Here is a 57,671-nt window from a genome sequence, read left to right on the forward strand (position 1 = left end):
GCAAGGCACCGGCTTCCCCTCCGGTGACTCCACCGGCACACGTGTATCCCCAGAGTAGTTATGCGTGGTACCAGTGGGAAGAGGGGAGGTGCAGTCCTCGTACGGTGAGAGATAGGACTGTTGCAGTACGTAGCCGATCGGCGGATCGGACCGCCCCGCGTACGCACGGCCCGGCCGGTGCCCCGCGGGCGCCCGGCCGGGGCGCCGGGTTCAGGCCAGGAGGCCGTGGTGGGGGAACACCGCACGGCGGCTGGCAAGAATGGCCTGATCGAGCCGGTCGGCCGGATCGTAACCCGCGTCGAAGTCGCGCCAGGCCGGGCGGGCGCCGTCGGTCATCCGCAGCGGGGCCGGGCGGCGGGTGCGGCGGTAGACCTCGGCGCGCCAGGACTCGGGGGTCTCGGTGGCCGGGTCGACGGGCCGTCCGGCGGCGGTGGCGACCAGGTGGGTCCAGGTGCGCGGGACGACGTCGACCACCGCGTAGCCGCCCCCTCCGGTGGCCACCCAGCGGCCGTCGGCGTGCCGGTGGGCGAGCTCGTGCAGTTCCTCCGCGATCAGCCGCTGGGCGTCCACGGTGACGGCGAGGTGGGCGAGCGGGTCCTCCAGATGGGTGTCCGCGCCGTGCTGGGTGACCAGGACCTGCGGCCGGAAGGCGTCGAGCAGCTCGGGCACCAGGGCGTGGAAGGCGCGCAGCCAGCCGGTGTCGCCGGTGCCGGCTGGCAGCGGCAGGTTGGCGGCGGAGCCGGGGGCGTCCGGGCCGCCGGTCTCCATCGGCCAGCCGGTCTGCGGGAAGAGCGTGGCGGGGTGCTCGTGCAGGGAGACGGTGAGCACCCGGGGGTCGTTCCAGAAGGCCTCCTGGACGCCGTCGCCGTGGTGGACGTCCACGTCGACGTAGGCGACCCGCTCGGCACCGAGTTCGAGCAGCCGGGCGATGGCCAGCGCGGGGTCGTTGTAGACGCAGAAGCCGGAGGCCTTGCCGGGCATCGCGTGGTGCAGCCCGCCGGCGAAGTTGACGGCGTGCGGGGTCTCGCCGCGCCAGACCGCCTCGGCGGCGGCCACCGACTGGCCGGCGATCAGCGCGGAGGCCGTGTGGACCGCGGGGAAGGCCCAGTTGTCGTCGGTGCCGAGGCCGTGCCGGGTGTCGGTCAGCTCGGGGTGGGCGGCGGCGTGCTTGACCGCCTCGACGTACTCCCGGGTGTGCACCAGCTGCAGGGTGGACTCGCCGGCGGGCGGTGCGGACCGGACGCTCACCCCGGGGCCGCCGTTCAGCCCGAGCGCCTCGACCAGGCGCATGGTGAGGGCCAGCCGGGTCGGGTCCATCGGGTGGCCGGGGCCGAAGTCGTAGGCGGTGACGGCCTCGTCCCAGAAGAGGTGCAGGCCGCAGGGGGTGTCACGCTCGGCTTCGGGCATGGCCTCCACCGTAGCGGGTGGCGGCGGGCGGGCCGCCGTCAGGGCGCGCCGGGGCGGCGGCGGGGCTCCGGTTGCGCGGCCGGGCTACGGCAGTTGTGGTGCCGCTGTGCGGCAGTCGTGGAGGTGCTTTGTTGAGGCGGTACAGACAAACGCTCCGCGCCTCCATATCCTCTCCGCCATGAAGCCATTCAGCGTGCAACGCCTTGGGGTAATTCTCGCTGCAATACTGGGACTTGGCCTGCTCTTCGCCGCCCAGCCGGCCTCCGCCGCGGTCAGCGGGACCGCCTTCGCCGTCGACAGGTCGACCGCGAAGGCCGGCGACCAGCTGACCCTGACGCTGTCGCTCACCAATACCGAGACCAGCGACATCTACTTCGCCTACGAGGCCGTCCAGCCGACCTGGCCGGCCAACTCGCAGGCCGGCGCCTTCACCGTCACCGGCTGCACCGGCGACACCGTCGACTGCGTGATCAACGGGAACAGCGCCAACTTCCACTTCGACGCGCCGATCGCACCGGGCGCCACCAAGACCGTCACGCTCACCGTGAAGATCTCCGACACCCCGCCGTGGAGCGCCACCACGCCGTACACGGTGAACTGGGCGCCGTACGTCTACTACGAGTTCGGCCAGGTCGGCGGCACCACCTCGGCCAAGGACCAGGGCTGGCCCTACGGCGTGACCGGGACGGAGACCACGATCCTCGGCTGATCCCGGCCGACCTCGTCCGGCGGGTGCGACCGCCGCCCCGTCGCCCCCGCTCCCGCCCTCACCCGGCGGGGGCGGGGGCCAACACCGGCGCCGGGGCGAAACGGTCGGCCAGCGGCAGCACGGCGAGCACCAGCAGCATCGGGGCGAGCAGGGCCCAGCGGTACGAACTCGCGTCGGCGATCGCCCCGACCAGCGGCGAACCGAGCAGGAACCCCACGTAGTTGAAGAGGTTGAGCCGGGCCACCGCGGCGTCCGAGTCGGCCGGGAAGAGCCGGCCGCCCGCCGCGAAGACCTGCGGGATGATCGCGCAGATGCCGAAGCCGAGCAGGGTGAAGGCGGCGATCCCCGCCCAGGGGGCGGGCGCGACCGCCGCCAGCCCGAACCCGAGCGCGGCCAGCGCCGCACCGCCCCGGACCACCGGGACGGCGCCGAAGCGCTGCACCGCACGGTCGCCCGCCGCGCGGCCGAGCAGCATCGCGACCATGTAGCCGAGATAGGAGAGCTTGGCGAGGTCCTCCCGGCTGCCCAGGCCGTCGGTGAGGTACTTGACGCTGTAGTTGGAGACCGAGGCGTCGGCGATGTACGCGAAGGCCATCGCCAGGCAGAGCGGCAGCAGCGGCCGCCAGGGGACGGACCGGGCGGCGGCCTCGGCGGCCTCCCGGACGGCGTCACCGAGTTCGGCCGGGCCGGCGAAGCGCGTGCCGGTGACCACCGCGAGCGGGGCGACCACCGCGGCGGCCGAGCCGAACAGCACCGGCAGCCCCAGGTCGTAGTGCGAACCGAGGCCCGCCAGGACGGCGCCGACGATGCCGCCCAGGCTGAACGCGGCATGGAAGCCGATCATGATCGAGCGGCCGTAGCGGTGCTGCAGGCCCACCCCGAGCATGTTCATACTGGCGTCCAGCGCCCCCACCAGCAGCCCGAACGCCCCCAGGGCGAGGGCGAGTTGCCACAGTGCGTCGCCGAGCCCGACGGCCGCCAGACTCAGGCAGACGGCCGGCTGGACCACTCTCAGCACTGCCCGCGCGCCGGTGCGCTTCACCAACTGCTCGGAGGTGATCGAGCCGACCCCGGCCAGGATCGGCACGGCCGCCAGGAAGACCGGCAGCAGCCCGTCGCTCAGCCCGTACCGGTGCTGGATCTCCGGGATGCAGGTGACCAGCAGCGCGAAGGTGGTGCCCTGCAGCAGGAAGCTGACGGCGAGCGCGGCCCGCCCGACCCTCAGGCCGGGCGGGACGTCGGACGGCGCGGCACTCATACGGACCTCCACACGGGCCTCCTGGCATCCTCGCTACCGGCCGGTAGGACGATGTTGGCGAGAGCGTAGGCGGTGCGCCGCGATTGCGGGAGGGGTCGCGCAGGGTCCGGGCGTACTACTTCCCGCCGGAGGCCAGCTCCCGGGAGCGGTCCCGGGCCGCCTCCAGCGCGGCCAGCAGCGCGGCCCGCACGCCGTGGTTCTCCAGCTCGCGGATGGCCGAGATCGTGGTGCCGGCCGGGGAGGTGACCGCCTCACGCAGCTTCACCGGGTGCTCGCCGGAGTCCCGCAGCATCACCGAGGCGCCGATCGCGGACTGCACGATCAGGTCGTGCGCCACCTGGCGGGGCAGGCCGAGCAGGATGCCGGCGTCGGTCATCGCCTCGACCAGGAAGTAGAAGTAGGCCGGGCCCGAGCCGGAGAGCGCGGTGGCCGCGTCCTGCTGGGACTCGGGCAGCCGCAGCGCCTTGCCTACCGAGCTGAAGATCTCCTCGGTGCGCGCCAGGTGCTCCTCGGTGGCGTGCGAGCCGCCGGAGATGACGCTCATCCCCTCGTCCACCAGGACCGGCGTGTTGGGCATCACCCGGACCACCGGGGTCCCGGCGGCGAGCCGCTCCTCGAACCAGGCGGTCGGAACGCCGGCCGCGGCCGAGATCACCAGCCGGTCCGCGCCGACGTGCGGGGCCAGCTCCTCCAGCAGGGTGCCCATGTCCTGCGGCTTGACCGCGAGGATCAGGGTGTCGGCGAGCTTGGCGGCCTCGGCGTTGGAGACGGCCACCACCCCGTACCGGGCGGCGAGTTCGGCCGCGCGCTCGGGGCGGCGGGCGGTCACCAGGACGTCCGCGGGGCTCTTGCCGGCCCGCAGCAGACCGGAGAGCAGGGCCTCGCCGATCTTGCCGGTGCCCAGGAAGGCGATCTTCTGTCCGTGTGCTGCGCTGCTGCCCATGGTCCGCTCCTTGCCTCGGTACTGCGGCCATCCTCGCACCGCGCGGCGGGGCCCGGCGGGACCGTCCGGTCCGTGGTCGCCCGGTTCGGGGCGGGGTGGGCGGCGGGGCCCTGGCGGGGTGCGCGGCCGGGCCGGGCGGGGTGCGCGGCCGGGCCGGGCGGGATGAGGGAAGGGCGGCGGGGGCCCACCGCCCGTGCGCCCCTAGGGAGAAAACCAGGGGGTTCCCCTATGGCCTCCGGGGCCGGGCGGGCGCACCGTTGAACCATGGCACACGACGAAATGTCCCGACGTGAGAACCGGCAACTCGCCGTCGCCTCGGCGACCGTGGGCCCGTGGCGGACGGCCGCGGGGGTCGGTGCGGTGGTGGGGGCGACATCCCTGGGGATCGAGGCGATCTCCGGGAACTGGTCGCTGAGCATGCTGGCCGGACCGGCCGGCTGGGCCCTGTTCTTCTTCTTCCTGGTCGGCACCGTCGGCGGGCAACTGCGCCGCGACACCGCCGACCGACGACTGCGCCGCTGGGCGAACGACCACCCGTGGCAGTCGGCGCTCCCGGCGGCCGGCGGGCTGCTCGTCCTGAACACCCTGGCGCAGCTGTTCCTCGGCGACGCCGGCCTGTTCGGCGCCTTCTTCATCTCGCTGCTACCGGCCGGCATCCTGCTGGCGATCGCCGGGGTGGTGGGCTCGGTCAAGCAGGCCCGGGGCAAGGACTGACGCCCGGCGCGGTTCCGGGCAGGCCGGGGTGAACCCGGGCGAAACGGGCTGAACCACCACCCGGTGCGCACGCGTTCACCACCCGGTGTGCCCCCGATCGACGCATCGTCACCCCCCGTCGTCATACTGGCGCGATGCCGATAGCCGAAGATCCGGAACCGCGCCCCACCAGGGGCGACGAGCCGGGCGGGTCCGACCCGTCCGGAACGGGTGCGAAGGACCCGTTCGCCGACCTCGTCCTGGACGAGGAGTTCGTCCGCAACGCCACCGTCGCCGAGCAGAGCGGGCGCACCCGCATGCTGGCCGCCCGGTGGAAGCACACCCCGCCGGTCGACCCGGGCGGCCGCCGCTCGGTCAACGACGGCCCGGCGCCCGCGCGCCGTTTCGGCCGCAAGCCGAAGCAGCCGGCGCTCGACCCCTGGGGCAACCCGCGCCCGCGCCGCCGACCGCAGTGGCGCACGCCGCTCTACGTCGTGCTGACCGTCGCCGTCCTGCTCGCGGCACTGAACATCGACGGGCTGCGCCGCTGGTACTCCGACCATTACGGGGGCAACTCGTCCTCGGCCGGACCGGTGCCGACCGTCGCCCCGGAGACAGCCAGGCCGACCTCGGCGCCGCCGACCGCCCCCGACGACACGCCGACCGTCGACCACCCGTGGAAGGGCTCCCCCGCCGAGGGCTGGCCGAACGGCGCGGAGGCCTTCGTGCTGCCCGACGCCAAGGCCATCGGCGTCTTCTCCGCCGACGAGGTCGCCGCCCAGCTCCAGTCGGTCAAGGCCTACCTGACGGCCGCCGACCTCGACCCCCAGGTGATCGCCGGCGCCCGCCCGGAGGCCGCCCTGGCGATGCTCGACCACGAGGAGCGGGCCTCCGCCGTCGCCGCCCTCGACCACCCCGGCAAGGACACCGACCCGACGGACTGGTTCACCCGCTTCGACCCGCGCGAGGCGGCCCTGGTCGGCGGCACCGTCAAGGTCCAGGGCCGGATGAGCATCGAGGGGGACGGTGACGGGGGCGTGCTGGTGCACACCGACTTCACCTTCGTCTACCCGCTGCAGCCGGGCCCCGACGCGGAGAAGCTGGCCTCGGCCCGCCGCCGCACGCAGGGCGCCACGCCGCCCGGCACCGCCCCGACCGGCACCGCCAAGCCCGTCGGCCTGGTCGTCCCGGCCGCCGACAACACGGGCAGCACCTGGACGGCCCGCACGATCGTCCGCAAGGTCGACGACTTCCGCTTCTACGACCCGAAGCGCTACAAGGTCGACGCGAAGAAGCTGGTCTTCGCCAAGACGCAGTCCGACGTGGGCAACAGCTCCTGCGACATCTACGACGGCTTCCTGCACCCGCAGTTCCAGCAGTTCGCCGATCACGACCCGGCACCGACCGGACCGACCAGCGACCCGTACGACCGGAGCAAGGACATCGCGCCGAACGAGCAGTGCGGGACGGCGAGCCGCAGCTGAACCCCGGCCGGGGCGCAGCCGGGCCGCGTCAGCGCTTGCGCTTGGCCCGGCTCGGCGGCGCGTCTGAGGGCCGGCCGCTACGGCCGGCCCGGCGCTTCTCGTACCGGGCCACGGCCCGCTGGTAGGAGGCGCGCTGCACCGCCTCGCCGGGCGCCTCGACCAGGCTGCGGGCGAAGTAGGCGGCCAGGGCGCCGGCGCTGCCGATGAGCCAGACCGCGCCGAGCGACTTGTCCTCGGCCATCCAGCCGGTCAGCTGGTCCTTGCCCTCGGTGAGCAGCTTCCAGGTGCGCCGAACGGACATCATCGAGCAGACCGCGATGGCGACGGTCATCAGCCCGTTGACGAAGGTCCCGTTGTCGGAGAGGGCGATGCCCTCGACGCCGAAGCGCAGCAGCAGCACCACCGCGGCCGTCGAGACCAGCGCACCGACGGACACGGCGACCCGGCGCAGCCAGTAGCCGCCGTCCCGGTTCAGCCAGCTGGTGCCGAACCAGCGGATCGGTTCCGGCTCGGGGCCGCCGACGGCCCTGGGGGCCGCGGCCGCCACGGGGGCTCCGGCGGCCTCGGGGGCGGGGGTGGGGGGCTGCTCGCTCACGCCGTCGATTATCACCCGACCGCCGCGGACGACGGAGGAGCCGTCCCGGCCTGCGGGACGGCTCCTCCTCGTACCGGCGGGTCCTGCCCGGTCTCAGCCGAGCTTGGTCACGTCGCGGACGGCGCCCTTGTCGGCCGAGGTGGCCATCGCGGCGTAGGCGCGCAGGGCCTGGCTGACCTGGCGCTCGCGGTTCTTCGGACGGTAGCCGCCCGCGGCCTCCAGGGCGCGGCGGCGCTCGGCCAGGACCTCCTCCGGGACCTCCAGGGAGATCGTCCGGCCGGGGATGTCGATGGCGATGGTGTCGCCGTCCTCGACCAGGGCGATGGTGCCGCCGGAGGCCGCCTCCGGGGAGGCGTGGCCGATGGACAGACCCGAGGTGCCGCCGGAGAAGCGGCCGTCGGTGACCAGCGCGCAGGCCTTGCCGAGGCCGCGGCCCTTGAGGAAGGAGGTCGGGTAGAGCATCTCCTGCATGCCCGGGCCGCCCTTGGGGCCCTCGTAGCGGATGACGACGACGTCGCCCTCCTTGACCCGCTTGGCCAGGATCGCCTCGACCGCGTCGTCCTGGGACTCGACCACGACGGCCGGGCCGCTGAACGTCCAGATCGACTCGTCCACGCCGGCGGTCTTCACGATGCAGCCGTCCTCGGCGAGGTTGCCGTACAGCACGGCCAGGCCGCCCTCGACGGAGTAGGCGTGCTCGACGCTGCGGATGCAGCCCTTGGCGGCGTCGGTGTCCAGCGACTCCCAGCGCTCGGACTGGGAGAAGGCCTCGGCGGAGCGGACGCAGCCGGGCGCGGCGTGCCACAGCTCGACGGCCTCGGCGGAGGGCGAGCCGCCGCGCACGTCCCAGGTCTTCAGCCACTCGGCGAGCGAGTCGGCGTGGACGGTGTGGACGTCCTCGTTGAGCAGCCCGCCGCGGTACAGCTCGCCGAGGATCGCGGGGATGCCGCCGGCCCGGTGGACGTCCTCCATGTAGTACGAGCCGTTCGGCGCGACCTTGGACAGGCAGGGCACCTTGCGGGAGATCGCGTCGATGGCCCGCTGGTCGAAGTCCAGCTCGGCCTCCTGGGCGGCGGCGAGCAGGTGCAGGATCGTGTTGGTCGAGCCGCCCATGGCGATGTCCAGGGCCATGGCGTTCTCGAAGGCGGCGCGGGTGGCGATCGCGCGGGGCAGGACGGAGGCGTCGTCACCGCCGTAGTAGCGGTTCGCGATCTCGACGACGTTGTGCCCGGCCCGCTCGTACAGCGCCCGGCGGGCGGTGTGGGTGGCGAGCACCGAGCCGTTGCCGGGCAGCGAGAGGCCGATGGCCTCGGTGAGGCAGTTCATCGAGTTGGCGGTGAACATGCCGGAGCACGAGCCGCACGTCGGGCAGGCGTTCTCCTCGATGATCGCGATGTCCTCGTCGGAGACGTTCTCGTTGACGGCCTGCGAGATCGCGTCGACCAGGTCGAGCTTGCGCACGGTGCCGTCGACCAGGGTGGCCTTGCCGGCCTCCATCGGGCCGCCGGAGACGAAGACGGTCGGGATGTTCAGGCGCAGCGCGGCCATCAGCATGCCCGGGGTGATCTTGTCGCAGTTGGAGATGCAGATCAGGGCGTCCGCGCAGTGCGCGTTGACCATGTACTCGACCGAGTCGGCGATCAGGTCGCGCGAGGGCAGCGAGTAGAGCATGCCGCCGTGGCCCATCGCGATGCCGTCGTCCACGGCGATGGTGTTGAACTCGCGCGGGATGCCGCCCGCCTGCTTGATCGCCTCGGAGACGATCCGGCCGACCGGCTGGAGGTGGGTGTGGCCGGGGACGAACTCGGTGAAGGAGTTGGCGACCGCGATGATCGGCTTGCCGAAGTCCTCGCGGGCTACGCCGGCCGCCCGGAGAAGCGCCCGGGCGCCTGCCATGTTGCGACCGTGGGTGACCGTACGGGACCTCAGCTCGGGCACTGTGCTCCACTCCTTCGGGCTCTCGCCGGCGCCCCGCCGGTGGGAGGGTGCGGGGGCCGCTGTGGCTACCGAGCCTACGCCCGCCGTCCGGGCGGCCGACGGGCCGTCCGCGATGCGGTCAGACGGCGAGTCGCGGGCGGGTGCACGGGTACGGGCGGGTGGGGGTGGGTGTACGGGTGCGGCCCGGCGCGGGTGCGGCCCGGCGCGGGTGCGGTCAGCTCGGGGTGACGGCCACGGTGAGGTCGAGGGCGAACGGCTCGACCACGACGCCGTCCGGGAACTCGGTGAACATGGCCTCCCGCTCGGCCGCCAGCACCGGCGCGCGTTCCTCGGGCGTCAGCGACGCCAGGTACGAGCGGGAGGTGAGGTCGGTCAGCACGTGGTCGACGGTGACCCGGCGCTCCCAGTGCAGCACCGTCCGCTCGACCGCGAGGCCGGCCGGCTCGAAGTGGCCGGTGAAGCTGCTGATCCCGCCGTAGCCGCGGTAGCGGGCGGGCAGTGCGGCGGCCATCCGCCGGTCCCGGGCGCGCACCCACGGCACGGTCTCGTCGTGGACGTTCCACCAGACGGCGACGGCGCCGCCCGGCCGCAGGACCCGGACCGCCTCCGGGACCGCCCGCTCCGGGTGCGTCCAGTGGAAGGCCTGCGCGTAGGTGATCAGGTCGGCCGAACCGTCGTGGAAGGGCAGGTCGTCCCCGCCGCCGCGGACCAGCGGCAGCGTGGGCGAGGAGGCCAGGAACTGCGCCGCCATGCCGGAGCTGGGCTCGACGGCGACGACCTCCGCGCCCCGGGCGGCCAGCAGTCGGGTGGCGATGCCGGTGCCCGCACCGACGTCCAGGACCCGCGCTCCCTTGAGGCCCCGGCCCCACAGCCGCTCCAGCGCGTCGAACAGCTCCGCGGGGTAGCCAGGGCGGGCCCGGTCGTACTCGGCGGCCACCGCCCCGAAGCTCCTGGCGGCCTCACGGTAGTCCTGCTCCTCCGTCATCTCTCCCCCTCCTTGCGGAAGTTCGCACCCGCAGCGGGGCGCACGGGGCTCAGCGTACGTGCGACGGGGTGGCCAGGTGCAAGCGGGTGAAGGCCAGTGCCTCGGCCAGATCGGCCTCCCGTTCGGCGGGCGACGCGGAGCGGCGGGTGTTGACCTCCAGCACCACGTGGCCGTCGAAACCGGTGCGGGCGAGGTGCTCCAGCAGCTCGGCGCAGGGCTGCTTGCCGCGGCCGGGGATCAGGTGCTCGTCCTTGCCGGATCCGCTGCCGTCGGCCAGGTGCACGTGGGCGAGCCGGTCGCCCATCCGCTCGACCATGGCGAAGGTGTCGATCCGGGAGGTCGCGACGTGCGACAGGTCGATCGTGAAGTGCCGGTACTCCTCGTCGGTGACGTCCCAGCCGGGCGCGTACGCCAGCACCTCGCGGTCGCGGTAGCGCCACGGGTACATGTTCTCGACGGCGAAGCGGACGTCGGTCTCGCCCGCCATCCGGTTGATGCCCTGGACGAAGTCCCGGGCGTACTGCCGCTGCCAACGGAACGGCGGGTGGACGACGACGGCACTCGCGCCGAGCTTCTCGGCCGCCGCCCGGGCCCGGACCAGCTTGGTCCACGGGTCGGTGGTCCACACCCGCTGGGTGATCAGCAGGCAGGGCGCGTGCACGGCCAGGATCGGCATCCGGTGGGCGTCGGAGAGCCGGCGCAGGGCCTCGATGTCCTGGCTGACCGGGTCGTTCCAGACCATCACCTCGACCCCGTCGTAGCCGAGCTTGGCGGCCAGCTCGAACGCCACGGCGGTGCTCGCCGGGTACACCGAGGCGGTGGACAGGACCACCTTGGTGTCGGGGATGTGCAGGGCCGGGTGCCTGGGCAGCACCAGCCGGTCGGTGGTGCGCAGCAGCGGCGGGCGGGCGGCCTCCCGGCGGGCGGCCTTGACCGAGCGCACCGACTGGACGGCCGCCTTGGCGGCGCCGGCGGCCCGGGCGGTGCGGGTCTCCTTCGGTGCGGCCTTGGCGGCGGCCCTGCGGGGGGCGGCCGTCGCGGTCGGGGTTGCGGTCGGACTTGCGGTCACGGACCGGCTCGGCTTCCCCGTCGGCCGCTCCGTCGCCTTCGGCTCGGCCTGGTTCGGCTCGGCCTGGTTCGGCTCGGCCTTCCTCGGCTCGGCTTTCCTCGGCGCGGTCCTGTGCGGCGTGGAGTTCTTCGGCACGGTCCTGCCGGACGCGGTCCCCTCGGCGGTGTCGTCCTTCTTCGCGGCGGACGTCTTCGTGGCGGACTTCTTCGCGGCGGACGTCTTCGCGGTGGCCTTCTTCGCGGTGCGCTGGGCCGCCTTGGCGGCCTTGGCGGCCTGCGCGGCGGTGGCGCCCTTGACCGCCTTGCCGAGCCGGCGGCGCGGGCCGTCCGGCCGCGACTGCCCGTCCCCGGGAGCGCGATCCTCCGGCGTTCCGTCCTCGCCCGCTGGTTGCACCACGGGAGACAGCGTAAGCGGAGCGCGCCCCGAACGGGACGCCGTCCTAGGGAGTGAGCTCCGGTCGGCGCCGGTCGGTGGGGCTGTCCATGGCGTCCAGACGGCGCAGGATGATGCCCTCGCGCAGCGCCCACGGACAGACGTCCAGCTCTTCGAGGCCGAACAGGTCCATCGCGGCGTCGGCGACCAGCGCACCGGCCAGCAGCTGCTTGGCGCGGCCCTCGGAGACACCGGGGATCTGCGCGCGCTCGGCGACGGTCATCGTGGCCAGCCTCGGCAGCCAGGCGGCCAGCCCGCTGCGGGTGAGCCGGCGGTCGGCGTACGGTCCGGCGTCGGCGGGGGCCGCGCCGGTCATCCGGGCCAGCTGCTTGAAGGTCTTGGAGGTGGCGACCGCGTGCTGCGGCGGCCCGAGCCGGGAGATCTCGCCGACGACGGTGGCCATCTCGGCCCGGATGTGGCGTCTGAGCTCGCGCAGCCCGTCCGGGTCGGCGACGTCCCCGGGCAGCCAGCGTCCGGTCAGCCGCCCGGCCCCCAGCGGCAGCGAGCAGGCGACGTCCGGCTGCTCGTCCAGACCGCAGGCGATCTCCAGCGAGCCGCCGCCGATGTCCAGGTTGAGCAGTCGGCCCGAGGACCAGCCGAACCAGCGGCGGACCGCCAGGAACGTGAGCCGGGCCTCGTCCTGCCCGGACAGCACCCGCAGCTCGACGCCGGTCTCGGCGGTCACCCGGCGCAGCACCTCCTCGCCGTTGGCGGCCTCGCGCACGGCGGAGGTGGCGAACGGCAGGATGTCGACGACACCCTTGTCCTCGGCGACCCGCAACGAGGACGCGACGTGGCCCACCAGCCGCTCGACGCCGGCCTCGCTTATCGCGCCGTCCGCGTCCAGCAGCTCGGCCAGGCGCAGTTCGGCCTTGTGGGAGTACGCGGGCACCGGGGCAGCACCCGGATGGGCGTCCACCACGAGGAAGTGGACCGTGTTGGAACCTACGTCGAGAACACCGAGTCGCATAAGTCTCCACGCTACGCGATCCGTGCCGGGGCGAGGGGGGTTGCGGTGGTGTTCGCGCTGGTCCGGCAGGCGCGGGGGCCTCGGGCGGGGCGGCCGTACCCGGTGATCCGAGGCGCCCGAGGGCCCTGTGGCGACGTCAGGTGCCCGGGCACCCCGTCACAGCAAGCCGTCCCACAGCTGCTCCACGATGACGGCCCACCAGTTCTCGGGATCGGCGAAGACCGTGCCGTCCACCTCCACCAGGGCTCGCTGCAGGCGGTCCACCGCCTCGCCCGCGGCCACCGGGTCCAGCCCGCGCAGGGCGGGCCACCAGCCGGCGAACGCCTCCAGGCAGCGGACGAAGGCGCGCAGGTCCGCGTTGCAGTGGCGGACGGTCGCGTAGTCCGGGTCCACCGCCCGGACGGCGCCGTCCGCCGTGTCGAGCGCCACCACGGCCCAGCCGTCCGTCCCCAGCACCAGCTGCCCGACGAGCGCCGACCGCTCGCGCTCCGCCACCCGGGCTCCCCGGCCGAGCGCGGCCAGGTGCGCGGCCAGCGGCGGCAGGACGGTGCCGGGGCGGGTACCGTCCGCGATCGCCTCCGTCCCGGGGTGGTGCAGCGCGAAGAACCCCGGCACGGCCGTCGGCACACCCACGGCCTGCAGCAACGCGGCCGCCTCGCCGGGGAGTTCGGCCCGCATCACGTCCGCCGCACCGAAGCGCTGCACGCCCGCCGGGCCGAACCGGTGCGCGAGCCGCGCGGCGAGCGCCGCGTCGGGCCCGGCCGGCTCGGTCAGTTCGACCGGCTCGGTCGGTTCGACCGGCTCGGTCGGCTCGGTCGGCTCGGTCGGACCGCTGCATGCCGGACCGTTCCGCACCGGACTGCCGTTCCGCACCGGGCGGGGGAAGGGCACCCGGTTGCGGGCCGGCCCGTCCGGGGGCGCGGGCAGCGCCCGTACGGCGGCGGCGCGGTGGTCGAACCGCGGGCCGTACGACAACACGAAGTCCATGCGGACGTGCGGGAGTTCGGCGGCCAGCGCGTGGGCGCAGTAGCCACCGGGCAGGGCGCTGGGCCGCAGGTCGCCCCGGACGGCGAGCACGTCCTCGGCCGCCACCCCCTGCTCGCGCAGCCACCACCAGCCGCGCAGCGCCGGATGCGGCAGGCCCGCCGCCGAGCGCAGCGCCAGCGACCGCTCCTCGCCCGCGCCGTCCCGGTACGTCAGCTCGACGCGGGCGCCCCGGCCGGTCACCGGCGGCCGGGTCGGGTCGTACCCGCCCGCGCCGACGTAATCCCGGTACAGCCCGACCACTTCGTCCACCGGCACCGAGGGCCACACCGTGAACCGACCGCTCTCCCGGTCCACCACGGCACAGGCTGCCCCGACCTCCTCGGGCGCCCGCCGCTCACCGGTCCGCGGATCCACCGCCACCCGTGCGGGCTCCGCCCACACCACCCAGCCGAGCTCGAACTCGTGCGCGCACACCCGCCTGAGCGCCCCGGACCCCTGCGGCAGATCCCCGTTGATCCACCGGTGCCCCGCCTCCACCGCCTGCGCCCGCGAAACCACCCGGCCACCCCCGTCCCCGACACCCAACCCGACCGCGCCCCGACCCTACGCCCCCACCCAGCCCCTACTCCCCCGTCCATCCCGGGCGCGAATATGACGACCGGTCTACATATCTACCCGAATCCAGCGGCCCCCGGGGCCTCAACAGCGCGCACAGAAAGTCGGCCCACCCAACTTCCTGCGCAAGCCGCCCGCTCTCGGCGGCACGAATATGAAGACCGGTCTACTGATTTGCTGCGGACCCCCGCCTCACACGCACAGAAAGTCGGCCCGGCCGACTTCTCACGCAACCTCGCCCACCCCGAGCCCAGAGTTATGACGCTCGGTCTACATAATCCCCGGGGCGCGGCCCCACCTGCACAGAAAGTCGGCCCGGCCGACTTCTCACGCACCCCCGTCCACCCCGAGCCCAGAATTATGATGCCCGGTCTACATAATTCCCGGGGCGCGGCCCCACCTGCACGGAAAGTCGGCCTGGCCGACTTCTCGCGCAACCCACCCACCGCCCGCCCAAAACTATGACGACCGGTCTACATATCCGGGCAGGGCCCGACGCCGCAGCACACCAGAAGTCGGCCCGGCCGACTTCTCGCGCAAGCCGCTCCCGATCCCGGACGCAGGGAATATGAAGACCGGTCTACATAACTGACCGCCGGCCTGCCCAAGATTGTCGAGCGCAGGAAGTCGGTCTGGCCGACTTCCTGCGCGAAACCCTGCTCGCTGAACCCGACAGCGGGCCTGGCCGCCGGATGGAATGCGGCCGCGGGGACGGGCACTGTGATGTCGGCGCGGCGGGGGCGGGCGGCGCTGTTCAGCTCCGGCGGGGTGGGCGCCATTCGTACGTCATGGGGGCCGTCTCCACGACGTCGCTGGGCCAGGTCTGCCGGACCCGCTCCAGTCGGTCGTGGTGCTCGTCCGTCCAGTTCTCCGGCGGACGGATCCAGAGCATCGCGCTGAGCCGGTCGGGATCGTCGATCGTCACGGCCAGGGAGCGGTCCTCCTGCATGTGGAGGGCCAGGCTGAGCCCGCGGTCCCCGCCGATGGTCGCGTCCGTTCCCGGGGCGAGGCGGCCGAGGTCCTGCTGCCAGGAGTCGAGGTCTCGCTGCGAGAGGTAGAGCTCCAGGCGGGCGTCGACGAAGTCGGTGTGCGCCAGGACCTCGGCCCGGAGCAGGTCGTGGCCGGTCGGCAGGCCCGGCTGCAGGCGGCCGGTGACGCGCACGATGCAGTGGTCGCCGTCCGCGTCCGCCAGGTGGATCAGGTCCACCGTGTCCTGTTCGGTCACCGTCGGCCTCGCTCTCTCGTGCTGGTCCGGCGCGTATCCTCCCGCATCGCCGTTCGCACGGTCCGCCCGCCCCACGACATCGCCCGGATCACGTCCGGCAGCCGGCGGTGAGGTCGAGGGGGCGGCCTTCCGGGCCGAGGGCGATCGCCCAGAGGCCTTGGGTGGCGGGGTGGAGGGGGGTGGGGGCCTGGCGGGCGAGTTGGTGGTCGAGGTAGGTGACCGTGTCCCGGTGGTTGACGGCGTTCCAGGCGTGCGGGCGGCCGTAGGCGTCGAGGGTGAGGAGGACGGCCTGGGAGCCGTGGCCGGCGCGACGGAGGTCGTCGGCGAGGCGGTCGAAGGCCTGGCCGCTGTCGCCCAGATCCCGGAAGGGGGCGCCGAGTTCGCGTTCGGCGCGGTCCCGGCCGCCGCGTTCGCCGGCGTCGCCCTCGGTGGGGATGCGCGGGGCGGCGCAGGTGGGCCGGCCGGTGTAGCACTCGACCGCGGAGAGGGCGATCTCCAGGCTGTTGTTGGCCCGGCCGGGTTCGCGGTGGCCTCCGTCGTTGACGGCCTCCGCCCAGCCGTCGACGGCCGGATCGGGGTGGCGGACGGGCAGTCCGTCCCCGTCGCGGGGCGCACGGCGTTCGAGCTCGGCCTGGTGTTCCGGGTCGACGGGGCCGAGCCCGCCGGGCAGCCCGTACGGGCGGCTGTCGGCGATGCTGCGCAGCCGGGTGGCCGGGTCTTCGGGGTGGGCTCCGTGTCGTGCGCGCAGGGCGAGTTGGAGGGCCATCGCGTGGGCGGTCGCGACCGGGACCGCGCCCCAGGCGAGGGTGGGGTCGGCGACGGTGGCGGCGGTGTCCCGGCGTCGGGCGTCCCCGTGGTGCGGCTCGGGTCGGCCGGGTACCGGGGTGGTGCCGACGAGCGGCGGCGCGGTCGGGGCCGGCGGTTCGGCGTGGGCCGGCGGGGGACCGAGGACGGGCGGCGGCGCGGCGCCGACCGGAGGCCGCGGTGCGGGAGCGCCCGGCCTGGGTTCGGCGGAGCCTGCCCCGGCCGCCCCTGCCCCACCAGCCCCTGCCCCACCGGCTCCCGACCCGCTGCCGCCTGCCCCGACACCGCTGCCGAACGGCGCCGCCGCGTTCGCGGGCCCACCCCCGCCCGCGAGCGGTCCGGGCCCGACGGCACCGATGGCACCGACGGCGCCGATGATTCCGGTCATACCGGCCGTACCGGCGGTACCTGCCAGGGGGTACCCGGCACCGTACGCCGCTGTCCCGAAGTGCCCGGCGACCCCGACCGGCCGGATCGCGGACGGAACGTCCACCGCCGGCCCGGGCGCGGCACCGGGCGCGGCACTCGGCACAACACCGGGCACGACGCCGGGCGACGAACCGGGCGCGGGCGGTGCGCTCACCGAGTCGGTCCGTACGGTCACCGGCCCGCCGCCGTGCGCCGGAGCGGAGCCGCCGGCCGCGGGGGCCTGGAGCGGGTAGTCCCCGTCCGACCCGCCCGCCGGGCCGCCGCCCTGGCGGACCGGCGCGGCGACGGACCGCCCGGACGCCCCGTCGTCCCGCGCGGGCGGCGTCCAGTCGCCGCCTCCGGCCGCCGCCCGGTGCTGCCCCTGCCACCCCCCGGTCGCGTACGAGGCCCCCGACGCCACCGCGCCGGCAGGCGCGCCCGTGGCGACGACGGTGTCCACCCGACCCGCGCTCGCCCCGGCCGGCGGCCCCGCGACCGCCCCCGGGTCCGCCACGACGGTCGAGGCCACGGTCACTGCGCCGGGCACCGCGCCGGGCACCTTCGGATCGGCCGTCCCGTCCACGCCCGGGCCGTCGAGCGGCTTCCCGTCCCGGCCGGCCGGGGTGTCCGGCGCCGCCGCCGGCCCGGCGAGCGGCACCCCGTGGATCTCCTTGCCGTGCTCGTCGGTGAGCACCGGCTGCCCGTGCTCGTCCAGCCGGACGGCCAGGTCGGCCACCCCGACGACCGGCTTGCCGTCCGGCCCGGTGACGACCAGCAGCCCGGAGGCGTCGTCCACCGGCGTGCCGTCGGCGCGGAGGATGACCGGCCGACCGTCCTGGCCGAGGACCGGCTGCCCGTGCTCGTCGAGCCTGACGGTGAGCCCGGGCACGCCGACCAGCGGCTTGCCGTCCCTCCCCGCGAGCAGGACCAGCCCGGAGCCGTCCGCGCCGAGCACGCCCGGTTCACCGAGGGCCACGGGCAGTCCGGCGGCACGCGGGTCGAAGGCGCCGGTGCGGTACGAGGCGGCGGTGACCCCGGTGCCCCGCGCGGTGCCGAGCCGGAGCAGGGCGACGGCGGCCGGCTCCTTGAGGGCTGCGGAGAGGGCGTCCTTCATGGCGCGGCCGAGTTCGCCGAGCAGCCCGCCGATCTTCAGCGCGGCAACCTCGACGGCGATCGCCGCCACACCCGCCGCGACCTGTTCGGTGGCGGCGTTCTTCACGTCGGCCGCGAGACCGCCGACGGCCTTCCTCAGCCCGCCGACCACCCCGTCCGCCCCTGCGCCTGTCCCCGCGCCCGCGCCTGTCCCCGTGCCCGCCGCGGTCCCCGTCCCCGGACCGGCGTCGGCCGCCGCGGCGACCCTGCCCGCCGCCTCCTTGGCCGCGGCGGCCCGCTGCTCGGCCTGCGCGAGGTCGGCGGCGAGCTGCTGCAGGGTTGCGATGATCTCGGCCTTGCAGGTGTCCACGGCCCTGGCGGCCGTGTCGAAGGCGGCGGCGACCAGCGCGACCGCGGCGTGCGCGTCGTCCAGGTGTCCCTTGCCGCCGCCGCTGAAGGTCTGCCAGTACGCGCCGAAGGACTCGACCGCGTGGCCGGAGTTGTCGGCGGTGACGCGCCGGACGGACTCACCGCAGCGGCGGGTGAGGCGGTCGGCCTCCTTGCCGAACTCCCGCCAGACCCCGGCCGCCTTGCGCAGGCCCTCCTCGTCGGCCTGCGGCCACAGGTGGCCGGTCCTGGCCAGCACCGGCACCAGTTCTTCGGGCAGTTTCCGGGACACGCGCTTCCCCCTCCGAGCCGGGTCCGTCAGACCGACATGTCCGTGGGGACGGCGGGGGCCGCCCCCGGGGTTGCCCCCGTCGTCGAGTAGACCGCGGAGACCGCCGACGCTCCGGGCCCGACCCCCGTCCCGCCCTCGACCGCGGCGCCGAACCCGCCGGCCGCCGAGGTGTCCGTGTCCGTCGTCCGCTCGGCCATCGTGTGCAGCCCGGTCCCGACCTTGCCCACCTGCCCGGCCAACCCTCGCAGCCCGCCGACGAGTTCGCCGTGCGCCGGGCCGTACGCGGCGGCGAAGCCGCTGCCGGGCGCGTCCGTTCCCCAGGGGGTGCCGAGCGCGGCGAGGTCCCGTTCCAGGGCGGCCACGGCCTTCGTCAGCTCACCCCCGAGCTTCTCGAACTCCCGCCCCTCGCCGTGCAGTTCCCACGGCTTGAGGACGAACCCGCCACCCGCACGGTCGGACGCCCCGGTGCTGCCGCCTGCCATCCCCGTACCTCCCCGTAGCGGACCGGCCGCCATCCTAGGCACGCCCGGGCCTCCGCCCGCAGCGCCCGCCGGACCTCTTCACCCCGCCTTCACCCGCACCGAGCCCGGCGCCCACCACCACGAGCCCACCGCCCACCGCCCACCCCCGCGACGGCCCCGCACCCGGCCCCCACCCAGCCCCCCACCCACCGCGACCCACCCCCGCCCGAAACCGCCGCCACGCCCTCAGCCCCGCCACCACCCCCGCGGAAGCTCTACCCTTGCCGGGTGGCACCAGCAGAAACGTCCAAGAAGAAGGCCAAGGCGAAGCCCGAGGCCTCCCCCGCCCCCGTCGACCTCGCGATGCCGACCCTGCGCCGCGAGATCCCGCGCGACGAGGTCCCGCTCGACTTCCCGCGCGCCTGGGTCGAGTTCGCCGACCCCGCCGACGAGGAGCAGGTCTTCCGCTGCGACCTCACCTGGCTGACCTCCCGCTGGTCCTGCGTCTTCGGCCAGGGCTGCCACGGCATCCGCGAGGGCCGCGGCGAGTCGGACGGCTGCTGCACGCTGGGCGCGCACTACTCGGACGAGGACGACGAGCAGCGCGTCCTGGGCCACGCGGCGCGGCTGACCCCCGAGCTGTGGGAGAACTTCGCCGAGGGCACGGACGCCAAGGGCCGGCTCGTCTCCGACGGTGGCATCACGATGCTGGACGAGGACGGCGACCGCCAGACCCGCCGGGTCAACGGCGCCTGCATCTTCGTGAACAGCCCGGACTTCGCGGGCGGCGCCGGCTGCGCCCTGCACGCGCTCGCCCTCAAGGAGGGCCGCGAGCCGCTGGAGACCAAGCCGGACGTCTGCTGGCAGCTGCCGATCCGCCGCACCTACGACTGGATCGACCGCCCGGACGACACCCGCTACCTGCAGGTCTCGATCGGCGAGTACGACCGCCGCGGCTGGGGTCCGGGCGGCCACGACCTGCACTGGTGGTGCACCGGCGCCCCGGCGGCCCACCAGGGCGCGGAGCCGGTGTACGTGAGTTACCGCCCCGAGCTCACCGAGCTGATGGGCCGGGCCGGGTACGACGTGCTGGCCCGCCTGTGCGAGGAGCGGATCGCCACCAAGGGGGACCGCAAGGTCGCCCCGCACCCGGCCGACCCCACCACGAAGGCCGCTGCCACGAAGGCCGCCACCACCGAGGCCGCCACCACCGAGGCCGCGACCACCAAGGCCACCGGCAACAAGGCAGGGAAGGCCGGGAAGACCGGAAAGGCCGGGAAGTAGGACCGACCTACTTGTCGATGTCGCCGACCACGAAGAACATCGACCCCAGGATCGCCACCATGTCCGCGACCAGCGTCCCCGGCAGCAGCTCGCCCAGCGCCTGGATGTTGTTGAAGGACGCCGAGCGCAGCTTGAGCCGCCACGGCGTCTTGTCGCCGCGCGAGACCAGGTAGTAGCCGTTGATCCCGAGCGGGTTCTCGGTCCACGCGTAGGTGCTGCCCTCGGGTGCCTTGAGCACCTTGGGCAGCCGCTGGTTGACCGGCCCGGCGGGCAGGGTGGCGAGCTTGTCGAGGCAGGCGTCGGCGAGGTCGAGCGAGTTGAGGGTCTGCTCCAGCAGGCACTCGAAGCGGGCCAGGCAGTCGCCCTCCTCGCGGGTGACCACGGTGAGCACCTGCCGCAGTTCCTCGGAGCCGTACGCGAGGTAGGGCTCGTCGCGGCGCAGGTCGAGGTCGAGGCCGCTGGCGCGGGCGATCGGGCCGCTGACGCCGTACGCCTGGGCCTGCGCCCGGGTGAGGACGCCGACGCCGGCGGTGCGGGCGCGGAAGATCTCGTTGCCGAGGACGAGCTCCTCGAAGACGGGCATCTGCGAGCGGACGGTCGCGACGGCGGTGCGGACCCGGCCGAGCCAGCCGGCCGGGAGGTCCTCCTTGAGGCCGCCGACCCGGTTGAACATGTAGTGCATCCGGCCGCCGGAGGCCTCCTCCAGCACGTGCTGGAGGTCCTCGCGGCCGGTGAAGGCGTGGAAGATCGGGGTGATCCCGCCCAGCTCCAGCGGGTAGGAGCCGAGGAACATCAGGTGGTTGAGCACCCGGTTGAGCTCGGCGAGCAGGGTGCGGATCCACACCGCCCGCTCGGGGACCTCCATGCCGAGCATCCGCTCGACGCCGAGGACGACGCCGAGTTCGTTGGAGAACGCGGAGAGCCAGTCGTGCCGGTTGGCCAGCATGATGATCTGCCGGTAGTCGCGGGCCTCGAAGAGCTTCTCCGCGCCCCGGTGCATGTAGCCGATCACCGGCTCGGCGGTGACGATGCGCTCGCCGTCCAGCAGCAGGCGCAGCCGCAGCACGCCGTGCGTGGCCGGGTGCTGCGGGCCGATGTTGAGCACCATGTCGGTGGTGCCCGCCTCGCCGGTGAAGTTCTCGGCTCCCGCCCCGATGCCGACCGTGGTCTCCCTCATGTCCCCAGAGTCTGCCATCCCGGCGGGGGCTCCCGGATCAGTGCCCCTCGAAGATCTCAAGGGGCGACATGCCGACGGCCTGGAGCAGCCATCCGAACCCGCCCAGCCCGTTCGGGTCGGTCAGCTCGGCCGCTTCCCCCGCCCGGCTCAGCGCCCGCAGGTAGCCCGCGGGGTCGGTGGAGGCGAGGGCGAGCGGCGGGCGGCCGCCGCTCACGCCGAGCGCGCGCAGGGCCTCGCGCTGCGTCGTCCACAGGCTGTGGAGGGCGGGCGCGGCGACGGCGTCCAGGGCCACGTGCGCGGTGACGTCGCAGGAGCCGTCCGGCACCGGGGCGACCTCCCTGCCGTCCCGGAAGCCGGTGAAGGTGCCGAAGGGCGGCCGCCGCCCCGCCGTGTGCCCGTAGTCGACCGCGACGGCCAGGCCGCGCTCCAGCCCGGCGACGGCCCGCGCCCAGGCGGCGTCCCGGGATCCGCCGAACTCGACCACCTCCCCGGGCTCCGCGACCGGCCACCAGCGCTCGGCCCAGGCCGAGTCCGCCTCCGACACCTCGGCGCCCGGTCGCACCGCGCCGGTCGCGGTGTCCACCTCGACGTAGCGCAGCACCCCGTCCTCGTCCACCTCGCCGGCGTCCAGCGGCACGTTGTCCAGCCACTCGTTGGCGAACAGCAGCCCGGTCACGCCCTGCGGCAGCTCGTCCGTCCACAGGGCTGTGGACGGAAGTCCGTCCGGGCGCCGCGCGATCTCCACGCCGTACGGGCGCAGCCGCGCCAGCACCCCGGCGGGCAGCTCGGCCAGCACGCCGGTCAGCAGTTCCCCCCGCCCGGCCCCCACGTCCACGAAGGCCAGCTCCTCCGGACGACCGAGGGCCGCGTCAACCTCAAGGAGCAGCCGGGCCACCGCACGGGCGAACCCGGGCGAGGCGTGCACCGAGGTGCGGAAGTGCCCGGCGGGGCCCTCCGGCCTGCGGTAGAAGCCCCGCTCGGGGTCGTACAGGGCCTGTTCCATGGCGGGCGCCCACCGCATCCAAGTCATGGGGCGGGACGCTACCCGGCGGTTCGTGGACCCTCCCAATCGGAGCGGGTGCTTCTCCGACCTACGGAGTAGGACGGATCGCCCTACCGGCGGACCTGGACACACTGAGCGACTGCCTACGCTGGACACGTGCATCGACTCAACGCCTGGCTCCGCCGTCACCCCATGGTGGTCGACTCCGCCTGGGCGGCGATGGTGCTCTTCATCGGCCTGGTGCCGAACGACAACATCCCCGACGACGGCTGGCGCTTCGGCGCGGACGTCCTGGTCGCGCTGGTGCTGCCCGCGCTGATGGTCTTCCGGCGCCGCTACCCGGACGTCACGGTGGCCGCGGCCGCCGGCCTGGGCGTCAGCCAGGTGCTCGCCGACGTCGAGCCGGGCGGGTCCTCGATCGCCTACCTGGTCTTCGCCTACACCGGCGCCGCCTTCGGCCAGAAGTGGACGTCCCGGCTGGCACTGACCGCCGGGCTGGCCGCCGGGCCGCTGGTGTTCTGGCAGATGCACCCGGTGAAGACGGTCCGCGAGAGCGCCGGCCACTACGTCAGCCGCTCGTACGGCCTCGGCGAGGCGGCACTGATCATGCTGCTGATGAGCACGCCGTTCATCCTGTGCTGGGCGTGGGGCCGGCTGACGAGGGTGCGCCGCGCCTACCTGACCGAGCTGGAGGACCGCGCCGCCCGGCTGGAGCGCGAGCGGGACGCCCAGGCCAAGGTGGCGGTGGCCGCCGAGCGGGCCCGGATCGCCCGCGAGCTGCACGACGTGGTCGCGCACAACGTCTCGGTCATGATCGTCCAGGCCGACGGCGCCGCGTACGTCCTCGACAACTCCCCGCAGCAGGCGAAGGAGGCGCTCGGCACGATCGCCTCGACCGGCCGTCAGGCGCTGGTCGAGATGCGCCGCCTGCTGGGCGTGCTGCGCACCTCCGACACCACCGCCGAGGAGTACGTGCCGCAGCCCGGCGTGGAGGAGCTGCCGGAGCTGCTGGAGCAGGTCCGCACCGCCGGGCTGCAGGTGGACTACGCGACCTCCGGGCACCCGCGCGAGCTGCCGCGCGGGGTCGAGCTGACGGTCTACCGGATCGTCCAGGAGGCGCTCACCAACGTCCGCAAGCACGGCGGCCCCGACGTGCACGCCCGGGTCGCGGTCGACTTCGGCGAGCGCGAGCTGGCCGTGCTGGTGGAGGACGACGGCCGCGGCAGCACCGACGAACAGCTGGCCTCCGGCGGCACGGACGGCCTCGGCCACGGCCTGATCGGCATGCGCGAGCGGGTCGGCATGGTCAGCGGCCGGCTCGACGTGGGCCCCCGCCCCGGCGGTGGTTTCCGGATCCGCGCCGTCCTGCCGCTGAAGGCCGCACACTGATCCTCCGCCCCACTTTCTAGGAGCCACCTTGACCATCCGCGTGATGCTCGTCGACGACCAGGAACTGCTGCGCACCGGGTTCCGGATGATCCTGCAGTCGCAGGGCGACATCGAGATCGCCGCCGAGGCGGGTGACGGCGCGCAGGCCGTGGAGCTGCTGCGGCACACCAAGGTGGACGTGATCCTGATGGACGTCCGGATGCCGCGTCTGGACGGCGTGCAGGCGACCCGCCGGATCTGCCTGGCCGAGGACGGCAGCCCGCTGCCGGGCGCCCCGCACGTGCTCATCCTCACCACCTTCGACCTGGACGAGTACGCCTTCGCCGCGCTCAAGGCCGGCGCCAGCGGCTTCCTGCTCAAGGACGTCCCGCCGACCGAGCTGGTGGCCGCGATCCGCGCGGTGCACGGCGGGGACGCGGTGGTGGCCCCGACCACCACCCGCCGGATGATCGACCGCTTCGCCGAGGTGCTGCCCACCCCGCAGAGCGCGCCCGGCTCGAACGTCCTCGGCCCGCTGACCGAGCGCGAGCGCGAGGTGTTCCTGCTGGTCGCCCAGGGCCTGTCGAACGGTGAGATCGCGGCCCGGCTGGTGCTCTCCGAGGCGACCGTGAAGACCCACGTCGGCCGGATCCTGGCCAAGCTCGGCCTGCGCGACCGGGTCCAGGCCGTGGTGCTGGCGTACGAGGCCGGGCTGATCCGGGCCGGGGCCACCGACTGAGCCACCGACTGAGCCAGCGGCTGAGTCTCCCTGGCTCCTCGGCGCCGACCGTAGACTGGGGCGGTACGTCCGGTACCCGACGAGTGGACCGGAACGGTCATTCAGGACAAGGGTGGATGCGTGGATCCGTCCGACTTCGCCGGTTCCGGCGAGTTCGCCCCGATCGCCGACGGCCTCGGCGACCCCGCTTTCGGAGATCCCGGTGATCCCGGCAACCGCCCGGCCCGGCTCGCCGTCGGCGTGGTCGGCACCGGCCGGGTCGGCCCCGCGCTGGGCGCCGCACTGCAGCTCGCCGGGCACACCGTGGTCGCCGCGTCGGGGGTGTCCGCCACCTCGCGCCGCCGCGCCGAGGCGCTGCTGCCGGGCGTGCGGATCGTCACCCCGCCGCAGGTGCTGGCCGCCGCCGACCTGGTCCTGCTGACCGTCCCGGACGACGCGCTGGCCGACCTGGTGGCCGGGCTGGCCGCCACCGGCGCCGTGCGCCCCGGCCAGCTGGTCGTGCACACCTCCGGCGCGCACGGCGTGGCCGTCCTGGAGCCCGCCACCCGGGCCGGGGCGCTGCCGCTGGCCCTGCACCCGGCGATGACCTTCACCGGCACCTCGGTCGACCTGGACCGGCTGGCCGGCTGCCCCTTCGGCGTGACCGCCCCCGAGGAGCTGCGGCCGGTCGCCGAGGCGCTGGTGGTGGAGATGGGCGGCGAGCCCGAGTGGGTGCCCGAGGAGGTCCGCCCGCTCTACCACACGGCCCTCGCGCACGGCGCGAACCACCTGGTCACCCTGGTCGCCCAGGCGATCGAGCTGCTGCGCACGGCCGGCGTGGCCGAGCCGGGCCGGATGCTCGGCCCGCTGCTGGGCGCCGCCCTGGACAACAGCCTGCGCTCCGGCGACGCGGCCCTCACCGGCCCGGTCGCCCGGGGCGACGCGGGCACCGTGCGGCGCCACCTGGCGCAGCTCAGTACGGTGTCCCCCGACATCCCGGCGGCCTACCGAGCGATGGCCCGCGCCACCGCACAGCGGGCGCTCGCCAACGGAACGATCGACGAAACGTCGGCGGCGGCGCTGCTGGACGTACTGAACGAGGAGACGCGCTAATGGCACGCGGCAAGCAGCCGAACAAGCCCCAGCGGACGCCGAAGGTCCACCGGGCCGTCGTCACCCGCACCGTGGACGACTTCGAGGCCGCGTTCTGGCCGGACGAGCAGCCGGTGGACAACGCCGTGGTGATGACCATGGGCGCGCTGCACGAGGGCCACGCCGCGCTGATCCGGGCCGCCCGCAAGCAGGTCGGCCGGGACGGCCGGGTCGCGGTGACGGTCTTCGTCAACCCGCTGCAGTTCGGTGCGGGCGAGGACCTGGACCGCTACCCGCGCACCCTCGACGCCGACGTGAAGCTGGCCGAGGAGAACGGCGCCGACGTCGTCTTCGCGCCGTCCGTCGAGGAGGTCTACCCGAACGGCGAGCCGCAGGTGCGCCTGGTGGCCGGCCCGATGGGCGAGCGCTTCGAGGGCGCCACCCGCCCCGGGCACTTCGACGGCGTGCTGACCGTGGTCGCCAAGCTGCTGCACATCACCGACCCGGACTTCGCCCTCTTCGGCGAGAAGGACGCCCAGCAGCTGGCGCTCATCCAGCGGATGGTCGCCGACCTGGACTTCGACGTCGAGATCGTCGGCGTGCCGACCGTCCGCGAGGAGGACGGCCTGGCGCTGTCCTCGCGCAACCGCTACCTCTCGGAGGAGGAGCGCACCCGCGCGCTGGCCCTGTCCCGGGCCCTGTTCGCCGGCCGGGACGTCGCCGCGCAGGGCCCGAAGGCCGTGCGCGAGGCCGCCTCGGCCGTCCTGGACGGCGCCGAGGGCGTCGCCCTCGACTACCTCGCCCTGATCGACTCGCACGACTTCTCGGAGGCGGCGGACGACTTCCAGGGCGAGGCGGTGCTGGCCGTCGCCGCGAAGGTGGGCGAGACCCGCCTGATCGACAACGTCCGCATCATCGTCCGGTAGTCCCGGCAGTTCCGACCCCCCTCAGGCATGCACTCACAGGAGGCGTGACCCGCAATGCTCCGCACCATGCTCAAGTCCAAGATCCACCGGGCCACCGTGACCCAGGCCGACCTGCACTACGTCGGCTCCGTCACGGTGGACGAGGACCTGCTCGACGCCGCCGACCTGCTCCCCGGCGAGCTGGTCCACATCGTCGACATCGACAACGGCGCCCGGCTGGAGACGTACACCATCGCCGGCCCGCGCGGCTCCGGCGTGATCGGCATCAACGGCGCCGCCGCCCGTCTGGTCCACCCCGGCGACCTGGTCATACTCATCGCCTACGGGCAGATGGACACGGCCGAGGCCAAGGGCTACGAGCCGAAGATCGTCTTCGTGGACGAGCAGAACCGGATCACCGGCCTGGGCGGGGACCCCGCGGAAGCCCCGGAGGGCAGCGGACTGCTCCGCGGGGACGCGGCGTACCGTGACGAGGACGGCGCGGCCACCGCGGCCACGCGCCGAAGGAGCCGCTGAGTCATGTCCGTCACCCACCGCCTCACCGCCCCGGCCCCGGGCTGGACCGCCACCACCGACGTGGTCGTGGTCGGGTCCGGCATCGCCGGCCTCACCGTCGCCCTCAACGTCCGCAAGGCCGGCCTGCGGGCCATGGTGGTCACCAAGGCGGTCCTGGACGAGGGCTCGACCCGCTGGGCCCAGGGCGGCATAGCCGCGGCCCTGGGCGAGGGCGACACCCCCGAGCAGCACCTGGACGACACCCTGGTCGCCGGTGCCGGCGTCTGCGACGAGGCGGCCGTCCGCACCCTGGTCACCGAGGGCCCGGACGCCGTCCGCCGGCTGATCGCGGTCGGTGCGGCCTTCGACCGCGGCGAGGACGGCGAGATCCTGCTCACGCGCGAGGGCGGCCACCACCGCCACCGGATCGTGCACGCGGGCGGGGACGCCACCGGCGCGGAGGTCTCCCGCGCGCTGGTCGCCGCCGTCCGCAGCGACCCCGACCTCGAACTGATCGAGCACGCCCTCGTCCTCGACCTGCTGACCGACGCCGCGGGCCACACCGCCGGGCTGACCCTGCACGTGATGGGCGAGGGCCAGCGCGACGGCGTCGGCGCCGTCCGGGCCCGCGCGGTGGTGCTCGCCACCGGAGGCCTGGGCCAGGTCTTCTCCGCCACCACCAACCCGGCCGTCTCCACCGGCGACGGCGTGGCCCTGGCCCTGCGAGCCGGCGCCGCCGCCGCCGACCTGGAGTTCGTCCAGTTCCACCCGACCGTGCTCTGGCTCGGCGCGGACGCCGCGGGCCAGCAGCCGCTGGTCTCCGAGGCCGTGCGCGGCGAGGGCGCCCACCTGGTGGACGCCGACGGCGTGCGCTTCATGGTCGGGCAGCACGAGCTGGCCGAACTCGCCCCGCGCGACATCGTCGCCAAGGCGATCACCCGGCGCATGCAGGAGAAGGGCGCCGACCACATGTACCTGGACGGGCGGCACTTCGGGGCCGAGATGTGGGAGCACCGCTTCCCCACCATCCTGGCCTCCTGCCGCTCCCACGGCATCGACCCGGTCACCGAGCCGATCCCGATCGCCCCGGCCTCGCACCACGCCGCGGGCGGCGTCCGCACCGACCGGCACGGCCGCACCTCCGTCCCCGGCCTGTACGCCTGCGGCGAGGTCGCCTGCACCGGCGTGCACGGCGCCAACCGGCTGGCCTCCAACTCCCTGCTGGAGGGCCTGGTCTTCGCCGAGCGGATCGCCGCCGACCTGGCCGAGCGCCACGTGGCCGGCGAACTGCCCGAGCGCACCGTGGACGTCGCCGCCGCGCAGGCCGCCGTGGCCGTGCCGCTGCCGGCCTCCGAGTCGCGCGCCGAGATCCAGCGGCTGATGTCGCGCGGCGCGGGCGTGCTGCGCTCGGCCGCCTCGCTGGCCGACGCCGCGGCCGGGCTGGCCCTGCTCGCCGAGCAGGCCCGGTCCCACATGGCCGAGGAGAAGCCGGCCGACCCCCGGGTGGAGACCTGGGAGGCCGCCAACCTCCTGCTGGTCGCCACCGCCCTGGTCGCGGCCGCCGCGCAGCGCGAGGAGACCCGCGGCGGCCACTGGCGCGAGGACTTCCCCGAGCGTGACGACGCCCACTGGCGACGCCACCTGATCACCACCCTCGCCGCCTCCGGCGACCCCGTCAGCACCCCCGAGGAGCAGTAGAACCATGACCCACGCGCACGAGGAACTCCCCCTGGCCGATCAGGGCGGCGGCTGCGGCGACGGCTGCGCCTGCGGGGACGGCGAGGGCTACGAGACCGGCCTGGACCCGCAGCTGGCCGAGCTGCTGGAGGAGGCCGGGCTGGACCCGATCGAGGTCGAGGACATCGCCACCCTGGCGCTGGCCGAGGACCTGGCCGGCGGCGAGGACGTCACCTCGGTGGCCACCGTGCCCGCCGACGCGGTCGCCACCGCCGACTTCACCGCCCGCGAGGCCGGCGTGGTGGCCGGCCTGCGGATCGCCGAGGCGGTCGTCTCGCTGATCTGCGAGGAGGAGTTCGAGGTCGAGCGGCACGTCCAGGACGGCGACCGGGTGGAGGCCGGCCAGGTGCTGCTGTCGGTGCGCTCGCGCACCCGCGACCTGCTGACCGCCGAGCGCAGCGCGCTCAACCTGCTCTGCCACCTGTCCGGCATCGCCACCGCGACCCGGGCCTGGGCGGACGCCCTGGAGGGCACCGGCGCGGTCGTCCGGGACACCCGCAAGACCACCCCGGGCCTGCGCGCGCTGGAGAAGTTCGCGGTGCGCTGCGGCGGCGGCGCCAACCACCGGATGGCGCTCTCGGACGCGGCCCTGGTGAAGGACAACCACGTGGTCGCCGCGGGCGGCGTGGCCGAGGCCTTCCGGGCCGTCCGGGCCGCGTACCCGGAGCTGCCGGTCGAGGTCGAGGTGGACGAGCTGGCGCAGATCCAGCCCGTCCTGGAGGCCGGCGCGGACCTGATCCTGCTGGACAACTTCACCGTCGAGCAGCTGAAGGAGGCCGTCGCGCTGGTGGCCGGCCGGGCGAAGCTGGAGGCCTCCGGCGGACTGACCCTGGTCAGCGCGCGCGAGGTCGCCCAGACTGGTGTCGACTACCTGGCCGTGGGCGCGCTGACCCACTCCTCGCCGATCCTGGACATCGGCCTGGACCTGCGCGCCTGACCGTCAGGAGCAGAGCAGACCCGTCCCGACTCGCAGAAAGCGTCCCCGTGCTCCTCACCATCGACGTCGGCAACACCCAGACCACGCTCGGCCTGTTCGACGGCGAGGAAGTGGTGGAACACTGGCGGATCTCCACCGATCCGCGCCGCACGGCCGATGAACTGGCGGTGCTGCTGCAGGGGTTGATGGGCAACCACACCGCGGTCCGGGAGGCCTCGGTGGAGGGCCTGGCGATCTGCTCCTCCGTCCCCGCCGTGCTCCACGAGCTCCGCGAGGTGACCCGCCGCTACTACGGCGACGTCCCCGCGGTGATCGTGGAGCCCGGCGTGAAGACGGGCGTCCACGTCCTGATGGACAACCCCAAGGAGGTCGGCGCCGACCGGATCGTCAACGCGCTGGCCGCCAACCACCTGTACGGCGGCCCGTGCATCGTGGTCGACTTCGGCACCGCGACCACCTTCGACGCCGTCAACGCCCGCGGCGACTACGTCGGCGGCGCGATCGCCCCCGGCATCGAGATCTCCGTCGAGGCGCTCGGCGTCCGCGGCGCCCAGCTGCGCAAGATCGAGCTGGCCCGGCCGCGCAACGTGATCGGTAAGAACACCGTCGAGGGCATGCAGTCGGGCATCCTCTACGGCTTCGCCGGGCAGGTCGACGGCCTGGTCGAACGGATGGCCCGCGAACTCGCCAAGGACCCGGACGACGTCCAGGTGATCGCCACCGGCGGCCTCGCCACCCTCGTCCTCGGCGAGGCCACCACCATCGACGTCCACGAGCCCTGGCTGACCCTCATCGGCCTGCGCCTGGTGTACGAGCGCAACCGGCCGAGCTGAGCGGCGCTCAGCGGGCCGTCCCGGGCCGCCGCGAAGTCCCGGAGGTCCTCGTCCCGACGCCGACCGCGCGGCGCCCCCTTTCCCAGCGGGCCGATCGTGCGGACTTCGGCGCGACGTTACCGACAAATCGGATATTCCTCACGTAGTGTCAGTCCATGCCTACGCCACACGGATCGCGCGGCGGCATGGCCTTCAGCGCCGACGAAGTCCGCGTGCTGCGCCGCGCCCTCGCCCAAGCCCTGCACCCCGCCGTTCCCTTCCACCTCCAGGTGCCCGACCGGCCGGCACTCGCCGGGCCGGGCGCCGAACTCTGGGCGGAGGACGTCCAGGACGCGCTGCGCCTGACCGAGGCGATCGACGAGGCCGTCCAGGAGGGCGGCCGGCTGCGCGCCTTCCTGCTCGCCGACCTCGGCCGCTACCGCTCCGCCCTGCCCGGCAGCGCGCCCGGGTACCTGGAGCGGCTGGAGGAGGCGGTGTCCGACGGCTACCTGCCCGGGCCCGAGGACCTCACCGCGCTGCGCGGGCTGACCCGTCAGCCCTGCGGCCACGGCGAGCGCTCGCGCCGCTCGCGGCTGGCCGGGCGCTGCCACGCGCTGGCCGAGGCCGCCGTCCGCGAACGCCTCGCCCTCGCCACCGGCCAGCCTCGCCACCTGGTGGCCGTACCGAGCCCCGCCGCACCCCCGAGCAGTCACCCCACCCCTGTAGGAGGACGGACCACCATGAGCAGCACCGACTCCCGCCCGGAGCAGCCCGCCGAGCCCGCCGCCGCGAAGACCCCGCCCCGCCCCCACCGGATGCCCACCCCGGCCGAGCTCTTCGGCCGCCGCCCCAAGCCCCCGGCCAGGCCCGCCCCGCCCGCCGAGGAGGCCCCCGAGGAGATCGAGCTCGCCACCGGCACCGGCTGAGCCGCACCGGCCCGTGAGGGGAGACCGCCACCGCGGTCTCCCCTCACGCGCAATCCGGTCGCGGAGCACGGTGTACGGCTGGCTACCCTTGTGGGGTGAGCGATCAGAGCCTTGTTCCCGCGACCGACGACCTTCCCGAGCAGATGCGCGTCCGGCGCGAGAAGCTGGACCGGCTCCGGGCGGCCGGCGTCGACCCGTACCCGGTCGGATTCCCCCGCACCAGCACCATCGCGGACCTCCGTGCCAAGCACCCGGACCTGGAGCCGGACACCGCCACCGGCGAGCGCTCCGGCATCACCGGCCGGGTGATCCTCTCCCGCACCGGCGGCAAGCTGTGCTTCGCCACCCTGCGCGACGGCACCGGCGACCTCCAGGTGATGTTCTCCCTGGACAAGCTGGGCGCGGAGCGGCTGGCGGCCTGGAAGTCCGACATCGACCTCGGCGACCAGGTCGGCGTCGAGGGCGAGGTGATCACCTCCAAGCGCGGCGAGCTGTCCGTGATGGTGGACCGCTGGGAGCTCACCGCCAAGTGCCTGCGCCCGCTGCCGGACAAGCACAAGGGCCTGACCGACCCGGAGGCCCGGGTCCGCCAGCGCTACGTGGACCTGATCGTCAACCCCGAGGCCCGCGAGATCCTGCACCTGCGCAGCCGCGTGGTCCGCTCGATCCGCCGCACCTACGAGGACCGCGGCTACATCGAGGTCGAGACCCCGATGCTGCAGCCGGTGCACGGCGGCGCCAACGCGCGTCCGTTCAAGACGCACATCAACGCGTACGACATCGACCTCTACATGCGCATCGCCCCCGAGCTGTACCTCAAGCGGCTGGTGGTCGGCGGCGCCGAGAAGGTCTTCGAGATCAACCGCAACTTCCGCAACGAGGGCGCGGACTCCACCCACAACCCGGAGTTCACCTCGCTGGAGTCGTACGAGGCCTACGGCGACTACGACACCCAGGCCGAGCTGATCCGCGCGACGATCGTCAACGCGGCCCGGGACGCGCTGGGCACCACGGTGATCAAGGGCGTGGACGCGCACGGCGTCGAGCACGAGATCGACCTGGCCGAGCCGTGGGAGGAGGTCAGCGTCTACCCGGGCATCTCCGCGCACCTGGGCGTCGAGGTCACCCCGCAGACGACCGTCGAGGAGCTGCGCAAGCTGGCGGCCGAGCACGGCATCCCGTTCGAGAAGGACTGGGGCCACGGTCAGATCGTGCTGGAGATGGTCGAGCGCCTGCTGGAGGAGAACGCCGTCCGGCCGACCTTCATCAAGGACTACCCGACCGAGGTCTCCCCGCTGACCCGCGAGCACCGCTCGATCCCGGGCGTGGCCGAGAAGTGGGACCTGGTGATCTTCGGCACCGAGATCGGCACCGCCTACTCGGAGCTGGTCGACCCGGTCGAGCAGCGCGCCCGCCTGACCGCCCAGTCCCTGCTGGCGGCCGGCGGCGACGTCGAGGCGATGCAGGTGGACGAGGACTTCCTGCGCGCGCTGGAGTACGCGATGCCCCCGACCGGCGGCCTCGGCCTCGGCGTGGACCGCCTGATCATGCTGCTGACCGGCAAGAACATCCGGGAGACCGTGCTCTTCCCGCTGGTCAAGCCGGAGCCGAAGGCTTCCGCCGCGACGGCGGAGAAGACCGAGGAGGAGTGACCTGATGGACTACGTCAGCGCGATCGTGCCGCCGCTGGTCATGGCGATCGGCTTCGGGTTCCTGGTGCGGGCCATCATCCGCAGCCAGGGCGGGAGCCGGAAGGCCAAGGAGGACTTCGACTGATCCCCCCGGGGGTCCGGGCCGTCCCCGGGCCCCCGACGACCTGCGGGCGGACCCGCGACGGACGCCGTCAGCCGCCCCGAACGACCGGCGCGCCGCCATTCCCGAATCCCGGGGGTGGCGGCGCGCCGGTTTGGCGCACTTCACAAGATTTGCCCCATTCACTCCCTATCCTGGCCGCACTATGGTCCGGCAACTCGGCGAACTTGAGAACGCCATCATGACCCGGGTGTGGCAGTGGAACCGACCGGTGACGGTTCGCGAGGTTCTCCTGGATCTGCAGTCGGAACGCGAAATCGCGTACACCACGGTGATGACCGTCCTGGACAAGCTCCACAGAAAGGGCTGGCTGCGCCGCGAGCGGGCCGGCCGGGCCTATCGATATGAACCGGTCTCCTCGCGTGAGGCGTACACGGCGGCCCTGATGAACGACGCCTGGGCCACCAGTGACAATCCGGCGGCCGCCCTGGTGCACTTCTTCGGCCTGATGTCGCCCGAGCAACGCGAGGCACTGCGGGACGCGTTGCGGGTCGCCGCTCTGTTCCCGCCCGATCCGCCGGGGGCGGATTCCGCACCGGCGGACGGCCCGGATACCGCCGAGGCGGATACCGGCGGACCGGATACCGGTGGGACCGCACCCGGGGCGACGCGATAACGTCCCGCCATGGAGGTCACCATCCGCCGCGCACGGACCACGGACGTGCGGGCAGTACGCAGGCTCATCGACGCCTACTCGCGCGACGGCATTCTGCTGGACAAGCCCACTGTCACACTGTTCGAATCCGTCCAGGAGTTCTGGGTCGCGGAACGCGACGACAACGGCGCGGTGGTGGCCTGCGGCGCCCTGCACGTGATGTGGGAGGACCTGGCCGAGGTCAGGACGCTCGCGGTCGATCCGGTCTGCCGGGGCTTCGGCATCGGGCACCTGCTGCTGGAGAAGCTCGTGCAGACGGCCCGCTGGCTCGGCGTCCGTCGGATTTTCTGCTTGACGTTCGAGGTCCCGTTCTTCGCGAAACACGGTTTCGTCGAGATCGGCGAGGTCCAGGAAACCGATGATGGTACGACAGACCCGGCGGCGATCGCTACGGATGTCTATGAAGAACTCCTCCGCTCGTACGATGAAGGCGTCGCCGAGTTCCTCGACCTGGAGCGCGTGAAGCCCAACACACTGGGCAACTCGCGCATGCTGCTGCACCTCTGACCGGCTCCGCCCGGGTCAAGGGTTTGTGTTTTCCGGAGAAAAGCGCTTTCCTTTCCTTAGGCAATGGGTCGTTTAGCGGAAAGGGAAGCCCGTGGCACAGAGGGTGCAGGTCATTCTTGAAGACGATCTCGACGGTGGTTCGGCGGACGAGACGGTGACGTTCGCGCTCGACGGCGTTGCCTACGAGATCGACCTGAAGAGCGCCAACGCGGACAAGCTCCGCGGCCTGCTGGCGCCGTACGTGGAGAAGGGCCGCAAGCAGAGCGGCCGGCTCGCCGGCGCCCGCCGCCCGGGCCGCGGCGCCGCCCAGCGCCCCTCCGGCAGCGCTCCGGACACCGCGAAGGTCCGCGCGTGGGCCAAGGAGCAGGGCATGGACGTCAACGACCGCGGCCGCGTGCCGAGCACGGTCCGCGAGGCCTACGACAAGGCCAACGCGTCCTGACCCCGGCGCCGCCGGCACGCCGGAGCGGATGCGGGGCCCCGGCTGCCGCGCACGGCACCGACGACACACGCGCGGGGCGCGGAGGAGTCTCCTCCGCGCCCCGCGGCGCGTACCCGGACGACCGCGGCGCGTGCCCGGACGGCCACGGCGCCACCGGCACCGGGAGGCGTCCGGGGTGCGGGCTCGGGCGGCGGAACAATCACGAGCTGTGCAACGCTGTAGGGGCGAAGCGGTAACGCGGACACCACCGGGATGGCGTACCGACCATCCGGGCCGCCGTTGAACCACCGTCACCGCGGCCCGACTTCTCGCCAGGCGAACACCGCCACCGCGGAAACTGCGCGAGAACCGCCCCGATACCGGGTATGAATGCAGGTGGACGGGTTCTCGGACCCGTCCAGGGGCAGTATGCGCGACCGGTCGGAGAGGGTCCGGGCGCGCCCCGGCGGCGCTTGTTCGCCGATGGCGTAGCGGATTCCGGTGCATCCGGCCCACCAGTGGGAACACCGTTTCCCAGCATCAGGTTGGGATTGGTGTCGGCTGGTCGCGCAGCATCTCTCTCCTCTACCGGGGAGTGAATCCGTGGGCCGCGCCGCTGAGCGGGACTAGCATGCGGAAGGACAGGGCGGGGACGGACCCCGAACTGCCCGACCGCTCTGAGGAGCGATAAACGATGTTCGAGAGGTTCACCGACCGCGCGCGGCGGGTTGTCGTCCTGGCTCAGGAAGAAGCCCGGATGCTCAACCACAACTACATCGGCACCGAGCACATCCTCCTGGGTCTGATCCACGAGGGCGAGGGCGTCGCCGCCAAGGCCCTGGAGAGCCTCGGGATTTCTCTTGAGGCCGTTCGCCAGCAGGTCGAGGAGATCATCGGCCAGGGCCAGCAGGCCCCGTCCGGTCACATTCCCTTCACGCCCCGGGCGAAGAAGGTCCTGGAGCTGTCGCTGCGGGAGGCCCTGCAGCTCGGCCACAACTACATCGGCACCGAGCACATCCTGCTCGGCCTGATCCGCGAGGGCGAGGGCGTCGCCGCCCAGGTCCTGGTCAAGCTGGGTGCCGACCTCAACCGGGTGCGCCAGCAGGTCATCCAGCTGCTCTCCGGCTACCAGACCAGCGGCGGCAAGGAGTCGGCCACGGCCGGCGGGCCCGCCGAGGGCACCCCGTCGACCTCGCTGGTCCTGGACCAGTTCGGCCGCAACCTCACCCAGGCCGCCCGCGAGGCCAAGCTCGACCCGGTCATCGGGCGCGAGAAGGAGATCGAGCGGGTCATGCAGGTGCTGTCCCGCCGCACCAAGAACAACCCGGTGCTGATCGGTGAGCCCGGCGTCGGCAAGACCGCCGTGGTCGAGGGCCTGGCGCAGGCGATCGTCAAGGGCGAGGTCCCGGAGACGCTCAAGGACAAGCAGCTCTACACGCTGGACCTGGGCGCCCTGGTGGCCGGCTCGCGCTACCGCGGTGACTTCGAGGAGCGCCTGAAGAAGGTGCTCAAGGAGATCCGCACCCGCGGCGACATCATCCTGTTCATCGACGAGCTGCACACCCTGGTCGGCGCGGGCGCCGCCGAGGGCGCCATCGACGCCGCCAGCATCCTCAAGCCGATGCTGGCCCGCGGCGAGCTGCAGACCATCGGTGCCACCACCCTGGACGAGTACCGCAAGCACCTGGAGAAGGACGCCGCGCTGGAGCGCCGCTTCCAGCCGATCCAGGTCGCGGAGCCGTCGCTGCCGCACACCATCGAGATCCTGAAGGGTCTGCGCGACCGCTACGAGGCCCACCACCGGGTCTCCATCACGGACGCCGCCCTGGTCGCCGCCGCCACCCTGGCCGACCGGTACATCTCGGACCGCTTCCTGCCGGACAAGGCGATCGACCTGATCGACGAGGCCGGCTCCCGGATGCGCATCCGCCGGATGACCGCGCCGCCGGACCTGCGCGAGTTCGACGAGAAGATCGCCGACGTGCGCCGCGAGAAGGAGAGCGCGATCGACGCGCAGGACTTCGAGAAGGCCGCGTCCCTGCGCGACGACGAGAAGCAGCTCCTGCAGGCCAAGGCCAAGCGCGAGAAGGAGTGGAAGGCCGGCGACATGGACGTCGTCGCGGAGGTCAACGAGGAGCTCATCGCCGAGGTCCTGGCCACCGCCACCGGCATCCCGGTCTTCAAGCTGACCGAGGAGGAGACCTCGCGCCTGCTGCGCATGGAGGACGAGCTGCACAAGCGCGTCATCGGTCAGAAGGACGCCATCAAGGCGCTCTCCCAGGCCATCCGGCGCACCCGTGCGGGCCTCAAGGACCCGAAGCGCCCCGGCGGTTCGTTCATCTTCGCCGGCCCGTCCGGTGTCGGTAAGACCGAGCTGTCCAAGACGCTCGCCGAGTTCCTCTTCGGCGACGAGGACGCGCTGATCGCGCTCGACATGTCCGAGTTCTCCGAGAAGCACACCGTCTCCCGGCTGTTCGGCTCCCCGCCCGGCTACGTGGGCTACGAGGAGGGCGGCCAGCTGACGGAGAAGGTCCGCCGCAAGCCGTTCTCGGTCGTCCTGTTCGACGAGGTCGAGAAGGCCCACCCGGACATCTTCAACTCGCTGCTGCAGATCCTGGAGGACGGTCGCCTGACCGACTCCCAGGGCCGCGTGGTCGACTTCAAGAACACCGTCATCATCATGACGACCAACCTCGGCACCCGGGACATCTCCAAGGGCTTCAACCTGGGCTTCGCGGCCACGGGTGACACCCAGACCGGGTACGAGCGGATGAAGGCGAAGGTCGGCGAGGAGCTCAAGCAGCACTTCCGCCCCGAGTTCCTGAACCGTGTCGACGACATCGTGGTGTTCCACCAGCTGTCCGAGGACGACATCATCCAGATCGTCGACCTCATGATCGCCAAGGTGGACGAGCGGCTCAAGGACAAGGACATGGGCTTGGAGCTCAGCGTCGAGGCCAAGAAGCTGCTGGCCAAGCGCGGCTACGACCCGATCCTGGGTGCCCGTCCGCTGCGCCGCACCATCCAGCGCGAGATCGAGGACCACCTCTCCGAGAAGATCCTCTTCGGTGAGCTGCGGGCCGGTCACATCGTCGTCGTCGACGTCGACGGCGAGGGCAAGGAAGCCAAGTTCACCTTCCGCGGCGAGGAGAAGTCGGCCGTCGCGGACACCCCGGCTGCGGTCGCCTCGTCCGGTCCGGACCTGACGAAGTAGCCAACTTTTAACAGACAACTTCACAGCCACCGAGCCCCCGGCGTTCACGCCGGGGGCTCAGTGCGTTCCGCCCCGTCGGAGCGCCTGCCGCCGCGGACTCGGACGGGTGGCTTCCGGGCTGGTTGGTACGCGTGCGGTCGATTTCTCAGGCAGCTTTAACGAACATACGGTTGACAGATGGTCAGCTGATGGGAAGTCGCGGAGCATAGCGCCGTGACCATGTCACGGTCAAGGTCTATCTTTTTTATGCACGCTTGTATCAAATGACGTCCACCTGTCTTTCATTTTGGTTTGCCGGGCTTTGGCCATGAGCTGGCCCCGGTCGGGGAGGACGTCACAACGTTGAAGAACACCAGGAGAACCGCTGCAGCCGCGACGGCCGCAGCGGTCATAGTCACGCTCGGCGCGGGCCTGTTCCCGAGCACCGCCGTCGCGGCCGGCTCGGCCCCCGTGCCGAAGGACCCGGCTGAGGCCGTCCAGAACACCGAGCACAACATCCCGGGCCCGCTGACCGCGAAGGTGGAGGCCGAGCAGAAGGCCGCCACCGAGAAGCTGCTCAACGGCACCGCCCAGGTCGAGCAGCACAACGGCAGCACCAGCGTGAAGCTCGGCAAGGACAAGTACGTGGAGCTCGCCCGCGAGCGCACGGACAAGATCTTCACCATCCTGGTCGACTTCGGCGACCAGGTGGACAACACCACCAAGACGCCGGACGGCAAGGTCAAGTACGGCGGCGAGGCCGGTCCGAAGCACAACGAGATCGCGCAGCCGGACCCGGCCACCAACAACTCGACCGCGTGGCAGGCCGACTACAACCAGCAGCACTACCAGGACCTGTACTTCTCCAAGGACAAGCCCTCGCTGAAGACCTTCTACGAGAAGCAGTCCTCGGGCCGCTACTCGGTCGACGGCGTGGTCTCGGACTGGGTCCGCGTCCCGTGGAACGAGGCCCGGTACGGCTCCGACTACTGCGGCTCCAACGTCTGCGCCAGCGCGCAGGACCTGATCCGCGACGCCGTGGACATCTGGTACAAGGACCAGCTGGCCAAGGGTCAGACCGACGCCCAGGTCAAGGCGACGCTGGCCCAGTACGACCAGTGGGACCGCTACGGGTCGCACCACGACGGGAACTTCAACCAGCCCGACGGGTACATCGATCACTTCCAGATCGTGCACGCCGGTGAGGACAAGTCGGCCGGCGGCGGCAAGCAGGGCACCAAGGCCCTGTGGGCGCACCGCTCCTACGTCTACGGCAACCTGACGGGCCAGGCCGGCCCCGAGGGCAACAAGCTCGGCGGCGTGCAGGTCGGCAACTCCGGTCTCTGGATCGGCGACTACACGATGCAGCCGGAGAACGGCGGCCTCGGCGTCTTCGCGCACGAGTACGGCCACGACCTCGGTCTGCCGGACCTCTACGACACCGCCGGCAAGGGCATCGACAACTCGGTCGGCTTCTGGTCGCTGATGTCCTCCGGTTCCTGGCTGGGCGAGGGCAAGAACAGCATCGGCGACATGCCGAACGACCTCGACGCCTGGAGCAAGTACCAGCTCGGCTGGCTGAAGGTCGACCGCGCCAAGGCCGGCACCGAGTCGACGCACCACATCGGCCCGGTGGAGTACAACACCGACCTGCCGCAGGCGCTCCTCGTCGACCTGCCGAAGAAGAGCATCACCACCGACATCAACAAGCCGTTCGCGGGCGGCAACGAGTGGTGGAGCGGCAGCGCCGACAACCTGAACGTCACGCTCACCCGTGACGTCGACCTGACCGGCAAGACCAAGGCCAGCATCAACGCCAAGGCCTGGTACGAGCTGGAGCCGGACTTCGACTACGCCTTCGGCGAGGTCTCCACCGACGGTGGCAAGACCTGGACCGTCGTGGACGGCACCTGGAACGGCACCGCTCTCCCCCGCGAGAACGACCGTCCGGCCGTGAACGGCCTGGCCGCCACCTGGGGCGACCTGTCCTTCAACCTGGACGCCTACGCGGGCAAGCAGATCAAGTTCCGCTACCACAACACCACCGACGGCGGCCTGCACTACCGCGGCCTGGCGCTGGACAACATCGCGGTGGTCGCCGACGGCGCCACCCTGTTCAGCGACGACGTGGAGAACGGTGACAACGGCTGGGCCGCCACCGGCTTCACCCGCTTCGGCGGCTCGTACACCAAGGACTACGCGCAGTACTACATCGCGGAGAACAAGCAGTACGTGTCGTTCGACCAGACGCTGAAGACCGGCCCGTACAACTTCGGCTTCGCCGACAAGCCGGGCTGGGTCGAGCACTACGCGTACCAGCCCGGTCTGCTGATCTGGTACTGGGACACCTCCCAGACCGACAACAACGTCAGCGCCCACCCGGGTCACGGCCTGGTCCTGCCGGTCGACTCGCACCCGACCCCGATCAAGTGGAGCGACGGCACGCTGATGCGTCCGCGCATGCAGGGCTTCGACTCCACCTTCGGCTCGCGCCGCGTCCCCGCGCTGACCCTGCACAAGGCCAGCGTCGAGACCGTCGTCCCGAAGTCGAAGGGCGTCGACGAGTTCTCCGACCTGAAGTCCTGGTGGTCCAAGGACAACCCGTACTCCGGTGTCGACGTGCCGAAGACCGGCACCAGCATCGAGGTCGAGAACGAGTCCTCGAACTACCTGGAGACCTGGATCCGGGTCCGCCCGGTCGACAACTGATCGAGCCCGTAGCGATCAGCCTGTGACCAGGCAGCTCTGACGGAACCACGTCCGGCCCGTCCCCGCACCGCGGGGGCGGGCCGGACGCTTTGTCGGGTCTCCCTCCGGGCCGGCAGCCCGTCAGGGCCGGCGCCTGGTCAGGGCCGGCCGGCGCGGGTCCGCAGCCGGTCCAGGAAGGCCGCGGCCGCCACCTCGACGTCGGCGCCGGTCCAGTCGAGGGCGGGCGAGGCGACCGTGACCTCGGTCATCGCCAGGCCCGGCAGCTCGCGTTCGCGCCAGGCTCCGAACAGCCCGATCCCGGTCTCCTCGGCCTGCTCCAGCGAGACCTCCTCCAACTCCTCGGCCGGGTACGGCAGCCAGAGCCGGAACTGGTGGGTGTGCGGCGGGGCCGGGTGCACCCGGGCGCCGGGGACGGCGGCGAAGGCCCGGGCCAGCGCCTCGGCGACCGTCCGGGCGTGCGCCACGTACCCCTCCAGCAGCGGCAGTTCGCGCTCCAGACCGGCCAGCGCGGCCAGCGCGAACGGCCACTGCTGGAAGAGCTGCCCGCCGTAGCGGTGGCGCCAGGCCCCGGCGGTGCGCACGAAGCCGGCCGAACCGGCCAGCGCGGCACCGCTGATCCCGCCGAGCGTCTTGTAGAAGGAGACGTAGACCGAGTCGGCCAGGGCGGCGACCTCCGGCAGCGGGCGGCCGAGCGCGACCGCGGACTCCCAGATCCGCGCACCGTCCAGGTGCAGCGCCGCGCCGTGCTCCTCCCGCACCACCGCGGCCAGCGCCCGCAGCCGCTCCCAGTCGGGCAGCACGAACCCGGCGTCGCGCAGCGGCAGTTCCAGGCTCAGCGCGGCGTACGGCTCGTCCAGGGCGCGCACCTCCTCGGCGGTGGGCTGGCGCGGCGCGACGGTCGGCCAGAGGCTGCGCAGACCGGTGAGGACGCCCAGCGCGTGCCGCTCGTGCCGGTCGGTGTGGGCCAGCGGGTGGGTGGCGACGGTGCGCAGCCCGGCGGCCTCGGCGTGGATCCGCAGGGCGACCTGCTGGGCCATCGTGCCGGTCGGGAAGAAGGCCGCGTCCTCGGTGCCGAGCAGCCCGGCGACCCGCAGCTCCAGGGCCCGGACCACGCCGTCGCCGTACTGGTCCGGCCGGTCGTCCAGATCGGGGGCGGCTCCCTTCCCGTCCGGAGGCGGATCGGCCAGGTCCGCGAGGCGTTCGCGGATGGTCCGCGGCCGGACGCCGGACAGGATGCGCTCGCAGCCGCGCAGGGCGGCGAAGCGGCGGTCCGCCGGGCTCGGGCGGTCACCGGCGTCGGGGTCTTCGCTCCTGTTGCCATACATGGGTCGATGGTCCCGCAGCGGGCCCGACCGGTCATCGGTGCGGACGCAAGCGGTTCGGACGGAGGCGGTTCGCGCCCGTCAAACCCCGGCCGCGGGTGGTACTGGTCACAGGCCCTCGCCCCGGTACGACCGGCGGTAGTAGCGGGGCCGGACGGGCCGGTGAGCCGTCCGGGAGCGGTCGTGGGCGACCGGATCCCGTGATCGTCGCCCCGCCGGTCCGGGGATACGGCGCCGCACCGACTAGCCGCGGTAGTACGTCACACCGTTTGGGAGTGCGCCCGGTGCCGGTTAGACCTGTGTGGTCCCCCGCTCAGCACGCGCCCCGGACGGGCCCCGTCGTGCTGCCCCGTCTCGACCCGTGAGGTACGGCCACCGATGTCCACCGTCCCGCCCGTGGGGCCGACCCTGCGCCGGCTCGCCGCCCGTACGGCGGCCCAGGCGGCGGCCTGGCAGCCCCGGCTCGACAACGCCGTCCGGGCCCATGTCGCGCCGCTGCGCACGCTCGCCACGCCCCGGCACACCACCCTGCCGGGCAGCCGTCAGCGGGCCGAGCACGACCACGCGCTGGCCTCGGTCGGAGCGGCCGCGGCGCTGCTGGCCGGCGTGCTGCTGGTCGCCGCGCCCGGCAGCGCCTCGGCCCAGACCGTACGGCCCACCACGCCGGGCAGCTCGGCCTTCACCGCGCCGCAGGCGGAGGTGCCCGCACCGGGACTGGTCCAGGTGGCCGGCCCCAGCGCGTACAAGCTGCCCGGGGACGGTCCCTCGGCCCAGCAGTCCGTGGCGGTGGCGGCCAACCTGCTGCCCGCCGATCCGCCCGCCCCGGCCGCGGCCGCGCAGCCCGAGCCGGTCGCCGCGCCGGCGCCCGAACCGGAGCCCGCCCCGGCCCCGGCGCCCGCCCCCGCCCCCGAGTGGTCGGCGCCGGTGCCGAACGCGCCGACCAGCAATCCGTACGGGGTGGCCAACCGCGAGTACGCGGCCGGGTACCACACCGGGGTGGACTTCGCGGTCTCCTCGGGCACGCCGCTGCTGGCGGTCGGCAACGCGACCGTGGTGTCGGCCGGTTGGGACGGCGCGTACGGCAAGGAGGTCGTGCTGCGGCTCGCGGACGGGCACTTCGCGCAGTACGCGCACATGTCCTCGCTCGCGGTCTCGGCCGGCCAGCACGTGTCGGCCGGCCAGCGGATCGGGCTCTCTGGGAGCACCGGCAACTCGACCGGACCGCACCTGCACTTCGAGATCCGCACCAGCAACCGCTACGGCGCGGTGGTCAACCCGGTCGCGTACCTCTCGGGGCACGGCGTCACGAACTTCTGACCGTCCCTCACGGACCGACGGGGGCGGACGCGGGCGGTGCCGGCGGGGCCGGAGCAGGTGCGGGCGGCGCCGGCGGAGCCGGGGCAGGCGCTGCCGGCGGTGCCGGCGGGGCCGGGGCGGGCGCGGGCGGTGCGGGGTGGCTGATCCGGCCGCCGATCTCCAGCGCGATCTCCCGGGCCGCCCGGATCGCCTCGTCCAGCGTGGCCGCCGTGTCCAGCGGCTCGCCCCAGACGTTCTCGGCGTGGCCGCAGTCCGCGGTGTCCTGCTTGAGCAGGAACAGCGACGAGTGGACGGTGAACAGCGCCATCGCCGCCCGCAGCCGGTCCGGGAAGTCCGCGTTCGGCCCGTGCACCAGCTGCATCATGGTGATCATGCGGTCGCGGAAGGCCAGCCCGGCCGGCGACTCGCGCAGCGCGGGCTGGTTCTCGTGGAAGAAGCGCAGCAGCGGGGCCCGCTCGGCCATCCCGTCCGCGAAGCGGCGGATCAGCTCGTCGCGCATCTCCGGGCTCCAGGACTGCTTGCGGCCCCACTCGATGGTCTCGTCGATCGGCGCGGCCATCCGCTCGACGATGCCCAGGACGATGTCGTCCTTGGTCTTGAAGTGGTAGTAGAGCGCGGCCTTGGTGACACCCAGGCGGTCGGCGATCTCGCGCAGTGAGGTCTGCTCGTACCCCTGCTCGGAGAAGAGCTCCAGCGACACCTCGATGATGCGAGCCCGGGTGTCGCTGCGGGGGCTGTGCGGAGTGCCCATGGCCTGCCTCATGACTGCGTCGGTGACTTCTGCGGATCCCCGGGGTGGCGTCCGCCCCGGGCACATTCTCCCTGCCCAGGTGGCCGGTTCGGAAACTGGCTTGACGACCGGCTAGGGAACAACTTACCGTGCCGACGTTACAAGAAACTAGCCGGGCGTCAAGTAAGTAGCCGCCGAGCGGCGCGGATGCGCGTCCCAAGCACCCTCCGGGAGACCCCACCTCATGTCACAGTCCAAGACCGCCGCTCCGGTGCCGGAGGACAAGACGGCCGAGGAGGAGCAGCCGCGGTCACCCCGCGAGATCCGCCTCGTCATGGTCGGCCTGGTCGTCACCATGCTGCTGGCCATGCTCGACAACCTGATCGTCGGCACCGCGATGCCGACGATCGTCGGCGACCTCGGCGGCGCCGAGCACCTGTCCTGGGTGGTCACCGCGTACACCCTGGCCACCGCCGCCTCGACCCCGATCTGGGGCAAGCTCGGCGACATGTACGGCCGCAAGGGCACCTTCCTCACCTCGATCGTGATCTTCCTGGTGGGCTCGGCACTGTCCGGCCTGTCGCAGAACATGAACGAGCTGATCGGCTTCCGCGCCGTGCAGGGCCTGGGCGCCGGCGGCCTGATGGTCGGCGTCATGTCGATCATGGGCGCGCTGGTTCCGCCGCGCGACCGCGGCAAGTACCAGGGCATGTTCGCCGCGGTGATGGCCCTCGCCACCATCGGCGGCCCGCTGGTCGGCGGCTTCATCACCGACCACCTGAGCTGGCACTGGACCTTCTACATCAACCTGCCGCTCGGTGTGGTCGCGCTGGCCGTGGTCATCGTGACCCTGAAGCTGCCGAAGGTCCGCAGCACCGCCAAGATCGACTACCTGGGCGCCATCCTGCTCACCGTCGGCATCACCTCGCTCGTGCTGATCACCACCTGGGGCGGCCAGCAGTACGCCTGGGGCTCCAAGCAGATCCTCGGCCTGGCCGCGCTCGCCGCCGCCTCGCTGATCGCCTTCTGCTACGTGGAGCAGCGGGTCGAGGAGCCGATGCTCCCGCTGACCCTGTTCAAGAACCTGAACTTCACCCTGGTCTCGATCATCGGCTTCATCGTCGGCTTCGTGATGTTCGGCTCGACCGTCTTCCTGCCCCTCTACCAGCAGATCGTCCAGGGCGCGTCGGCGACCAACTCCGGCCTGCTGCTGATGCCGATGATGTTCGGCATGCTGGTCGTCTCGCTGGTGGTCGGCCAGGCCGTCACCAAGACCGGCAAGTACCGGATCTACCCGATCATCGGCACGATCGTGATGACCGCCGGCATGGTCCTGCTCTCCACCATGGGCGTCGGGACCAGCAGCTTCACCTCGGCCTGCTGGATGGTCGTGCTCGGCGCCGGCATGGGCTTCCTGATGCAGATCACCATGCTCGTCGCGCAGAACAGCGTCGAGCTCAAGGACATGGGCGTGGCCAGCTCCACCGCCACCCTGTTCCGCACCATCGGCGGTTCCTTCGGTGTCGCGCTGTTCGGCGCCCTGTTCAACAACCGGGTGACCGACACCATGAAGGAGAAGCTCGGCGAGCAGGCCGCCGGCGGCGGCGTGAAGGACCCGGGCCAGATGAGCCCGGCCGCCCTGCGCAAGCTCCCCGAGAACATCCAGGACGCCTACCACCACGCGGTGTCCAACGGCATGCACACCGTCTTCCTGTGGGGCGCCGGGGTGGCCGTGATCGCGATCGCCGCCGCGCTGTTCCTGCGCGAGGTGCCGCTGCGCGGCACCGGCAAGGGCGAGAAGCCGGCCGAGGCCTCGCTGGAGGCGGCGGCCGTCTGACGGTCCCCGCTCCGCACCGCACGACCCGGCACGACCGCGGCGCCCCCGGGAGGTCCTCCTCCCGGGGGCGCCGTCGTTCCGTCCTACTGCGGCAGGCGGTAGACACCCTGCTCGACCGGCTCGACCAGGCCGTCCGCGACCAGGCCGTCCAGGGCCCGGGCCCGCTGCACCGCGTCCGGCCAGACCGCGTCCAGCCGGGCCTGCTCGACCTCGCCGTGCGCCTCCCGCAGCACCGCGAGCAGCTTGCCGCGCACCTGGCGGTCCGTCCCCTCGTAGGACTGCCCGCGCCGGGCCGGACCCTCGTACGGCGGGCGGCCGGCCCGCTGCCAGGCGCAGCCGGCGAACAGCGGGCACTCCCCGCACTCCGGGCCGCGCGCGGTGCAGACCAGGGCGCCCAGCTCCATGACACCGACCGCCCAGGTGGCGGCGGTCCCGGCATCGGTGGGCAGCAGCGCGGTGGCGGTACGGCGCTCGGCGGCGGTGGTGGCCTGGGCCGGGTACTCGACGCCGGTCACCGCACGGGCGAAGACCCGCCGGACGTTGGTGTCCAGCACCACGTGCCGCTGGCGGAAGGCGAAGGAGGCGACCGCGGCGGCGGTGTACTCCCCCACCCCGGGCAGCGAGAGCAGCGTGGCGTGGTCGTCCGGGACCTCGCCGCCGTGCTCCTCGGTGATCGCCACCGCGGCCGCGTGCAACCGCAGCGCGCGGCGCGGGTAGCCCAGCCGGCCCCACATCCGGACCGCCTCGCCGGCCGCCTCGGCGGCGAGGTCGGCGGGGGTCGGCCAGCGGGTCATCCACGCCTCCCAGGCGGGCAGCACGCGCTTGACCGGGGTCTGCTGGAGCATGAACTCGCTCACCATGACCGCCCAGGGCGTCGCGTCCGGGGCCCGCCAGGGCAGGTCGCGCTTGGTCGCCTCGTACCAGTCCAGGACGGTCGAGTGGAACAGCGGCAGGGGCATCGGGAGCCGGGCGTCGTCGGTCCCGGCGGCGGCGGTGGCGGTGATGGCAGTCATGGCCCTTCGATCCTCCCACGCCCTCCGACCCGGCCGAAGTGGAGCAGAGGGGTCCGGACCACCGGAGGACCATCGAAGGACCATCGGAGGACCATCGGAGGACCCTCCGGCGGCATCACGGAGACCACGCCGGTGATCACCGCGGAGGTCACGCCGGCGAACGTTTCGGAGAACGTCCCGGAGAAGTTCCGGAGAGGGTCCCGGAGAAGTTCCGGACAATCAGCCCTTCGGGGCTCCCTCGAACGGATCAAATGGCGGATCATGTGAAGGAAGGGACGACTGTGCGGTGTTGGTGAGTCAATCGCCACACACAGTCTCGTAGAGTTTGGTCGTGCCCTCTCTGCGTCAACCCGTGGGACCGCTGCCGGCCTCGATCTACTGGCGTCGGCGCGTCGTCGTGCTCGCCGCCGTCGCGGCGGTCATCGCCCTGATCGCCTGGCTGATGACCGATCAGGGCGGAGGCGGTGACGGCGGCTCACAGAGCAAGGCCGCACAGGCCGTTCCGTCCCAGAGCCAGACCCCTGCCCAGGCCATCACGCCCGGCGCCTCACCGAGCGGCCCCGCCGCGCGCCCGGGCGGCGGCTCGGGCGGTTCCGGCGGCGGCCCGGTGGCCGGCGGCGGCGGCACCGAGGTCAATCTCAGCGGCGGCTCGACCGGCGGCGCCAACCCGGCTCCCGCCGGCGGCTCGGGTGGCTCCGGCGGTGCCGGTGGCACCGGTGGCGGCGCGGCGGGCGGCGCCGGCGGCGCCGGTGGCTCCGGCGGTGGCGTCCCGGCGTTCAACACGCCCGAGGTCATGGCGCTTCCGGTCTGCGCCTCCTCGCAGGTCGCCCTGGAGCTGGCCGGCACCCAGAACTCGTTCCAGCCCAAGGACAAGCCGCGGCTCGCCCTGACGGTCAAGAACTCCACCGGCGCCAACTGCCGGGTGGACCTGGGCCGGATCGCCTCCGCGATCACCGTGAGCGCCAGCAACGGCGAGCGGGTCTGGTCCTCCGGCGACTGCCCGGCCGACAAGGGCAGCATCTGGGTGCAGCTGGCGGCGAACGGCAGCCAGACCGAGACCTTCACCTGGGACCGCAGCCGCAGCAAGCCGCAGTGCGCGACCGCCGACCCGACGCCGCCGTCGAACGGCACCTACGTGGTGCTCGCCGAGCTCACCGGGCTCTCCGGGGACAAGGTCTCGGCGCGGACCTCGATCCGGCTGGACAACTGAGGGTCGGTCGACTCCGTTCGGGAGCCCCCGGTCGCCGCGGCGACCGGGGGCTCCGGCGTTCCGGGGCCACGGGGTTACGGAGCTACGCGGGTCCCGGGGTTACGGGTTCCGGGGTTACGGAGCTCCCGGAACGGTGACCCGGGGCCCGGACGCAGGACGGCCCCCGGGGAAGCGTTCCCCGGGGGCCGTCCGCACGTCGTCGGATCAGACGTAGCGTTCCAGGATGGACGATTCGGCAAGGCGGGACAGGCCCTCGCGGACCGAGCGGGCCCGGGTCTCGCCGACGCCCTCGACCGTCTGGAGGTCGTCGATGCTCGCGGCGAGCAGCTTCTGCAGGCCGCCGAAGTGCTCGACCAGGCGCTCTATCACCGTGTTGGGCAGGCGCGGGATCTTCGCCAGCAGACGGTAGCCGCGCGGCGAGACGGCGGAGTCCAGGGACTCCGGCGTGCCCGAGTAGCCGAGCGCCTTGGCGACGGTCTGCAGGTCCAGCAGCTCGGCGTGGGTGAGCGCCTCCAGGTCGGCCAGCACCTCGTTGACCGTCCGGCCCTTCTTGGCGGCCCGCTCCGGGAAGTAGTCCCGGGCGACCAGTTCGCGCTCCGGCTCCACGCCCGCGATCAGCTCGTCCAACTGCAGCGAGAGCAGACGGCCGTCGATGCCGAGTTCCAGCACGTAACCGGCGATCTCGGTGGCGATCAGCCGCACCATCTCCAGGCGCTGGGCGACGGCCGTGACGTCCCGGACCGTCACCAGGTCCTCGATCTCCAGCGCGGAGAGCGTGCCGGCCACCTCGTCCAGGCGCAACTTGTAGCGCTCCAGGGTGGCCAGCGCCTGGTTGGCGCGGGACAGCACGGTGGTGGAGTCCTCCAGCACCCGGCGGGTGCCGTTGACGTACATCGCGATCAGCCGCATCGAGTGCGAGACCGCGACCACCGGGTAGCCGGTCTGCCGGTTGACCCGCTCGGCGGTGCGGTGGCGGGTGCCGGTCTCGTCGGTGGGGATGGTCGAGTCCGGCATCAGGTGCACACCGGCGCGGACGATCTTGGTGATGTCCTTGTCGAGCACCACCGCGCCGTCCAGCTTGCACAGCTCGCGCAGCCGGGTGGCGGTGAACTCGACGTCCAGGACGAAGCCACCGGTGCACAGGGACTCGACGGTCTTGTCGATGCCCAGCACGATCAGGCCGCCGGTGTTGGCCCGCAGGACCCGCTCCAGGCCGTCACGCAACGCCGTGCCGGGCGCGATGGCGGTGAGGGAGGCCCGCAGCAGGGCCTCCTCACGGGAGGCCTTGTCCGCCCCCCGGTCGCTGGCTGCCACGTGACTCCTCCGGTCGACCCCGTGCCGCGCGCCTCGCGCCGTGCGCCGGTCCGCGGTCTGTTGCTCTGTCGCTCAGTACCGCTCGGTACTGCCTTCTGGCCAATGAGACTGGGGAAAGTCTAACTGCGTGCGGCTGCGGCAGGGCTTGGGTCAGCGCAGTTCGTCGGAGTCGAGCGGCTCCCAGCCGTCCATCAGCTCCTCCGGGTAGGCCGCGACCCGGGCCGAGCGCGGGGCCGGCGGCGCCGACGGTGCCTCAGCACGGCCCTCGGCACGCCCCTCGGTACGCCCCTCGCCGCGCGGCTTGGCGGCGGCCCGGCGGCGGCCCGGGATGGCCCGCAGCGCCTCGCCGATGTCGGACACCTCGACCACCTTCATGCCCGGCGGCACCTTGCCCGGGTCCGGCGGGACCAGGGCGTGGGTGAAGCCCAGCCGGTGCGCCTCGGCGAGCCGGCGCTGCACGCCCGTCACCCGCCGCACCTCGCCCGCCAGGCCGACCTCGCCGATCGCCACCAGGTTGCTGGGCAGCGGGGTGTCGGTGGAGGAGCTGGCCACCGCGAGCGCCACCGCGAGGTCGGCGGACGGCTCGCTCAGCTTCACCCCGCCCACCGTCGCGGTGTAGATGTCCTGCTTGCCGAGCTTCACCCCGCCGTGCCGCTCGACCACGGCCAGGATCATCGCGATCCGGGGCGACTCCAGGCCCGAGGTGGTCCGGCGCGGCGAGGGGATCTGCGAATCCACCATCAGCGCCTGCACCTCCGCGACCAGCGGGCGCTTGCCCTCCAGGGTGACGGTGAGGCAGGTGCCCGGGACGGGCTTGTCACGCCTGGTCAGGAAGAGGCCGGACGGGTCGGCCAGGCCGACGATGCCCTCGTCGTGCAGCTCGAAGCAGCCCACCTCGTCGGTGGCGCCGTAGCGGTTCTTGACCCCGCGGATGAGGCGGAGCCGGGCGTGCCGGTCGCCCTCGAAGCTGAGCACGACGTCCACCAGGTGCTCCAGCAGGCGCGGGCCGGCGATCTGGCCGTCCTTGGTCACGTGGCCGACCAGCAGGGTGGCCATGCCGCGCTCCTTGGACGCCCGGATCAGCGCGCCCGCCACCTCGCGGACCTGGGCCGGGCCGCCGGGGGCGCCGTCCAGCTCGGCGGAGGCGATGGTCTGCACCGAGTCCAGGATCAGCAGGCCGGGGTTGACCGCCTCGATGTGCCCCAGCACCGCGCCGAGGTCCTGCTCGGCGGCGAGGTAGAGGTGCTCGGAGAGGGCGTTGATCCGGTCGGCGCGCAGCCGGACCTGGCCGGCCGACTCCTCGCCGGTGACGTAGAGCGTGCGGTGCCGGTCGGTGGCCGCCTTGGCCGCGACGTCCAGCAGCAGGGTGGACTTGCCGACGCCGGGCTCACCGGCCAGCAGCACCACCGCGCCGGGCACCAGCCCGCCGCCGAGCACCCGGTCCAGCTCCGGGACGCCCGTCGAGCGGGCCGTCGCGACCTGGCCGTCCACCTGGGCGATCGGGCGGGCCGGGGCGCTGACCGGACCGGCGGCCGTCGTCCGGATCGGCACCGCGCCGTACTCCTCGACCGTCCCCCAGGCGTTGCACTCCGGGCAGCGGCCGACCCACTTGGGCAGCTGGTTGCCGCACTCGGTGCAGCGGTACGCGGGGCGCGGCTTGGCGGTGGTCTTGGAACGCGGAGGCATGCGGCCCACGGTAGCGCCTGGGTACGACAGCGGCGGTCCGCCACCGGGCTCGCCGCGCGTCCACACAGATGGGCGATGTTGTTACCCGAAAGAAGTACATACGCGGCGAATGGCGGGGTCGGGCGGTCCGGCTTCCCTACCGTCGGAGGGGTGACAACGCGAACTGTTGGGCCGGCCGGGCCGCAGGCCTCCGCCGTGCTCGCGGCGTACGACCGGCAGGTGGACGGCCTGTTCACCTACTGCCTCTCGGTGCTGTGCGAGCACGACGCCGCCGCCGACGCCCTGCGCGAGGTCCGTGAGCTGGCGCATCGGCACGGCGCCCGGCTGGCCGAGCCCGGGCTGGTACGGGCCTGGCTGTTCTCACTGGCCCGGTACTGCTGCCTGCGGCGACTCGCGGACGGGGCCGGGGCCGGGGTGGTGGATGGTGGTGGGGCTCCGGGCGGTGGTGGGGCTCCGGGCGGTGGTGGGGCCTCGGGCGGCGGTGGGGGCGCGGCCTGGGCCGGGGTTGCGGCCGGGCACGGGGCCGGGTTCGGACGGGCGGCCGGGCGGGCGCCGGGGGCCGAGCCGAGCGAGATCGAGACGGCCCGGCGGCGGCGCGAGCTGGCCTCGCTCGCCTGGCCGGAGGCGGCCGGCACCGACCCCGAGCAGCGCGAGGCACTGGAGCTTTCCGTCCGGCACCGGCTGACGCCACTGGAGGTGGCGGCGGTGCTGGGCCTGCCGTTCGAGCGGACCCGTGTGCTGCTGGTCGGCGCGGAGGCCGAGGTCGCCCGGACCAGGGCGGCGCTGCTGGTGCTCGGCGTGGGCAGCTGCCCGGAGCTGGACCGGCTCGGCGGGGCCGGGGCGGAGTCCTGGCGGGACTGGGTGCTCGGCCCGGCGCTACGGCGGGAGCTGGTGCAGCACGTGGTGGACTGCCCGACCTGCCGGGGGACGGCGGAGCGGGTGGCCGACGAGGCGGCGAAGGGGGCGGCGGGGCTGTCCGGGCTGCCGCTGCTGGCTGCTCCGGCGGGCGCAGTGGGCGGCGTGGGCGGCGTGGGCGGCGTGAGCGCTGTGGGTGTCGTTGGTGGGGCGGGCGTCGCCGGTGTCGCGGGTGCCGCGGGTGCCGCGGGCGTCGCCGGTGTCGCCGGTGTCGCGGGTGGCTTCGGCCGTGTGGTGGCCGAGCCCGGGCTGCGGTTCGACCAGAGCGGCTTTCCCCGGCACCGGGCCCCGGACGCGGGGCGCGGACTGGCGGTCCGTCGGCGGGTGGTGACCACGGGTGTGCTCGCGGCCGTGCTGGCTGCGCCGGTGGTCGCGCTCTGGGCCGGGCACCGGGGTGGCGGGTCGGGGGCGGCGGCCTCGGTGTCCGCGGTACAGGTGAACGAAGCAGGCCCGGCGGCCGGACAGCGGTCACCACAGCCGTGGCCGGGGGGCGGGGGCCAGGTCGGCCAGGGCGGACCGGGGGTGCCGGGGCTGGAGTTGGCCGGGACGGGCGGGGGCAACGCTGCAGAAACGTTGCTTCCCGGTTTTCCTCGACTGACCTTCCAGGGCGCCGTGGTCCCCGTCCCGGCCCACGGCGCCACCCCGCTCGGCAGCCCGACCCTGGTCGCCGCCCCGGCCCCCGTCCTCGAACGGACCTCCGGACCGGGTGCGCCCGACCCGGCCCCGGCCGGACTGCTCACCGTCGAGGCCGGCGAGTACGGCAGCCGTACGGTCCTCACCCTCACCAACTCAGGCACCACGGAGATCCGCTGGCACGCGGTGACGGACGCCGGCTGGCTCCGGCTCAGCCGCGACTCCGGCACGCTCGCGCCCGGCCAGCGGATCACCGTGATCGTCACCGTGGACGAGGACCTCGCACCGACCACGCACTGGACCGCCCGGATCGCACTGCCGCCCTCGCAGGCGGTGGTCACCCTGGAGGGCGGCCCACAGAACCGCGGCGGCTCGGCCTCCTCCCCTCCCGCCCCATCCCCGACGACGTCCGCCCCGCCGACGGACTCCCCCTCGCCGACCACCACGGGCGCACCCTCCCCGTCGGGCTCGCCGTCGACGACACCGCCGGCCGGCACGCCGTCCGGCTCCCCGTCCCCCTCGGGCACCCCGACGGCTCCCGCGACGAACAGCCCCTCGCCGCGCCCGACCGGGGCGGGAACACCGACGGCGTCGACGACGGCATCAACGGCGGCGCATTAGAGGCGGCGTCGTTTCGGCAGTGCCACCCGAGGTAGGCGTGAGGGTTGCGCGAGAAGTCGGTCTGACCGACTTCTCGCGCAACCCCCGGGCCCGATGCCGCCCCGGGGCAAATATGTAGACCGGTCGGCATAATCCAGCCCGCGCCGAACCATCGCATTGCACAGAAAGTCGACCAGGCCGACTTTTCGCGCGCTGCCCCGGGATCCGGCGGGAGAATATGTAGACCGAGCATCATAATCTTGCCCCCCATGAACACGGGGGGACGCGCAGGAAGTCGAGCAGGCCGACTTCTCGTGCGCCGCCCAGCCCTGGCGCCTGGCGTGCGCGGGATATGTAGACCGGTCGGCATAATTCACCCCTGGCCAACATGTGGGAGTACGCGAGAAGTCGACCAGGCCGACTTCTCACTCGGGTCGCTCGGGCCGCCACCCGGGCCAGCTATGTAGACCGGTCGTCATAATCCGATAGCGGCGATCACCACGGTGTACAGGAAGTCGGCCGGTCCGACTTCTCACGCATCGCGCGGGCCTGGCAGGCATGCGCCCCGCGAAGTATGTAGACCGGTCTTCATAATCCTTCCCTGCGCGGCGCGCGGGCAGGCGGCTTGGGCAGGCGGCTTGGGCCTGCGTCGGCGGGCGATCGCCGGGGGGCCTGCATCGGGGGCCGGCGTCGGAGGGCCGGCGTCGGGGGGGGGCCTGCGTCGGGGGACGCCCGTCAGGTGCGGTGGATCGGGGGGACCTGGTAGGTGCCGTCCAGGACCGGGGGTTCGGGCTGGTAGAGGCGGATGATGGGGCGGAACTCGCCGGGCGGGACGGGGAGCCAGTTGGCGGCGGCGGTCGGGTCCTCGGGTTGGTCGTGCTGGAGGGCCAGGGTGAGCGAGCCGTCGGCGCCGTAGACCAGGCCCGGGGTGCGGTCGCCGATCGAGTAGCGGTCGATCGGGTTCTCCACCAGGTAGTAGTCCGGGACGGAGTACATCGTGACGGACCAGAAGGCCTCGGCCGGGGGCAGCCGGTCGAAGCGCAGCGTGTAGGTGTTGGCGCCGCTGAGGGGGCGGCCGTCGGAGTCGTCGTAGGTCATCGCGTACGAGGCCTCGTAGGCGTGGTTGCCCCAGAGGCCGGCCCGGGCGGCGGCGGCGCGGCTGAGGTAGGCGGCGCGGCGGTCGGGGATCCGCCACTCGGGGTCGTCCAGGGTGCCGGGCCCGAGGTGGTCGGTGTTGTAGTCGAAGAGGTGGAGCGCCGAGCGCCACTCCCCGGGTGGGTGGTCCTCCGGCGGGCGGGTGGCGTCCTCGACCCGTTCGCGGCCGGCGGCCAGGCCCTTGGCCAGGGAGAGCGTCCACTCGGGGACGGCGGCCCGGTACGGCGAGGCGCCGTCGTCCAGCAGGCCGAGCGGGGCGAAGCGCCGCTGGTACTCGATGTCCCCGGTGGCCGGCGGGAAGGCCTGCATCCACACCCGCAGGCGTTCGAAGAAGGCCAGCCGCTCGGGGACGTCCGGGTCGGGCTCGGGCAGTCCGGCGACGAGGCCACCGGGCTCCAGCGGTTCCAGGACGAGGGCCGACTGCAGGGCCCTGACCCGGGGCAGGTCCTCCGGGCCGGTGCAGGCGAAGCGGCCGACCACGGTGCCGACGGTGGTCGGCAGCTCGATCACCCGGTTCGGGTCGGACGGGGTGCCGTGCCAGCCGGGCGGGACGATCAGCCAGGTCTGCGCGCCGGTACCGGTGGCCCGGCGGCCGAGGTAGGCGACGTTGTCCGTCCAGGCGTCGATGACCTGCAGCACGTAGTAGGAGCCCGCGGTGTCCGGGACGTGCAGGACCTGCGGGCCCTCGGAGAGGTCGAGCTGGGCGATCGAGTAGATCGTGTCGTTGTTGACCGAGACGAAGTCGTCGGCCGGGCCGGCCAGCCGGGTGGCGTGGCTGAAGTCGTTGAACGGCGCCGCCGGCAGGGTGCCCAGGCCGCCCCTGGTGAAGCGCTCGACCATGGTGAGGCCGGCGACCAGCGGGTAGCCGTAGACGTACGCGTCGGCGGCCAGGGCCTCCAGCTCGGGCTGATTCATCGGGGGTCCTTCGTACGGTCGGTCGGCACGGGTCGGAGTCGGCAGGGGTCGAGGTCAGGCGGGTCGGGGTCAGCGGGGTCGGGGTCAGCGCGGGTCGAGCGGCGGGAGCCGCCAGCGGCCGTCGAGGACGACCGGGTCCGGCCCGTAGAGCCGGAGCACGACGGTGAACGGGCCGTCCGGGGCGGGCAGCCAGTTGGCGGAGTGGTCGGCGGCGGCGGGTCGCTTGTGCTGGACGTAGAGGGTCAGTCCGCCGTCCGGGTCGCGGACCAGGCCGGGGGTGCGGTCGCCGATCGCGTAGCGGTCCAGGGTGTTGTCGACCAGCCGGTGGTCCGGCAGCGCGTACAGAGTGGCGGACCAGCCGGAGCGGGCCGGCGGCAGCGCGTCCGGCGCGAAGCGGATGACGTGGTCGTGGTCGGCGGCGTCCGGTGGGCGGCGGCCCGCACTGTCCGCTTCCCAACGGCCGTACCAGGCTTCCTCGGTGGGGAGCCCGTGGAGTTCGGTCGCGGCGCCGACGGCCTGCCGGAGGAAGTCCGCGCCGATCCGGTCCCGGGTGCCGAACAGCCCGGTGCGGTCGCGGAGTCCGGCGATGGCGTGCGTCAGCTGAGCCCGGCCGTCGGCGATGCCGCGTTCGATCTCGGTGCGCAGTTCCAGCGGGAGGGTGGCGGGCTCGAACTCGCCGCGGCCGTCGACGCCGAGGTCCACGAGGCGGCCGCGCAGGTCGGTCTCGGCGGGCGGCAGCGGGACGGGGCCGGCCGCCGGGAAGAAGCCGAGCAGGAAGTCGAGGAAGGCGAGGAACTCAAGGCCGTCCGGGACCTCCTCGCGCCAGACCGGCCAGACCGGATCCGGTGCGGGCGGCGGCGCGGGCGTTCCGGCGTACTCGTGCAGCGGGCGCAGGCGGTACTGCTCCTGGACGGCGGCGAGTTCGGCGACCTCGGCGGGGGTGTTCCCGGTCAGCCGGGTGCGGCCGAGGATGCCGACCAGTCGGGTGGCGGTGCGGATCACGCTGCGGATGCCGGGTGGGGGCTCGCCCCGCCAGTCGGGGCCGGCTACCAGGTGGTCGCCGGCCTCCGGGCCGGTGGTCCGGGAACCGATGAAGCCGGCGTACACGGTGTCCAGTTCCTGCACCGGGAGGACGCGGTAGCGGTCCTCGGCGGGGACGGTGAGCACCCAGGGTTCGGTGCGCAGGTCGAGCCAGGCCCGGGAGTACGGCGTGTCCCCGGCCTCGTCGCCGAGGACGGTGGAGGTGGCGGTGGCGGTGGAGGTGGCGGTGACGGTGTCGGTGGAGGTGGCGACAGCGACGGCGACGGCGACGGCGACGGCGGTGCCCGTGGTACCGGCGGCGGCGAGGGTGACACCGGGGGCCTCGGCCGGCGTGTCGGCGGGGGTGGGCGGCTGCGGACGGTGGCGGAAGACCCCGAAGCCGCCGACGTACGAGGGGTCCGCGTCGTCCAGGGCCTGGGCGTACAGGGCACGGTAGGTGCGCAGGATCGGTTGGGCGCGGATCCAGGCTTCGGCGGCGGTCGCGCGGACGGTGGCCGGGTCCACGAGTGCCGGGTTGACCATGCTGTCGCTCTCCCAGTGCCGAATCAGTCCACTGTCGAATCAGTCCGAATCTCCACAGACCGCTACAGATCGGATGCTAAGTGGGCCGGGAGGGGGCGGCACTTCGGATCGGACGCCCGTCGGCACCGCCACGGTGCGCCCCGCACCGGGCCCGCACCGGACCCGCACCGGGCCCGCACCGCAGGATCTGCCCTGCGCTAATCCGGGCGTACGGGTGGAACGACTGGGAGAGGGTGGGCGGTATGAAGATCCTCCTGCTCGGCGGCTCGTCCTTCCTCGGCCGGGCCTACGCCGCCGAGGCCCTGTCCCGAGGCCACCTGGTGACCACCTTCAACCGCGGCCGCAGCGCCACCGACCTGCCCGGAATCGAGGCCGTCCGGGGCGACCGCGACAACGCCGAGGACATCGCCCGGCTGGTCGACGGCCGCCACTGGGACGCCGTCGTCGACACCTCCGCCCAGCAGCCCTCCCAGGTCGCGCTCACCGCGGACCTGCTGCGCGACCGAGCCGGGCACTACACCGTCGTCTCCTCCGTGCACGCCTTCGCCGACTGGCCCGACCAGGTGATCGACGAGGACTCCCCGCTGCACCCCTGCCCCGCCGACACCCCGCCCGACCAGCCGTTCAGCCCGGCCCTGAAGGCCGGCTGCGAGCGTGCGGTGCTGGAGGTCTTCGGCGCCGAGCGCTCGCTGGTCCTCAACAGCGGGCTGCTCATCGGGCCGTACGAGATCGGCGGCCGGCTGCCCTGGTGGCTGGAGCGGATGGCGCGCGGCGGCCGGGTGCTCGCCCCGGGGGACCCGCAGCGGACCATGCAGGTGATCGACGTCCGGGACTTCGCCGTCTTCGGGCTGGACCTGCTGACGGCCCGGACGGCGGGGCGGTTCCTCACCACGGCGCCGCCCGGACGGCTGAGCTTCGGCGAGTGGCTGGAGACC

At 73.4% G+C, this 57,671-nt stretch carries 45 protein-coding genes (1 of these 45 running past the window's edge); 24 read left to right on the plus strand and 21 right to left on the minus strand.

The genetic code is table 11. The annotated features are described in order from the left end of the window. Positions 1-210 precede the first annotated feature (210 nt). A complete protein-coding gene (locus ABT048_RS14090; RefSeq protein WP_350521618.1) occupies positions 211-1,407 on the minus strand; it encodes an acetoin utilization protein AcuC in 1,197 nt (398 codons plus the stop codon). A 178-nt stretch (positions 1,408-1,585) separates the two neighbouring features. Between ABT048_RS14090 and ABT048_RS14095 the strand changes: the two genes are divergently transcribed. Further along, a complete protein-coding gene (locus ABT048_RS14095) occupies positions 1,586-2,116 on the plus strand; it encodes a hypothetical protein (RefSeq protein ID WP_350521619.1) in 531 nt (176 codons plus the stop codon). Positions 2,117-2,174: 58 nt separating this feature from the next. Here the strand turns inward: ABT048_RS14095 and ABT048_RS14100 are convergent, their stop codons facing one another. Further along, positions 2,175-3,374: an MFS transporter gene (locus ABT048_RS14100; RefSeq protein ID WP_350521620.1), complete on the minus strand. Its 1,200-nt coding sequence runs from the start codon at positions 3,372-3,374 to the stop codon at positions 2,175-2,177. Positions 3,375-3,489: 115 nt separating this feature from the next. Continuing rightward, on the minus strand, positions 3,490-4,317 hold the full coding sequence (proC, locus tag ABT048_RS14105) for a pyrroline-5-carboxylate reductase (protein WP_350521621.1): 828 nt from the start codon (positions 4,315-4,317) through the stop codon (positions 3,490-3,492). Between the two features lie 264 nt (positions 4,318-4,581). Here proC and ABT048_RS14110 point away from each other — a divergent pair, with 264 nt between their 5' ends. Together ABT048_RS14110 and ABT048_RS14115 are read left to right on the plus strand one after the other, a co-directional pair. Next, positions 4,582-5,031: a hypothetical protein gene (locus ABT048_RS14110; RefSeq protein WP_350521622.1), complete on the plus strand. Its 450-nt coding sequence runs from the start codon at positions 4,582-4,584 to the stop codon at positions 5,029-5,031. 134 nt (positions 5,032-5,165) lie between these two features. After that, positions 5,166-6,494, plus strand: coding sequence for an SCO2583/SCO2584 N-terminal domain-containing protein (locus ABT048_RS14115; RefSeq protein WP_350521623.1), 1,329 nt, complete (start codon positions 5,166-5,168; stop codon positions 6,492-6,494). A 28-nt stretch (positions 6,495-6,522) separates the two neighbouring features. Here ABT048_RS14115 and ABT048_RS14120 read toward each other — a convergent pair whose 3' ends face one another. The 9 genes from ABT048_RS14120 to ABT048_RS14160 form a co-directional block, all read right to left on the minus strand. After that, positions 6,523-7,089: a hypothetical protein gene (locus ABT048_RS14120; RefSeq protein ID WP_350521624.1), complete on the minus strand. Its 567-nt coding sequence runs from the start codon at positions 7,087-7,089 to the stop codon at positions 6,523-6,525. Between the two features lie 93 nt (positions 7,090-7,182). Further along, positions 7,183-9,027 carry a dihydroxy-acid dehydratase gene (gene ilvD / locus ABT048_RS14125; protein WP_350521625.1) on the minus strand — a complete coding sequence of 615 codons (1,845 nt, stop codon included), beginning with the start codon at positions 9,025-9,027 and terminating at the stop codon, positions 7,183-7,185. A 214-nt stretch (positions 9,028-9,241) separates the two neighbouring features. Then, positions 9,242-10,012, minus strand: a complete 771-nt coding sequence (locus ABT048_RS14130) for a class I SAM-dependent methyltransferase (RefSeq protein WP_350521626.1) — start codon at positions 10,010-10,012, stop codon at positions 9,242-9,244. A 49-nt stretch (positions 10,013-10,061) separates the two neighbouring features. After that, positions 10,062-10,865 (minus strand): sugar phosphate isomerase/epimerase family protein, encoded by an 804-nt coding sequence (locus ABT048_RS14135; protein WP_350521735.1) that lies wholly within the window; start codon positions 10,863-10,865, stop codon positions 10,062-10,064. A 655-nt stretch (positions 10,866-11,520) separates the two neighbouring features. Beyond that, positions 11,521-12,483 carry a Ppx/GppA family phosphatase gene (locus ABT048_RS14140; RefSeq protein ID WP_350521627.1) on the minus strand — a complete coding sequence of 321 codons (963 nt, stop codon included), beginning with the start codon at positions 12,481-12,483 and terminating at the stop codon, positions 11,521-11,523. A 156-nt stretch (positions 12,484-12,639) separates the two neighbouring features. Further along, the gene (locus ABT048_RS14145) at positions 12,640-14,028 is read right to left on the minus strand and encodes an SUKH-4 family immunity protein (protein WP_502894006.1); all 1,389 of its coding nucleotides are present in this window, start codon (positions 14,026-14,028) and stop codon (positions 12,640-12,642) included. An 811-nt stretch (positions 14,029-14,839) separates the two neighbouring features. Next, on the minus strand, positions 14,840-15,310 hold the full coding sequence (locus tag ABT048_RS14150; protein WP_350521629.1) for a DUF5959 family protein: 471 nt from the start codon (positions 15,308-15,310) through the stop codon (positions 14,840-14,842). An 88-nt stretch (positions 15,311-15,398) separates the two neighbouring features. Next, positions 15,399-18,293, minus strand: a complete 2,895-nt coding sequence (locus tag ABT048_RS14155; protein WP_350521630.1) for a toxin glutamine deamidase domain-containing protein — start codon at positions 18,291-18,293, stop codon at positions 15,399-15,401. Between the two features lie 26 nt (positions 18,294-18,319). Further along, positions 18,320-18,775, minus strand: a complete 456-nt coding sequence (locus tag ABT048_RS14160) for a WXG100 family type VII secretion target (protein WP_350521631.1) — start codon at positions 18,773-18,775, stop codon at positions 18,320-18,322. Between the two features lie 267 nt (positions 18,776-19,042). On the opposite strand from ABT048_RS14160, the gene ABT048_RS14165 reads away from it, so the two are divergent. Then, on the plus strand, positions 19,043-20,038 hold the full coding sequence (locus ABT048_RS14165; protein ID WP_502894007.1) for a DUF3109 family protein: 996 nt from the start codon (positions 19,043-19,045) through the stop codon (positions 20,036-20,038). 7 nt (positions 20,039-20,045) lie between these two features. Here ABT048_RS14165 and ABT048_RS14170 read toward each other — a convergent pair whose 3' ends face one another. Then, positions 20,046-21,215 (minus strand): NADH-quinone oxidoreductase subunit D, encoded by a 1,170-nt coding sequence (locus ABT048_RS14170; protein ID WP_350521632.1) that lies wholly within the window; start codon positions 21,213-21,215, stop codon positions 20,046-20,048. 37 nt (positions 21,216-21,252) lie between these two features. Beyond that, entirely contained in the window at positions 21,253-22,245 is a 993-nt protein-coding gene (locus ABT048_RS14175) for an SAM-dependent methyltransferase (protein ID WP_350521633.1), read from the minus strand. Positions 22,246-22,374: 129 nt separating this feature from the next. Here ABT048_RS14175 and ABT048_RS14180 point away from each other — a divergent pair, with 129 nt between their 5' ends. The 15 genes from ABT048_RS14180 (at position 22,375) to ABT048_RS14250 (ending at position 40,526) form a co-directional block, all read left to right on the plus strand. Further along, positions 22,375-23,607, plus strand: a complete 1,233-nt coding sequence (locus ABT048_RS14180; RefSeq protein ID WP_350521634.1) for a sensor histidine kinase — start codon at positions 22,375-22,377, stop codon at positions 23,605-23,607. Between the two features lie 28 nt (positions 23,608-23,635). After that, a complete protein-coding gene (locus ABT048_RS14185) occupies positions 23,636-24,325 on the plus strand; it encodes a response regulator (protein WP_350521635.1) in 690 nt (229 codons plus the stop codon). A gap of 162 nt (positions 24,326-24,487) precedes the next feature. Further along, positions 24,488-25,417: a Rossmann-like and DUF2520 domain-containing protein gene (locus ABT048_RS14190; protein WP_350521737.1), complete on the plus strand. Its 930-nt coding sequence runs from the start codon at positions 24,488-24,490 to the stop codon at positions 25,415-25,417. Next, positions 25,417-26,322, plus strand: a complete 906-nt coding sequence (panC, locus tag ABT048_RS14195) for a pantoate--beta-alanine ligase (RefSeq protein ID WP_350521636.1) — start codon at positions 25,417-25,419, stop codon at positions 26,320-26,322. Before ABT048_RS14190 ends, panC begins: the two co-directional genes overlap by 1 nt. Positions 26,323-26,376: 54 nt before the next feature. Beyond that, positions 26,377-26,838, plus strand: a complete 462-nt coding sequence (panD, locus tag ABT048_RS14200; RefSeq protein WP_350521637.1) for an aspartate 1-decarboxylase — start codon at positions 26,377-26,379, stop codon at positions 26,836-26,838. 3 nt (positions 26,839-26,841) lie between these two features. After that, positions 26,842-28,515 (plus strand): L-aspartate oxidase, encoded by a 1,674-nt coding sequence (locus tag ABT048_RS14205; RefSeq protein WP_350521638.1) that lies wholly within the window; start codon positions 26,842-26,844, stop codon positions 28,513-28,515. 4 nt (positions 28,516-28,519) lie between these two features. Then, entirely contained in the window at positions 28,520-29,491 is a 972-nt protein-coding gene (gene nadC, locus ABT048_RS14210; RefSeq protein ID WP_350521639.1) for a carboxylating nicotinate-nucleotide diphosphorylase, read from the plus strand. Between the two features lie 47 nt (positions 29,492-29,538). After that, the gene (locus ABT048_RS14215) at positions 29,539-30,324 is read left to right on the plus strand and encodes a type III pantothenate kinase (RefSeq protein WP_350521640.1); all 786 of its coding nucleotides are present in this window, start codon (positions 29,539-29,541) and stop codon (positions 30,322-30,324) included. Between the two features lie 155 nt (positions 30,325-30,479). Then, on the plus strand, positions 30,480-31,229 hold the full coding sequence (locus tag ABT048_RS14220) for a hypothetical protein (protein ID WP_350521641.1): 750 nt from the start codon (positions 30,480-30,482) through the stop codon (positions 31,227-31,229). A 95-nt stretch (positions 31,230-31,324) separates the two neighbouring features. Then, entirely contained in the window at positions 31,325-32,881 is a 1,557-nt protein-coding gene (gene lysX, locus ABT048_RS14225; protein ID WP_350521642.1) for a bifunctional lysylphosphatidylglycerol synthetase/lysine--tRNA ligase LysX, read from the plus strand. Between the two features lie 305 nt (positions 32,882-33,186). Then, positions 33,187-33,657, plus strand: coding sequence for a BlaI/MecI/CopY family transcriptional regulator (locus ABT048_RS14230; protein WP_350521643.1), 471 nt, complete (start codon positions 33,187-33,189; stop codon positions 33,655-33,657). Between the two features lie 9 nt (positions 33,658-33,666). Next, entirely contained in the window at positions 33,667-34,203 is a 537-nt protein-coding gene (locus tag ABT048_RS14235) for an amino-acid N-acetyltransferase (RefSeq protein ID WP_350521644.1), read from the plus strand. 91 nt (positions 34,204-34,294) lie between these two features. Next, entirely contained in the window at positions 34,295-34,645 is a 351-nt protein-coding gene (locus ABT048_RS14240) for a histone-like nucleoid-structuring protein Lsr2 (protein ID WP_350521645.1), read from the plus strand. Between the two features lie 673 nt (positions 34,646-35,318). Further along, positions 35,319-37,838 (plus strand): ATP-dependent Clp protease ATP-binding subunit, encoded by a 2,520-nt coding sequence (locus tag ABT048_RS14245; protein WP_350521646.1) that lies wholly within the window; start codon positions 35,319-35,321, stop codon positions 37,836-37,838. A 342-nt stretch (positions 37,839-38,180) separates the two neighbouring features. Then, positions 38,181-40,526, plus strand: coding sequence for an immune inhibitor A domain-containing protein (locus tag ABT048_RS14250; RefSeq protein WP_350521647.1), 2,346 nt, complete (start codon positions 38,181-38,183; stop codon positions 40,524-40,526). 137 nt (positions 40,527-40,663) lie between these two features. On the opposite strand, the gene ABT048_RS14255 is transcribed toward ABT048_RS14250, so the two are convergent. Then, the gene (locus tag ABT048_RS14255) at positions 40,664-41,851 is read right to left on the minus strand and encodes a threonine aldolase family protein (protein WP_350521648.1); all 1,188 of its coding nucleotides are present in this window, start codon (positions 41,849-41,851) and stop codon (positions 40,664-40,666) included. 375 nt (positions 41,852-42,226) lie between these two features. On the opposite strand from ABT048_RS14255, the gene ABT048_RS14260 reads away from it, so the two are divergent. Next, positions 42,227-43,165 (plus strand): M23 family metallopeptidase, encoded by a 939-nt coding sequence (locus ABT048_RS14260; protein ID WP_350521649.1) that lies wholly within the window; start codon positions 42,227-42,229, stop codon positions 43,163-43,165. A 7-nt stretch (positions 43,166-43,172) separates the two neighbouring features. Here ABT048_RS14260 and ABT048_RS14265 read toward each other — a convergent pair whose 3' ends face one another. Further along, positions 43,173-43,916, minus strand: coding sequence for a TetR/AcrR family transcriptional regulator (locus ABT048_RS14265; RefSeq protein ID WP_350521650.1), 744 nt, complete (start codon positions 43,914-43,916; stop codon positions 43,173-43,175). A 223-nt stretch (positions 43,917-44,139) separates the two neighbouring features. Between ABT048_RS14265 and ABT048_RS14270 the strand changes: the two genes are divergently transcribed. After that, positions 44,140-45,732 (plus strand): MDR family MFS transporter, encoded by a 1,593-nt coding sequence (locus ABT048_RS14270; RefSeq protein WP_350521651.1) that lies wholly within the window; start codon positions 44,140-44,142, stop codon positions 45,730-45,732. An 83-nt stretch (positions 45,733-45,815) separates the two neighbouring features. Here ABT048_RS14270 and ABT048_RS14275 read toward each other — a convergent pair whose 3' ends face one another. Continuing rightward, positions 45,816-46,745 (minus strand): HhH-GPD family protein, encoded by a 930-nt coding sequence (locus ABT048_RS14275; RefSeq protein ID WP_502894008.1) that lies wholly within the window; start codon positions 46,743-46,745, stop codon positions 45,816-45,818. 331 nt (positions 46,746-47,076) lie between these two features. Between ABT048_RS14275 and ABT048_RS14280 the strand changes: the two genes are divergently transcribed. Next, complete coding sequence (locus tag ABT048_RS14280; RefSeq protein WP_350521652.1) at positions 47,077-47,955, plus strand: hypothetical protein; 879 nt, start codon at positions 47,077-47,079, stop codon at positions 47,953-47,955. Positions 47,956-48,159: 204 nt separating this feature from the next. On the opposite strand, the gene disA is transcribed toward ABT048_RS14280, so the two are convergent. Beyond that, positions 48,160-49,218, minus strand: a complete 1,059-nt coding sequence (disA, locus tag ABT048_RS14285) for a DNA integrity scanning diadenylate cyclase DisA (protein WP_350521739.1) — start codon at positions 49,216-49,218, stop codon at positions 48,160-48,162. Positions 49,219-49,419: 201 nt separating this feature from the next. Beyond that, the gene (gene radA, locus ABT048_RS14290) at positions 49,420-50,955 is read right to left on the minus strand and encodes a DNA repair protein RadA (RefSeq protein WP_350521653.1); all 1,536 of its coding nucleotides are present in this window, start codon (positions 50,953-50,955) and stop codon (positions 49,420-49,422) included. A gap of 150 nt (positions 50,956-51,105) precedes the next feature. Here radA and ABT048_RS14295 point away from each other — a divergent pair, with 150 nt between their 5' ends. Continuing rightward, positions 51,106-53,124, plus strand: a complete 2,019-nt coding sequence (locus ABT048_RS14295) for a BACON domain-containing protein (RefSeq protein WP_350521654.1) — start codon at positions 51,106-51,108, stop codon at positions 53,122-53,124. 714 nt (positions 53,125-53,838) lie between these two features. Here the strand turns inward: ABT048_RS14295 and ABT048_RS14300 are convergent. Continuing rightward, on the minus strand, positions 53,839-55,173 hold the full coding sequence (locus tag ABT048_RS14300; protein WP_350521655.1) for a DUF1254 domain-containing protein: 1,335 nt from the start codon (positions 55,171-55,173) through the stop codon (positions 53,839-53,841). Positions 55,174-55,257: 84 nt separating this feature from the next. Continuing rightward, complete coding sequence (locus ABT048_RS14305; RefSeq protein ID WP_350521656.1) at positions 55,258-56,736, minus strand: DUF1254 domain-containing protein; 1,479 nt, start codon at positions 56,734-56,736, stop codon at positions 55,258-55,260. A 242-nt stretch (positions 56,737-56,978) separates the two neighbouring features. Here ABT048_RS14305 and ABT048_RS14310 point away from each other — a divergent pair, with 242 nt between their 5' ends. Beyond that, positions 56,979-57,671, plus strand: partial view of an NAD-dependent epimerase/dehydratase family protein gene (locus ABT048_RS14310; RefSeq protein WP_350521657.1) — the 5' portion only. Its footprint extends 348 nt past the window's final position; 693 of the gene's 1,041 nt are visible here — the first part of the coding sequence; it begins with the start codon at positions 56,979-56,981; the stop codon falls past the right edge of the window.

This window comes from Kitasatospora sp. NPDC096140 (genome assembly GCF_040303045.1).
In the GTDB taxonomy this organism is placed as follows: domain Bacteria; phylum Actinomycetota; class Actinomycetes; order Streptomycetales; family Streptomycetaceae; genus Kitasatospora.

Excerpts from the sequence above, each read along its gene's own strand:
- ABT048_RS14220 (WP_350521641.1), top strand. The coding sequence starts at position 30,480 with ATGCCTACGCCACACGGATCGCGCGGCGGCATGGCCTTCAGCGCCGAC.
- ABT048_RS14100 (WP_350521620.1), bottom strand. The coding sequence starts at position 3,374 with ATGAGTGCCGCGCCGTCCGACGTCCCGCCCGGCCTGAGGGTCGGGCGG.
- panD (WP_350521637.1), top strand. The coding sequence starts at position 26,377 with ATGCTCCGCACCATGCTCAAGTCCAAGATCCACCGGGCCACCGTGACC.
- ABT048_RS14235 (WP_350521644.1), top strand. The coding sequence starts at position 33,667 with ATGGAGGTCACCATCCGCCGCGCACGGACCACGGACGTGCGGGCAGTA.
- ABT048_RS14170 (WP_350521632.1), bottom strand. The coding sequence starts at position 21,215 with ATGAGGGAGACCACGGTCGGCATCGGGGCGGGAGCCGAGAACTTCACC.
- ABT048_RS14140 (WP_350521627.1), bottom strand. The coding sequence starts at position 12,483 with ATGCGACTCGGTGTTCTCGACGTAGGTTCCAACACGGTCCACTTCCTC.
- ABT048_RS14245 (WP_350521646.1), top strand. The coding sequence starts at position 35,319 with ATGTTCGAGAGGTTCACCGACCGCGCGCGGCGGGTTGTCGTCCTGGCT.
- ABT048_RS14130 (WP_350521626.1), bottom strand. The coding sequence starts at position 10,012 with ATGACGGAGGAGCAGGACTACCGTGAGGCCGCCAGGAGCTTCGGGGCG.
- ABT048_RS14095 (WP_350521619.1), top strand. The coding sequence starts at position 1,586 with ATGAAGCCATTCAGCGTGCAACGCCTTGGGGTAATTCTCGCTGCAATA.
- ABT048_RS14160 (WP_350521631.1), bottom strand. The coding sequence starts at position 18,775 with ATGGCAGGCGGCAGCACCGGGGCGTCCGACCGTGCGGGTGGCGGGTTC.
- panC (WP_350521636.1), top strand. The coding sequence starts at position 25,417 with ATGGCACGCGGCAAGCAGCCGAACAAGCCCCAGCGGACGCCGAAGGTC.
- ABT048_RS14270 (WP_350521651.1), top strand. The coding sequence starts at position 44,140 with ATGTCACAGTCCAAGACCGCCGCTCCGGTGCCGGAGGACAAGACGGCC.
- proC (WP_350521621.1), bottom strand. The coding sequence starts at position 4,317 with ATGGGCAGCAGCGCAGCACACGGACAGAAGATCGCCTTCCTGGGCACC.
- ABT048_RS14205 (WP_350521638.1), top strand. The coding sequence starts at position 26,842 with ATGTCCGTCACCCACCGCCTCACCGCCCCGGCCCCGGGCTGGACCGCC.
- ABT048_RS14115 (WP_350521623.1), top strand. The coding sequence starts at position 5,166 with ATGCCGATAGCCGAAGATCCGGAACCGCGCCCCACCAGGGGCGACGAG.
- ABT048_RS14255 (WP_350521648.1), bottom strand. The coding sequence starts at position 41,851 with ATGTATGGCAACAGGAGCGAAGACCCCGACGCCGGTGACCGCCCGAGC.
- ABT048_RS14110 (WP_350521622.1), top strand. The coding sequence starts at position 4,582 with ATGGCACACGACGAAATGTCCCGACGTGAGAACCGGCAACTCGCCGTC.
- ABT048_RS14305 (WP_350521656.1), bottom strand. The coding sequence starts at position 56,736 with ATGGTCAACCCGGCACTCGTGGACCCGGCCACCGTCCGCGCGACCGCC.
- radA (WP_350521653.1), bottom strand. The coding sequence starts at position 50,955 with ATGCCTCCGCGTTCCAAGACCACCGCCAAGCCGCGCCCCGCGTACCGC.
- nadC (WP_350521639.1), top strand. The coding sequence starts at position 28,520 with ATGACCCACGCGCACGAGGAACTCCCCCTGGCCGATCAGGGCGGCGGC.
- ABT048_RS14175 (WP_350521633.1), bottom strand. The coding sequence starts at position 22,245 with ATGACTTGGATGCGGTGGGCGCCCGCCATGGAACAGGCCCTGTACGAC.
- ABT048_RS14090 (WP_350521618.1), bottom strand. The coding sequence starts at position 1,407 with ATGCCCGAAGCCGAGCGTGACACCCCCTGCGGCCTGCACCTCTTCTGG.
- ABT048_RS14275 (WP_502894008.1), bottom strand. The coding sequence starts at position 46,745 with ATGACTGCCATCACCGCCACCGCCGCCGCCGGGACCGACGACGCCCGG.
- ABT048_RS14260 (WP_350521649.1), top strand. The coding sequence starts at position 42,227 with ATGTCCACCGTCCCGCCCGTGGGGCCGACCCTGCGCCGGCTCGCCGCC.
- ABT048_RS14300 (WP_350521655.1), bottom strand. The coding sequence starts at position 55,173 with ATGAATCAGCCCGAGCTGGAGGCCCTGGCCGCCGACGCGTACGTCTAC.
- ABT048_RS14265 (WP_350521650.1), bottom strand. The coding sequence starts at position 43,916 with ATGGGCACTCCGCACAGCCCCCGCAGCGACACCCGGGCTCGCATCATC.
- ABT048_RS14230 (WP_350521643.1), top strand. The coding sequence starts at position 33,187 with ATGGTCCGGCAACTCGGCGAACTTGAGAACGCCATCATGACCCGGGTG.